The following is a 57,671-nucleotide window of genomic DNA, read 5'->3' on the forward strand; positions in this document are numbered from 1 at the left end:
CAGGATCTGGCCAGCGCGGGCGCGATGCCGCTGTATTTGTGCTTCAACGCCTCGGTGCGCCAGGCTATCGATCAAGGATTGCTGAATGCGGGGGATTTTTTGCCCAGCGAGCGCCTGTTCACCGAACGGCTCGGCATCTCGCGCATCACGGTACGCAAAGCGTTGGCCTGCCTCGAGCAGGACGGCCTCATCGGCCGTTCACGCGGTTACGGCACCTTTATCCAACTGCAACGGCCCGAACCGAAGCTGTTCTATTCTTTGGCAGACGTCAAAGGATTCTCGAGCGAGGTGTTACAGCAGGGGCGCCGGCCAGATACGCAATGGATCAGCCGCGAGCGGGTACCCGCCAGCGCTGAACTGGCGGAAAAGCTGCAGCTGGCGGCCGGAACGCCGATCTACACACTCAAACGCATTCACTTGATCGATCGGCGGCCGATGTCGGTGGCGGTGTCCTACGTGGTGGTGGCGGCGATTGCCAACGTCGACGAGATCGGCATCTCGCTGTACGACTACTTCCGGCGCAATAACGTCGAAATGGGATCGCTGCGCAGCCAGGTCAGCGCGGCGATGGCCGACGACGACATCCGCCGGGCGCTGCAATTATCAGAACCGATGCCGCTGCTGATCGTGCGTCAAACGCTGTTCGACCACAGCAAGAAGCCGATCGAATACAGCGAAAGCTTCTGCCGCAGCGACATGTACGAGTTTACCAGCGAAAGCTGATCCGTTATGCCTCGCCCTGCCGGCGGCGGCGAAAGCGCACGAACGCCTGAACGTAAGCCTCGATATCCAGCGGATTCATCCGTTTTAACTCCGCCAGCAACCCGGCTTCGATCGCTTCAGCGCCATGCAGCGCGCCGCAAATCGCAGTGGCCATCGCACCGATGGTGTCGGTATCGCCGCCCAGGTTGGCGCACAGCACGGCGCACCGGGTAGGGTCGGTTTGCGCCAGCTGCACCATCGCCAGCGCCGCCGGCACCGACTCGATGGTGCTGACCCCGGCGCCGATCAGTTGATACACCCGCTCGGAGGCCTGCTCGGGATCGCTGGCTTCATCCACCACCTGAAACGCCAGCTCGATACGCGCCGCCAACGAGGGGCTGAACGTCGTCTCCTGACGGCGCTGGGCATACTCCGCCACGCCCGGCAGCGCCAGGCGAATCGAGGCCCAGTCCGCGCCCTCCACCGCCCGCGCAACCGCCCAAGCGATCGCGACGGCCCCGGCGACGGCGATGTCAGATTTGTGCGTCGGGCTGGAGGCCAGCCACACCTGCTGACAGAACTCCTCCAGCGGCGCAGACGGCAGCACGCAGCCCAAAGGCGAAATGCGCATCGCCGCACCGTTGGTGATGCCGTTGTTTTCCAACTCGGCGATTGGCGTTCCCGCTTTCTGCTCGCTCAGCGCCAGTTTGGAACTGGGGCCGAGAATGTTCTTGTTGAAGGCGTCAAAACTGTCCACCCAGCGGATCACGTTGCGGGCGATCAACTCTGGCACCACCTCGCCTTTCGCTTCCCGCAGCGCATCGGCCAGCGCTAACGCCATCGCGGTATCGTCGGTATATTGCCCGGCCTTGAAGTAGCAGGCGGCCGAGTTCTCCGCCGGCCCATCAAGGAAACCGTCTATCCAACCGAAATGGCGCTTAACCCGCTCGCGCGGCCACAGCTCGGAAGGCATGCCGAGCGCGTCGCCCAGCATCTGTCCGTAAAGTGCGCCCGCTATGCGTTCTGCCTGGGTTAACTGCTTCATCCGTCGCTCCTGAGAAAATATGCCGATACCTCGATAATACCTTATTAGTACCTTTAAAGCTTATCAAGCGCCCCGGTTCACATTTTGCTTTCGCGACAATGCCTGGCGCGTTTAAGTTGCGTTTAACGTTGCCCCGTCGCTGTTTATCCGACGTTTATCAGAACTTGTCGATAATGTCGGCGAACAAATTGATAACGCTTATTTTAATACATTGCTTCGGTTCTCTTGCGAGCCGGGCGGGTTATACCTACCATAGCCTCAGCACTTTTTGTCAAAATGGTTCAGGTGGCCGCGTTATCCCCTGACACGCCGCAGAGCGTGTTCCCTTTTATCGCGTGGGTGACAGGACGTTCACCCGCACAGTCACAGGAGTTCGCCATGCGAGTACTGGTTGTTGAAGATAATGGTTTGCTGCGCCACCACCTTTCCGTTCAGATGCGCGAGATGGGCCATCAGGTCGACGCGGCCGAAGACGCCAAGGAAGCCGATTATTTCCTGCAGGAACACGCGCCGGATATTGCCATCGTCGATCTCGGCCTGCCGGGCGAAGACGGCCTGAGCCTGATCCGCCGTTGGCGCGCGCACCAGACCAAACTGCCGATCCTGGTGCTGACCGCCCGCGAAAGCTGGCAGGACAAAGTGGCGGTGCTGGAAGCCGGCGCCGACGACTATGTCACCAAGCCGTTCCACCTGGAAGAAGTGATCGCCCGCATGCAGGCGCTGATGCGCCGCAACAGCGGCCTGGCTTCGCAGGTGATCGTGCTGCCCCCGTTCCAGATCGATCTGTCGCGCCGCGAACTGAGCGTCAACGATCGGCAGATCAAGCTGACCGCTTTTGAATACACCATCATCGAGACCCTGATCCGCAACGCCGGCAAGGTGGTGAGCAAGGATTCGTTGATGCTGCAGCTCTACCCGGACGCCGAGCTGCGCGAAAGCCATACCATCGACGTGCTGATGGGACGTTTGCGTAAAAAGGTGCAGGCGGAATACCCGCATGAAGTGATCACCACGGTACGTGGCCAGGGTTATCGTTTTGACGCGAAGTGAACATGATGTTCAACAAGAATAAAAAACCGTTTTCGCTGCGCGCCCGCTTCCTGATGGCGACCGCCGGGGTGATCCTGGCGCTGTCGCTCTCTTACGGTTTGGTGGCGGTCGTCGGCTACATCGTCAGCTTCGACAAGACCGCCTTCCGCCTGCTGCGCGGCGAGAGCAACCTGTTCTTCAGCCTGGCGCAGTGGAAAGACAACAAGCTCACCATCGCCATCCCCCCCGATATCGATCTCAACTTCCCGACGCTGGTCTTTATCTACGACGATAAGGGCAACCTGCTCTGGAGCCAGCGCAAAGTGCCGGAGCTGGAGAAGCTGATCAACAAGGAATGGCTGGAAGAGTCCGGCTTCTACGAAATTGACACCGATACCCGCATCAGTAGCGAAGTGCTGGGGGATAACCCCAAAGCGCAGGATCAGCTGAAGAATTATGACGATACCGATCAGAACGCGCTGACGCACTCGGTGGCGGTCAACACCTATGCCGCCACGGCCCGGCTGCCGGCGTTGACCATCGTGGTGGTCGACAGCATTCCGCAGGAGCTGCAGCGCTCAGACGTGGTGTGGGAGTGGTTCAGCTACGTGCTGCTGGCCAATCTGCTGCTGGTGGTGCCACTGCTGTGGCTGGCGGCCTACTGGAGCCTACGGCCGATCAAGGCGCTGGTCAATCAGGTGGGCGAACTGGAGAACGGCGAGCGCGATCAGCTGGATGAGAATCCGCCCAGCGAGCTGCGCGGGCTGGTGCGCAATCTGAACATTCTGGTGCGCAACGAGCGCCAGCGCTACACCAAATATCGCACCACCCTGTCGGATCTGACCCACAGCCTGAAAACGCCGCTGGCGGTGCTGCAAAGCACCCTGCGCTCGCTGCGCAGCGGCAAGCAGACCACCATCGAAGAAGCCGAGCCGATCATGCTGGATCAGATCGGGCGCATCTCTCAGCAAATCGGTTACTACCTGCACCGGGCCAGCATCAACTCCGGCCAGACGGTGCTGACGCGCGAGATCCACTCGGTGCCGGCGCTGCTCGACAGCCTGGTGGTGGCGCTGAACAAGGTTTACCAGCGCAAAGGGGTGGTGATCACGCTGGATATCTCGCCGGAAGTGACCTTTATGGGCGAGAAGAACGACTTTATGGAAGTGATGGGCAACGTGTTGGAAAACGCCTGCAAATACTGCCTGGAGTTCGTGGAAATCACCTCGCTGCACTCAGAGAAAAATCTCACCATCGTCATCGACGACGACGGCCCGGGCATCCCGGAAAGCAAGCGCCAGCTGATCTTCCAGCGCGGCCAGCGGGTGGATACCCTGCGCCCCGGCCAGGGCCTTGGCCTGTCGGTGGCGGCGGAGATCATCGAACAATACGACGGCGAAATCGTCATCAGCGACAGTCCGCTCGGCGGCGCGCGCATGCAGGTCACCTTCGCCCGCCAGCACGACACCCACCACAACGAGTAAATTATGCCGCTGCGGCCCCGATCCACGGGGCCAAACTTCCGTTATAATCGCACTCAGGCTCACTCCTCTATCCTGGAATAGAACATGGATTATCAATTAGATCTGGACTGGAACGATTTTTTGCAACGCTATTGGCAAAAGCGTCCGGTGATTCTGAAGCGCGGCTTCAAAAACTTTATCGATCCGATCTCCCCGGATGAGCTGGCCGGGCTGGCGATGGAAAACGAAGTGGACAGCCGCCTGGTCAGCCACCAGGACGGCCGTTGGCAGGTTGCGCACGGCCCCTTCGAGAGCTTCGATCACCTGAGCGAAAACAACTGGTCGCTGCTGGTGCAGGCGGTGGACCACTGGCATGAGCCTTCCGCCGCGCTGATGCGCCCGTTCCGCCAGCTGCCGGACTGGCGGATGGATGACCTGATGATCTCCTTCTCGGTGCCGGGTGGCGGCGTCGGCCCGCACCTCGATCAGTACGACGTGTTCATCATTCAGGGCACTGGCCGCCGCCGCTGGCGCGTCGGGGAAAAAACGCCGCTGAAACAGCACTGCCCGCACCCGGATCTGCTGCAGGTCGAACCGTTCGACGCCATCATCGACGAAGAGATGGAGCCGGGCGACATTCTCTACATTCCGCCGGGCTTCCCGCATGAAGGCTACGCGCTGGAAAACGCGCTCAATTACTCGGTGGGCTTCCGCGCGCCGAACGGCCGCGAGCTAGTGAGCGGCTTCGCCGATTACGTGCTGGCACGCGAGCTGGGCAGCAAACGCTACGGCGATCCGGACGTTAAACTGCGCGAACACCCGGCGGAGATCCTGCCGCAGGAAGTGGACGCCTTACGGCAGATGATGCTGGATCTGGTGCAACAGCCGGAACACTTCCAGCACTGGTTCGGCGAGTTTATCTCCCAATCGCGCCACGAGCTGGATCTGGCGCCGCCGGAGCCACCGTATCAGGCCGGGGAAATCTACGAACTGCTGCAACAGGGTGAAGCGCTGCAGCGCCTGGGCGGGTTGCGCGTGCTGCGGGTCGGCGATCGCTGCTTCGTCAACGGCGAACTGATCGACACCGACCAGCTGCAGGCCGCAGATGCCCTGTGCCAGCACTTCAGCGTCGACGCCGCCCTGCTCGGCGACGCGGTGGACGACCCGTCATTCCTGGCGCTGCTGACCGCGCTGGTCAACAGCGGCTATTGGTACTTTAACGACTGATTGCGAGTACGCGAACAAGCCACCCTATCGGGTGGCTTTTTTTATGCCTGCCGCGCCTGCGCGCGAAAGCCGGCCAGCGCTTCATTCGCCATGCCCGCCTGCTCCGCCGCCGCGCAAATCTGCCGCCAGGTATTGGCGTCTATCGGTATGCCCTGCTCCAGCCGCGTCGCGCGGTTGGCCTCTTCCCATTCTCCCGGCACCGCGATCGGCTGTTCGCCGCTCGGCGGCGACGCCTTCACCCAGCCGATAAACGCTTCGGCCTCGGCCTGCATTTGCGGGGCGTCGAAGGCCTGAGGATCGAGGATCAGGGTCGTCATGCAGTTGAAGATGGCGTCGCTGTCGGCTTTCAGCGTAGCGTCGTGGGTGGTGCGGCCGCCGGAGAGCGCGCCGCCGAGGATCTCGCACATCGCCGCCAGCGCATAGCCTTTGTGCAAGCCGAACGGCAACAGTGACCCGAACGGCGCTTCGTGCATCACCTTCGGTTCGGTGGTGGGTTGCCCGTGTTCGTCGATCAGATAGCCCGGCGCCACCGACAAGCCTTTGTTATAGGCCACCCGAGTCTTGCCGAAGGCGATGCCGCTGGTGGCGAAATCCAACAGCAGCGGCGTGCGGCCCGGCCGCGGGAAAATGGCGCAGAACGGGTTGGTGCCGAAGCGGCGATCGCTGCCGCCGAACGGCGCCACCATCGGATCGCCCACCACGTTGACGAAGTGAATCGAGATAAAACCGGCGCGGGCACACTGTTCCGCCCAATGGCCGATGCGGCCGATATGGTGCGCATTGTGCAGCGCCACCGCCGCCAGGCCCAGCTTGCCGGCGCGTTCAATGCCCAGCGCCATCGCTTCGCTGGCCACCACCTGACCGAAGCCGCGCGCGCCGTCGAGCGTCAGCACCGCGCCAGCGTCGCGCACCACTTCGGCGTGCTGATTGAGCTGTAATTGCCCCTGCGCCAACGACGCCATGTAGCTGGGGATCATGCCGACGCCGTGCGAATCGTGCCCGGCCAGATTGGCCTGCACCAGATGATCGGCCACCAGCTCGGCTTCGCGCGCCGTACTGCCGGCCTGGCGCCAAATCGCCTGAACGAACTGCGCCAAATGCGGGCTGGCGATACGGTATTCGGTGCTCATCATGCGGTCCTTATGCGTGGGGAATGTACCTCCACACTATGAGCAACGCCTTGTTGCGGCAAGCGATTATGCCGATCGCAAGCGTCCCGTTTACCGCGCCCGCTCGGCGGCCAGCGCCGCGATGCGCATGATCACCGCCACCGCTTGCTCCATACCTTCCAGCGTCACGAACTCGTGCTTGCCGTGGTAGTTGTAGCCACCGGTGAACAGGTTCGGGCACGGCAGGCCGCGAAACGACAGCTGCGCGCCGTCGGTGCCGCCGCGGATCGGTTTCATCACCGGTTCGATGTCGCAGTCGCGCATCGCCTGCTGCGCCAGCGCAATCACGTGCGGGTGCTCCGCCACCTGTTCGCGCATGTTGTAATAGCTGTCTTCGATGCTCACTTCGATATAGCAATCGCGGGGCAGGCCTTTGCCGACCTCGCGAGCGATGTCCACCATCTTGCGCTTACGCGCCTCAAACCCCTCACGCTCGAAGTCGCGCAAGATATAGTGCATTTCGGCGCGCTCCACGCTGCCCTTGATGCTGCTGAGGTGATAAAAGCCCTGGTAGCCTTCGGTGGTCTCCGGCGCTTCGTCCGCCGGCAGTGCCTGATGAATGCGGGTCGCCAGCGACAGCGCGTTGACCATCACGCCCTTGGCGCTGCCGGGGTGCACGCTGTTACCGAGGATTTTGATCGTCACCGAGGCGGCGTTGAAGTTCTCGCACTCCAACTCGCCGACGCCGCCGCCGTCCACGGTGTAAGCCCATTCGGCATTGAAGGCCGCCACGTCGAACAGCTGCGCCCCTTTGCCCACCTCCTCGTCCGGGGTGAAGGCCACGCGGATGTCGCCGTGCGGGATTTTGCGCGCGCGCAGGCGCACCATGGCGGTGAGGATCTCGGCGATGCCGGCCTTGTCGTCGGCGCCCAGCAGCGTTTTGCCATCGGTGGTGATCAGCGTCTGCCCCAGCATCTGGTGCAGGATCGGGAACATCACCGGCGACAGCACTTCATCACCGATGCCGAGCGCAATGTCGCCGCCGCGATAGTTCTCGACGATCTGCGGATTGACGTGTTTGCCGCTGAAATCCGGCGAAGTATCCAGATGGGCGATAAAACCGACCGCCGGCACCGGCCAGGCGACGTTACCCGGCCAGGTGCCCATCACGCAGCCGTGTTCGCTGAGCGACACCCGCTCGAAGCCGAGCGCGATCATTTCCTGCTGCAACGCACGCGCCAGCTTCAACTGCCCGTCGGTGCTCGGCACATGCTTTACGTTCGCTTTGGACTGGGTGTCGAAAGAGACGTAGTTGAAAAAGCGGTCAAGTAATTTGTCCATGGTAGCGGCCCCTCAGAATATCGCGTTTCATTATGCGGAACCGATCAGGATCAAATATTGCGTCAGGTCATTTTTAACCAGAATTCGCCAATATCATTAATCTTTGTGATGATTTCTGAGAGGAATAATGCTGTCATCACAGGGTCATTTGTCGCTATCATGATGAAAAACGCGGCATCTGGGCCGGATCGGCTTTCAATTCCGGCATTCAGCGTCTATCATGCGCGCTCGAAAAATTTCCATTGGCGTAACTGGTTTGAGCTTCATTTGATCAGCGGGCATCCCGCAAGCTCCGGCAGTCTTTTCCAGTTGCGGTTCTATCTGCATTAGCCCACGGGATAGAGTAATACGATAAATGACTGAGACATCCTCTCCGACTCCCCTTGTTGAACTGCATGCCCTGAGCAAAGCGTTCGATGGCAAAACCATCATTGCCGATCTGGATCTGACGATTAATCACGGCGAATTCCTCACCATTCTCGGCCCCTCCGGCTGTGGCAAAACCACGGTGCTGCGCCTGATCGCCGGTCTGGAAGACGCCGATCGGGGCCGCATCGCGCTCGACGGCCAGGACATCACCGCCATTGCGGCCGAGCATCGCCACGTCAACACCGTGTTTCAGAGCTACGCTCTGTTTCCGCACATGTCAGTGTTCGACAACGTCGCCTTCGGCCTGCGCATGCAAAAGGTGCCAGCGGCGGAACTGACGCCGCGCGTCGAAGAGGCGCTGCGCATGGTGCAGCTGGATACGTTCGCCAAGCGCCGGCCGGGCCAGCTCTCCGGTGGCCAACAGCAGCGCGTGGCCATCGCCCGCGCGGTGGTCAACAAGCCGAAAGTGCTGCTGCTGGACGAATCGCTGTCGGCGCTGGACTACAAGCTGCGCAAGCAGATGCAGAACGAGCTGAAGGCGCTGCAGCGCAAGCTGGGCATCACCTTCGTGTTCGTCACCCACGATCAGGAAGAAGCGCTGACCATGTCGGACCGCATCGTGGTGATGCGCGAAGGCCGCATCGAGCAGGACGGCACGCCGCGTGAGATCTACGAAGAGCCGAAGAATCTGTTCGTCGCCAGCTTCATCGGCGAGATTAACATCTTCGACGCGGTGGTTTTGGAGCGCCTCGATTCACAGCGGGTGCGCGCCAACGTCGAAGGCCGCGAGTGCGACATCTATGCCGATCTGCCGGTGGAGCCGGGCCAAAAGCTGAAGGTGCTGCTGCGCCCGGAAGATCTGCGGGTGGAAGAAGTGAACGACAGCGCGCAGCACGACGGGCTGATCGGTTACGTGCGTGAGCGCAACTACAAAGGCATGACGCTGGAGTCGGTGGTCGAGCTGGAGAACGGCAAAACGGTGATGGTCAGCGAGTTCTTCAACGAAGACGATCCGGACGTCGATCACTCGCTCAACCAGAAGATGGCGGTGACCTGGGTCGAAAGCTGGGAGGTGGTGCTGGCCGATGAAGAAATCGCGTAAAGTCTTCCAGAATGTGGTGATCGTCGGCGTCGTCGCCTGGCTGCTGTTGTTCGTGTTCATGCCGAACCTGATGATCATCGGCACCAGCTTCCTGACCCGCGACGACGCCAATCTGGTGCAGATGGTGTTCACGCTGGATAACTACCGGCGCTTGTTCGACCCGTTGTACGCCCAGGTGCTGCTGCACTCGCTGAACATGGCGCTGATCGCCACCCTGTGCTGCCTGGTGATCGGCTATCCGTTCGCCTTTATCCTGGCGCGCTTGCCGCAGAAGGTGCGGCCGCTGCTGCTGTTTCTGCTGATCGTGCCCTTCTGGACCAACTCGCTGATCCGCATCTACGGCCTGAAGCTGTTTCTCAGCACCCGCGGCTATCTCAACGACGCGCTGCTGTGGATCGGCGTCATCGACAAGCCGCTGCGCATCATGTACACCTCGGAAGCGGTGATCCTCGGCCTGGTGTATATTCTGCTGCCGTTTATGGTGATGCCGCTCTACTCCAGCATCGAAAAGCTCGATAAATCCTGCCTGGAGGCGGCGCGCGATCTCGGCGCCAGCAAGCTGCAGACCTTTATCCGCATCATCGTGCCGCTGACCATGCCGGGCATTATCGCCGGCTGCCTGCTGGTGGTGCTGCCGGCGATGGGGCTGTTCTTCGTCGCCGATCTGATGGGCGGCGCCAAGAATCTATTGATCGGCAACGTGATTAAAAGCCAGTTCCTCAATATCCGCGACTGGCCGTTCGGCGCGGCCACCAGCATCTGCCTGACGCTGGTGATGGGGCTGTTGCTGCTGGTCTATTACCGGGCCGCCCGCCTGCTGAACAAGAAGGAGGATCTGGCATGATCGGACGTCTGCTACGCGGCGGCTTTATGACGCTGGTATACGCCTATCTGTATATCCCGATCGTCATCCTGATCGTCAACTCCTTCAACGCTTCGCGCTTTGGCATCAACTGGCAAGGATTCACCACCAAGTGGTACGCCACGCTGCTGAATAACGACAGCCTGCTGCAGGCCGCGGGGCACTCGCTGACCATGGCGGTGCTCTCCGCTACCTTCGCCACCCTGATCGGCTCGCTGACCGCGGTGGCGCTGTACCGCTACCGCTTCCGCGGCAAGCCGTTCGTCGGCGGCATGCTGTTCGTGGTGATGATGTCGCCGGACATCGTAATGGCCATCTCGCTGCTGGTGCTGTTCATGCTGCTGGGCATTTCGCTCGGCTTCTGGTCGCTGCTGTTCTCGCACATCACCTTCTGCCTGCCGTTCGTGGTAGTGACCGTCTACGCGCGCCTGAAAGGCTTCGACGTGAAGATGCTGGAAGCCGCGCGCGATCTCGGCGCAAGCGAGTTCACCATCCTGCGCAAAATCATCCTGCCGCTGGCGATGCCGGCGGTGGCGGCAGGTTGGCTGCTGAGCTTTACCCTGTCGATGGACGACGTGGTCGTCTCCTCCTTTGTCACCGGGCCGAGCTACGAGATTTTGCCGCTGAAGATCTACTCGATGGTGAAAGTCGGCGTCTCGCCGGAGGTCAACGCGCTGGCCACCATTTTGCTGCTGCTGTCGCTGGTGCTGGTGATCGCCAGCCAGTGGGTGATGCGCGATCGCTCGCCCAAGGCAGAATAATCCTTCCCGCCGGGCGCTGCCGCGCCCGGTTGTGATCCCCTTCACAACCGGCACCGGTTGTCACTCAGTGACCATCGGTGCCTATTTCCGCCCCGCCGATTGCAGCGGCGAAAACTTCCCCCTATAACTGAATCCAGGCAAGGTGCCTTATTTTTCTCGCTTTCAGGGAGTTTATTCAGCAACGTCGTCATCCATTAAAATATAAAAAGGAACTGCCATGAAAGGTATTATCGATAATATCTTAAACAAGCTGCAGCTTTTCTCCAAAGCCATGATGGGGCCGATATTTTTCCTGCCGGTAATCGGTCTGATTCTGGCGCTCAGTTCTATTCTTACCAATGCCACATTAATCAATGAACATTCCGCCGTCTTCTCTATCGGTAAAATGATCGGCGATACCTTCTGGCCGTTATTCGGCAATCTCGGGCTGATTTTCTGTATCGGTATTACCTACGGCCTGGCCAAAGACAAGAAAAGCGAAGCGGCGCTGGTCGCGGTGATGTGCTTTATCATGTTCCTCGGCGCCAATTCGTCTTATCTGCAATTCAGCGGCCACGTCGCGGCCAAGATCAACGGTGAGTATTACGGCACCGGGCAAACGGAACTGCTGGGATTTACCGTGGTAGATATGGGCATTTTCCTCGGTCTTATCCTCGGCGTCACGATTGCCTGGGTGCATAACCGCCTGTGCAACGTCGAACTCAACGGCGTGTTCTCGGTCTACGGCGGCGCCAAGCTGGTGCTGATTGCCATGACGCCGATCATCATGCTGTACGCCGTCGCCTTCAGCTACCTGTGGCCGGCTATCTCACAGGGCCTGATCGCGCTTACCGGCTTTATGAAAAGCGCCGGCTCGCTCGGGGTATTCGTCTACGGCTTCTTCGAGAAATTTCTGATCCCCACCGGGCTGCACCACTTTATCTGGTCGCCGTTCCAGCTCACCAGTATCGGCGGTTCGATCGTACAAGACGGCCAGACCGTCTCCGGCTCGCAGGCGATTTTCCTGGCCTACATGCGCGACCCAAGCATCTCGCCGCTGATGAACGAGGCGCTGCGTTTCTCGCAGCAAGGGATGGTGACCATCTTCGGCCTGTCGGGCGCGGCATTGGCTTTCTATCACACCGCCAAACCGGAAAAGAAAATGCTGGCCAAGGCGATTCTGATCCCGGCCATAACCACCTCGATCCTGGTCGGCATCACCGAGCCGATAGAGTTCACCTTCCTGTTTATCTCTCCGCTGTTGTGGGTGATCCACGCCGTGTTGACCGCGCTCTCGCAGGTAGCCTGCAACCTGTTCCAGGTGCGCCCCTGGGGCGCCAGCGGGCTGGTCGAGTTCCTGGCCTACAACCTGCCGCTGCCGATCTCTCTCACCCGCTGGCCGCTGTATGTGGTCATCGGGCTGGTGCAGTTTGCGGTGTATTACCTGGTGTTCAAAACGCTGGTGCTGAAGCTCAATCTGAAAACGCCGGGCCGTGAAGATGATCAGGACGTCAAACTCTATTCCAAACAGGATTACCGGAACCGTAAAAATACCCCGGACGAGCCAAGCGGCATCATTATTCGCGCGCTGGGTGGCAAGGAAAACATTATTTCCGTCGATAACTGCTTTACCCGGCTGCGGGTGGAATTAAAGGATATGGCGCGGGTGGATGAGGCCGCGTTGAAAAGTACCGGCGCCAAAGGCGTGGTGAAGAATCGCCGTGAAGTGCAGGTGATTTACGGCGTCACGGTCGGCAAGGTCAAAAATCAGGTAGAGAAATATTTAGCGGCACTCTGACGCTTTATTAATGGGAGATATCGAATGAAATTAACCGTTCTCGGCGGCGGCGGCGTGCGTTCCCCGTTCCTCGCCAAATCCATCGCCTATAACGCCCATCGCATCGGCATTACCGAAGTGGTGTTTATGGATACCGATGAGCGCCATCTGGCGATCTACGGCGCCCTCGCGCAGGGCGTATTCCAGCGCATTCGCGGCGACATTGCTTTCAGCCTCAGCAGCGATCCGCGCCAGGCGCTGCAAGACGCCGATTACATCATCACCACCCTGCGCATCGGCGGCGAGGAAGGCCGCATCCATGACGAGCGCATCGCGCTCAATCACCAGTTGCTCGGGCAAGAAACCACCGGCGCCGGCGGCTTCGCCATGGCGATGCGTTCAATTCCGGCGATCCTCGACTATTGCCGCCTGATCGAGCAGGTTTCCTCGCCGGACGCGGTCCTGTTCAACTTCACCAATCCTTCCGGCATGGTGACCGAGGCGATCATCAAATCCGGCTTCCAGCGCCGGGTCTACGGCATCTGCGACGCCCCCAGCGAGTTTATCCGCGAACTGGCCGAGCTGCTGGACTGCCGCGAAGACCAACTGAGCGTCGACTGCTTCGGCCTCAACCATCTTTCCTGGTTCCGCAATGCGCGCGTCAACGGCGAGCCGGTCACGGAACAGTTGCTGGCGGATCCGCGCCTGTATCGCGATACCTGCATGAAATACTTCTCGCCGGAGCTGGTGGCGCTGTCGGACAATTTGATGCTCAACGAGTATCTCTACTATTACTACTACCGTGAGCAGGCGATCGCCGCCATCGTCGCGGGCGGCGAGACCCGCGGCGAACAAATCGCGGCGATCAACCGCCAAATGCTGTCAGAGTTAGGCGAGCTGGACATCCCCCACCAGTTGGAACACGCCTTCTCTGTCTACTTCAGCCATTATCTGCAGCGCGAAAACTCCTACATGCAGCGCGAGTCCAACCAGGGCAAGGTGAAAAAACGTGAGATGCTGACGCTGCAACAGTTTATCGAGCAGCCGGACAGCGGCGGCTATGCCGGGGTGGCGATCGACATTCTGGAGGCGGTCAACAGCGGCCGGCAAAAACGCGTGGTGGTATCGATGCAAAACCGCGACTCGCTCGATTTTCTGCACCCGGAAGACGTGATCGAAATCAGCTGCGAATTGAGCAGCGCCGGCATTCAGCCGGTCAAAATGCGCGATATTCCCGACACCCAGAAAAACCTGATTTCGCAGGTGAAAGAGTACGAACGGCTGGCGGTGGCGGCGATCCTGACCGGCAACCGCCAACTGGCCATCAAGGCGCTGATGGTGCACCCGCTGGTCAACTCCTACTCGCTGGCGAAAACGCTAGTGGAGGAGTACCTGCTGGCCCACCGTCAGTATGTCAGGCACTGGCGCTAAACGGTGCGATGCGGCCGTCAGCGGCCGCGTCGTTCAAACCAGGCGGTGATCACATTCTCGAATCCCAACAGACAGTGGCCGAAAAATGGGTTGGGGTAGTAGATATCGTGATCGTATTTTTGCCGATCCTCAAACAGAAAGGTCATATCGGCCTGCTGCGCCAGCGGGCTGTCGCCGTCGCCGCAGAAGGCCGCCAGCAGAATGTGATTACGCTTCACCGCCTCGCTCCAGCTCAGCGCCGAGCCGCTGTTGCCCGACTTTGAAATCACGATCACCATGTCGAAGCGAAAGCGCGTCTCGCGGTCAAGAATGTCGAAATCCGGCCACAGCGACAGGTAACTGTCTACGCCCAGCGTCATAAACTTGTTGTACATATACTGCGCCACCAGCTGTGAAAAACCGCTGCCGTGGATCAGGATCTTGCCGCTGTCGAGCAGATCGAGAAACTGCGCCTGCTGGGCCGGCGGTGCCGCCGACGTAGGGCGTTCCACCTGGTAGGCCGGCGCCATCGTCAGGTTGAACTTGATGAAATAGACCAGTTCGAGATAGCCGCGAAAGCCCAGCTTTTTAGCCAGCCGCACCAGCGTCGAGGGGGAACTGTAGCAGCGTGCGGACACCGCGCGGATGCCGTCGTCGATGCAGGCGTCCGGGTTGTCGAGAATGCAGTGCAAAATCGTCAGATCCGTCTTGCTGAGCTCCGCCTGGCTGAAGACCTGTTTGAAATTCATCGCCGCCCTCGTTTATTCGCCAAAATTATTGTTTCGCACGCGCTTCACCGCCTGTCCAGCGCGAGACACACAAATTGTGATGCGCTTTAAGCCGCCGAACCCCTTGATTTGCCAACGGGATAACCGCCTTTACCCACCCCGCCCCGGCCCCTATAATGGCCCCTTTCTGGGGTATGGCGCGGCCGAAAACGGCAGCCCATACGGGTTCGGCTCACTACTGCTGAAGGATACGCTGCATGAAAAAGTGGTCACATCTGCTCGCAGCCGGGATGATGGCGCTGAGTTTCTGCTCTGCAAACGCCTCTGACGGCAAGACACTGTACTTCTATAACTGGACTGAATACGTCCCGCCGGGGCTGTTGGAGCAGTTCACCAAGGAAACCGGCATCAAGGTGATCTATTCCACCTATGAATCCAACGAAAGCATGTACGCCAAGCTGAAAACCTACAAAGACGGCGCGTACGATCTGGTGGTGCCTTCCACTTACTTCATCGCCAAGATGAGCAAGGAAGGCATGCTGCAAAAAATCGACAAGAGCAAGCTCAGCCACTTCAAGGATCTCGATCCCACCCTGCTGAACAAGCCGTTCGATCCCAACAACGACTATTCCATTCCTTACATCTGGGGCGCTACTGCCATCGGCGTTAACAGCGACGCGCAAGATCCCTCTACCGTTACCGCCTGGGCCGATCTGTGGCAACCGCAGTACAAGGGCCGCCTGCTGTTGACTGACGACGCACGCGAAGTGTTCCAAATGGCGCTGCTCAAGCTGGGCTATTCCGGTAACACCACCGATCCGAAGGAGATCGAAGCTGCCTACCACGAACTGCAAAAATTGATGCCAAACGTGCTGGCCTTCAACTCCGACAACCCGGGCAACCCGTTTATGGAAGGGGAAGTCAACGTCGGCATGGTGTGGAACGGTTCGGCCTTTGTGGCGCGCCAGGCCGGCACGCCGCTGGAGATCGTCTGGCCGAAGGAAGGCGGGATCTTCTGGATGGACAGCCTGGCCATTCCGGCCAACGCGCGCAACGTCGAAGGGGCGCTGAAGCTGATCGACTTCCTGCTGCGGCCGGAAATCGCGGTGCAGGTGGCGGAGACCATCGGTTACCCGACGCCGAACCTGGCGGCGAAGAAGCTGCTGTCGCCGGAGATCGCCAACGACCCGTCACTCTATCCGGATAAGGCGGTGATTGAGCACGGCGAGTGGCAAAACGACGTCGGCGACGCCAGCACGCTGTACGAAAGCTACTTCCAAAAGTTGAAAGCCGGGCGCTAATACGCCCCGCCATCCCATCAGGGCGCGCAGTGCGCCCTGATGCCTTTCTCAGGGCCTGTCGGCCCGCGCCACCTTGCCCACCAGAAACTTGTGCACAAAACGCGGCACCACTTCACTGGCCAGACCGTAGTGTTTCTCGTCAAACTGGCTTTCCACCTGACTCGGCTCCAGGTTCAGCTCCATCGCATAGGCGCCGCCCAGCCGCGCCTCATGCACGAACCCGGCCGCCGGATAGACGTGGCCGGAAGTGCCGATGGCGACGAAGAAATCGGCCTTGCTCAGCGCCTGGTAGATGTCGTCCATGCCCAGCGGCATCTCGCCGAACCACACCACGTGCGGCCGCAGCGGCGCCGGGAACTGGCAGCAATGGCAACGATCGTCGACGCTGAGATCGCCGGGCCATTCGAACACCTGCCCCGACTGGGTGCAGCGCACCTTCAGCAATTCGCCGTGCATATGCAACACCCGCTTGCTGCCGGCGCGCTCATGCAGGTTATCGATGTTTTGCGTGACCAGCAGGAAGTTGTCTCCCAGCCACTCTTCCAGATCCGCCAGCGCGCGGTGCGCGGCGTTCGGGACGATCTCCTCCGTCTGCAGCTGACGGCGGCGTTCGTTGTAAAACGCCTGCACCAGCGCCGGATCGCGCTGGAAACCTTCCGGCGTGGCGACGTCCTCCACCCGGTGCTCTTCCCACAGCCCATCCGCGGCGCGGAAGGTGCGAATGCCCGACTCGGCCGAAATGCCGGCCCCGGTCAACACCACCACAAACGGCTTTTTCAGCTCTGCCGCCGCCATGGTGTCACGGTGAAAAATACGTGAACGAAAGCGCTGATGCAGCACATGCTTACTCTTGCGAAACTGACACAGCCGATGGCGAGTGTGCATTAACTCTCTCCTTACTTTTCCCTGTTTACCCTTCTTACTGGACGTTGCGGCGTTGTTGGCTGCATATATTCACGCCTGGCCGCAACGCCCATTACGTTGGGCGAGCCAAATTGAGAAACGCTGCGCCGCGCACGCCGCCGGCGTCGCCATAGCGCGCTTTCTCGATGCGCGGTAGCCGGGCCACCCGCAGCAGGTGAGCCGGCAGCCGCTGCGGCAACGCCTGATAAATGGCGTCGAAGTTCGACAACCCGCCACCGATCACCACCAGATGCGGATCCAGCACCGTCAGCAGGTTGCCCAGGCAGATCGCCAGCACGTCCATAAAGCGGTCGACGTGGGCCATCGCCTGCGGCTCACCCGCCTGATAATGCGCAATGATCTCGGTGGCAGGCAAGCGCCGGCCATAGAAATGGGCGTACATCCATTCGAAACCGCGGCCCGATATGTAATTTTCGATGCAACCCTGATGGCCGCACCCGCAGGCAACGCGAGGCACATCACGCCCCAGCACCTCGAGCGCGTCCACCGGCAGGCGCAAATGGCCGAACTCGCCGGCGATATAGTTGCGCCCAGGCACCGTCTTGCCGTCGACGATCAGGCCGCCGCCTACGCCGGTGCCGAGGATGATGCCCAGCACCGTCGGGTAGCGGCGAAACTCGTCGTCCCAGGCTTCCGACAGCGTAAAGCAGTTGGCGTCGTTATCGACCCGCACCTCGCGCCCGATCAGCGCCGCCAGATCGCGCGGCAGCGGACGCCCCATCGCCGCCGGCACGTTGGCGGTAAACAGCGTGCCGTCATCGTCGTTGGGCAGGCCCGGAATACCGATGCCGACGCTGCCGCGCCGGCCGCAAAACGCATCCGCCTCCAGGGTCAGATCGCACAGCGTGGCCAGCAGTTGCCGATAATCGTCGCGCGGCGTCGGCACCCGCTTTTGCCAAATGCGCCGCAGGTTGTCGTCGAACACCCCCAGCTCAATCTTGGTGCCGCCCATATCGAAACCGTAGTACATAACCCATCCCCAGGCTAAAAAAACGGGGCGGCATCGCTGCCTCCCCGTGGGTTTTATTGTCCGCTCAGCACCCGCGCCGGATCGATGCGGCTGGCGCGCCTCGCCGGATACCAACTGGCCAGCAGGCTCAGCACGATGGCGGTCGCCAGCACGATCAGCACATCCAGCCAGTGCAGCTCGGAAGGCAGGAAGTCGATGAAGTAGATATCGCCCGACAGGAAGGAATGGCCGACCAGTTTCTCGATGCCCCGGATGATGTTGGTCAGCTGCAGCGAGGCGATCACCCCGATCACCACGCCGCTCAGGCTGCCCAGCAGCCCGGCCAGCAGCCCGTACCAGATGAAGATGGCGCGGATAAAACCGTCTTTGGCGCCCAGGGTGCGCAGCACCGCGATATCGGCGCTTTTGTCTTTCACCGCCATCACCAGCGTGGAGACAATGTTGAAGCAGGCTACGCCGATCACCAGCACCATCGCCAGGTACATGATGGCGCGGATCATCTGGATGTCGCGATACATATAGCCGTACTTGCCGATCCAGCTTTTGATGTAGATATAAGAATTGGTCACTTCGCCGGCGTCGCGCACCAATTTGTTGGCGGCGAACACGTCGTTCATCTTGAGCGCGATACCCGTGACGCTGTCACCCATGTCGAGATACTGCTGCGCATCGGCCAGCGGCACCAGCGCCAGGCTGTGATCGAGCTGGCCGCTGAGCTGCAAAATGCCGGTCACATGCAGGCGAATGCGCTTCGGCTGCAGCAGCTTCATTTCCGGGTCGCTGTTGGGGATCATCACCGTGACATAGGCGCCCTGCTTGACGCCCAGCGCGTCGGCCACGCCCTTGCCGAGGATCACCTGCTGCTCGCCGGGCTTGAAGTTGGCCCAGGCGTCGCCCTGCACATACTGCGGCAGCGCGCTCAGCCGGCTCTCCTGCTGCGGATCAACGCCTTTGACTTCCACCGCGCGCAGCTGCGCGCCGTTTTCCATCAGGCCGGTAAAGTTGATGTACGGTGCGGCGGCCACAATGCCCGGCACCTTTTCCACCCGTTGCAGAATCGACGGCCAGCCGCTGAACGGCTGATTGACCGGTTCGAGTTCGCCATGCGGCACCACCGCCAGAATGCGGTTCTTCAGCTCGCGCTCAAAGCCGTTCATCGCGCTCAGGCCGACGATCAGCACCGCCACCCCCAACGCAATGCCGATGGTGGAGATAACCGAGATCAGCGACACCATGCCGCCGCGTTTACGGCCGCGGCTGAAACGCAGGGCCGTCAGGAAGGACAGTGAGGCTCCCGCCATTACTCGGCCCCCATCAGGGTCAGCTGCGCCTGCAGGTGGCCGTCGGCCATTTCCAGCTGGCGGCTCAGACGCTTGGCCAGTTGCAGATCGTGCGTCACCACCAGGAACGCGGTGCCCTGACGCACATTCAGCTCGCCCAGCAGATCGAAGATGCTGTCCGCGGTGCGTTTATCCAGGTTACCGGTCGGTTCGTCCGCCAGCACCAGCGCCGGGTTGTTGACCAGCGCACGGGCGATCGCTACGCGCTGACGCTCGCCGCCGGAAAGCTCGGACGGACGGTGTTTGCTGCGCTTTTCCAGCCCGACCGCCGCCAGCATCTCCCGCGCTTTCTCCTGCGCCTGCGCCGGTTTGGCACCGCCGATCAGCAGCGGCATGGCGGCGTTTTCCAGCGCGGTGAAGTCCGGCAACAGGTGGTGGAACTGATAGATGAAGCCCAACTGGCGGTTGCGCAGCTCAGCCTTGGCCGCCGAAGACATGGCGTTCAGCGATTCGCCCTTGAAAATCACCTCGCCGGAGGTCGGTGAGTCCAACCCGCCCAGCAGGTGCAACAGGGTGCTCTTGCCGGAACCCGAGCTGCCGACGATCGCCATCATTTCGCCCTGCTGCATAGCAAAGCTGACGTTGCGCAGCACGTCGGTGTGCAGGTTGCCTTCCTGATAGGTCTTGCACAGGTTGTCACACTGCAACAAAAGATGGTTACTCATAACGTAAAGCCTCAGCGGGTTGTACGGCGGCAGCGCGCCATGAAGGATAAAGCGTGGACAATAGGGAAACCGCCATCGCCACCACGGCGATGATCGTCACCTGCAGCGGATCGACCGCCACCGGCAGCGAAGCGCCGTCGATCAAGGCGCCGAGGATCGGCATCAGGTTATTCAGGTTGGTGGCCAGCAGCACGCCGAGCAGCGTGCCGAGCAGCGAACCGATGATGCCGGCGCTGGCGCCCTGCACCATGAATACCGACATGATCTGGCGGCGGGTCAGCCCCTGGGTCTGCAGAATGGCAACCTCGCCCTGCTTCTCCATCACCAGCAGGCCGAGCGACGTAATGATGTTAAACGCCGCCACCGCCACGATAAGGCTGAGCAGCAGCCCCATCATGTTCTTCTCCATGCGCACCGCCTGGAACAGCTCGCCCTTGCGATCGCGCCAGTCTTTCCAGACGGTGCCCGCCGGCAGCGCCTGTTGGCTGAGGGTATCGACCGTCAGCGGCTGTTGCAGGAACAGGCGCCAGCCGGTGATGTTGCCGGCCGGGTAACGCATCAGGCGCGAGGCATCCTGTTGGTTGACCAACAGCTGATAGCCGTCCACCTCGCTATTGGCATGGAAGGTGCCGATGAGGGTGAACAGGCGCTGGCTGGGGATGCGGCCCATCGGTGTGAACTGGCTGGCGCTCGGCACCATCACGCGCAGCGAATCGCCGCGCTTGACGCCCAGTTGCCCCGCCAGCTGTTCGCCGATGATGATGTTGTATTGGCCCGGCTGCAGCTGTTGCTGCTTGACGTTGACCAGATAGGGGGTTAGCGGATCGGCCTCGTCGGGATTGACGCCAAGCATCACCCCAACCGCCACGCTGCGGGCGCTTTGCAGCACCACGTCACCGGTGGTCAGCGGCGCAACGCGCGTGACGCCCTGCAGCTTCTGCACCTCGGAGGCCGGCAGCTGCTGCGGGTTGACCGATCCCTGTGGACTGGTGACCAACGCCTGCGGCATCAGGCCGAGGATGTTGTTCTCCAGATCCTTTTCGAAACCGTTCATCACCGACAGCACGGTGACCAACGCCATCACCCCCAGCGTAATGCCGATGGTGGAAAGCCAGGAAACAAACCGCCCGAAGCGGTCTGAGGCTCGCCCGCGCATGTAGCGCAGGCCAATGAATAACGCGACAGGTTGATACATGAAATCCGTTTGATAGCCGTGGCTTAAGCAAAGTGATCATGGATAATAAAGGCTCTCCCTCGTTTAGGGAACACCCGACGGCCTTTTATTGCGTGGCGGCGAAGAGGGAGACGGCGGCAGCTTCGCGCGTTATTTATCCTCAGCCGCAAAAAACAGACGGCATTAACCGGTTAAATAACCGGCAGAAAATTGATGAGCAGCGCTTTTTGCTGTGTCAGTTTGCCGGCCGCTGGGCTACTATAAACAGCATAAAGGCGCTGGGTTATCCGTGCCGGGACGCCATCCAACACATTGATTAAAGATACCTGAATGAGCACTTCCGATAGCCGTAACCGTTCTTCATCCCCTCGTTATTCTCTGCCCGATCGCGCGGGCGATCTGCGCCAACTGGGGCAACTGACCGGCGCGGCCTGTGCCGTGGAATGCGCCGAGATCGTAGAACGCCACCCTGGCCCGGTGATGCTGATCGCGCCGGATATGCAAAACGCCCTGCGGCTGCGCGACGAGATCCAGCAGTTCACTGACCAGATGGTGACTACGCTGTCCGACTGGGAAACCCTGCCGTACGACAGCTTCTCGCCGCACCAGGAAATCATCTCAGATCGTTTGTCGAGCCTGTATCACCTGCCGACCATGGCGCGTGGTGTGATCATTCTGCCGGTCAACACCCTGATGCAGCGCGTCTGCCCGCACGAATTCCTGCACGGCCACGCGCTGGTGATGAAGAAAGGCCAGCGCCTGTCGCGCGACAAGCTGCGCGCGCAGTTGGAACAGGCCGGCTACCGCAGCGTCGATCAGGTGATGGAGCACGGCGAATTCGCCACCCGCGGCGCGCTGCTCGACCTGTATCCAATGGGCAGCGATGAGCCTTACCGCATCGACTTTTTCGATGACGAAATCGACAGTCTGCGTATCTTCGACGTCGATACCCAGCGTACGCTGAGCGAAGTCGAGGCCATCAATCTGTTGCCGGCCCACGAGTTCCCCACCGACAAGAACGCCATCGAGCTGTTCCGCAGCCAGTGGCGCGAGCAGTTTGAGGTGCGTCGCGACGCCGAACACATCTATCAGCAGGTCAGCAAAAGCGCCTGGCCCGCCGGTATCGAATACTGGCAGCCGCTGTTCTTCAGCCAGCCGCTGCCGTCGCTGTTCAGCTACCTGCCAGGCAATACGCTGATCGTCAACACCGGCGATCTGGAGGGCGCCGCCGAGCGCTTCTGGCAAGACGTCAATCAGCGTTACGAAAGCCGCCGCGTCGATCCGATGCGCCCGCTGTTGGCGCCGGATACGCTGTGGCTGCGCGTTGACGCGCTGTTCGGCGAGCTGAAGGCCTGGCCGCGCATCGCGCTGAAAACCGATGAGCTGCCGGCCAAGGCCGGCAATACCAATCTGGACTACCATACCCTGCCCGATCTGGCGGTGCAGGCGCAGCATAAATCCCCGCTGGATAATCTGCGCCGCTTTATCGAAGGCTTCGACGGCAGCGTGATTTTCTCCGTCGAGAGCGAGGGGCGGCGTGAAACGCTGCAGGATCTGCTCGGCCGCATCAAGCTGGCGCCGGCGCTGATTCAGCGCCTCGATCAGGCGGAAACGGCGGGCCGTTACATGATGGTCGGCGCCGCCGAACACGGCTTCCTCGACGGCCTGCGCCGGCGGGCGCTGATCTGCGAAAGCGATCTGCTCGGCGAGCGCGTCAGCCGCCGCCGGCAGGACAACCGGCGCACCATCAACACCGATACCCTGATCCGCAACCTGGCGGAGCTGCATCCCGGCCAGCCGGTGGTGCACCTGGAACACGGCGTCGGCCGCTACGTCGGCCTGACCACGCTGGAGGCCGGCGGCATCAAGGCCGAGTACCTGATCCTCTCCTACGCCGGTGAGGACAAGCTGTACGTGCCGGTGTCATCGCTGCATCTGATCAGCCGCTACGCCGGCGGCGCGGACGAAAACGCCCCGCTGCACAAACTGGGCGGCGACGCCTGGACGCGCGCGCGGCAGAAAGCCGCCGAGCGGGTGCGCGACGTGGCGGCCGAGCTGCTGGATATTTACGCCCAGCGCGCCGCCAAGGCCGGTTTCGCCTTCAAACACAACCGCGAGCAGTACCAGCTGTTCTGCCAGAGCTTCCCGTTCGAAACCACGCCGGATCAGGAACAGGCGATCAACGCGGTGCTGAGCGACATGTGCCAGCCACTGGCGATGGACCGCCTGGTGTGCGGCGACGTCGGCTTCGGCAAAACCGAAGTGGCGATGCGCGCCGCCTTCCTGGCGGTGGAAAACGGCAAGCAGGTGGCGGTGCTGGTGCCGACGACGCTGCTGGCGCAGCAGCACTTCGACAACTTCCGCGATCGCTTCGCCACCTGGCCGATCCGCATCGAGATGATGTCGCGCTTCCGCAGCGCCAAAGAGCAGCAACAGGTGCTGGACGACGCGGCCGAAGGCAAAGTGGACATCATCATCGGCACCCACAAACTGCTGCAGAGCGATCTGCGCTGGAAGGATTTGGGGCTGCTTATCGTCGATGAAGAGCACCGCTTTGGCGTGCGCCACAAGGAGCGCATCAAGGCGATGCGCGCCGATGTCGATATCCTGACGCTGACCGCCACGCCAATCCCGCGGACGCTGAACATGGCGATGAGCGGCATGCGCGATCTGTCGATCATCGCCACTCCGCCGGCGCGCCGCTTGGCGGTGAAGACCTTCGTGCGCGAATACGACAGCCTGGTGGTGCGCGAGGCGATCCTGCGCGAAGTGCTGCGCGGCGGCCAGGTTTACTACCTTTACAACGACGTGGAAAACATCGAGAAAGCGGCGCAGCGCCTGGCTGAGCTGGTGCCTGAAGCGCGCATCGCCATCGGCCACGGCCAGATGCGTGAACGCGATCTGGAGCGGGTGATGAACGATTTCCACCACCAGCGCTTCAACGTGCTGGTGTGCACCACCATCATCGAAACCGGCATCGATATCCCCAGCGCCAACACCATCATCATCGAGCGGGCCGATCGCTTCGGCCTGGCGCAGCTGCATCAATTGCGCGGCCGCGTCGGGCGTTCGCACCACCAGGCTTACGCCTATCTGCTGACGCCAAACCCGAAAGCCATGGGCACCGACGCCCATAAACGGCTCGAGGCCATCGCGTCGCTGGAAGATCTCGGCGCCGGGTTCGCGCTGGCAACCCACGATCTGGAGATCCGCGGCGCCGGTGAACTGCTGGGTGAAGACCAGAGCGGCCAAATGACCACCGTCGGTTTCTCGCTCTATATGGAACTGCTGGAAAGCGCCGTCGACGCGTTGAAAAACGGTCGCGAACCATCGTTGGAAGATCTCACCAGCAGCCAGACCGAGGTAGAACTGCGCATGCCGACGCTGCTGCCGGAAGACTTCATTCCCGACGTCAATACCCGTCTGTCGCTGTATAAGCGTATCGCCAGCGCGAAGAACGACGGTGAGCTTGACGAGTTGAAGGTCGAACTGATCGACCGCTTCGGCCAGCTGCCGGATGCGGCGCGCAACCTGTTGCAATGCGCGGCGCTGCGCCTGCATGCGCAGAGGCTGGGGATCAAACGCATCGAGAGCAACGAGCGCGGCGGCTTTATCGAGTTCGGCGACAACAACCGCGTTGACCCGGGTTATCTGATCGGCCTGTTGCAGGGCAATCCGCAGGTTTACCGCCTGGACGGCCCCAGTAAGCTGAAGTTCACGCTCGATCTGGCCGATCGCCAGAAACGCCTGACGTTCACCGAAGAGCTGCTGAACGCCTTCCGCGAACACACGCTGGCCGCCTAAGGCAACGCCCCCGTCGCTCCGACGGGGGCGGCTTATCCGCGCGGAAAACCGGCGCCCAGTGGCGCCAGCTGCATCACGCGGCTGGTCACCACCCGGTTTTTGCCGCTGCGCTTCGCCTCGTACAACGCTTCGTCGGTCATGGCGATCGCCTTGTCCAACGTCATGCCGGGCAGATACAGCGACACGCCGATGGACATCGTGATGTGCGCTTCGTCGTGTGCATTCAGCAAGAACGTCGAACTTTCCACCGCGCTGCGAATGCGCTCCGCCACCCCGCCGATGACCTGCGGATCGTAGCTGGCGGTGATCACCATAAACTCCTCGCCACCGTAGCGCCCGACGAAGTCCTCGTTACGCACGCTGTTTTGCAGCAGCCGGCCGACGCTGGCCAGCAGCACGTCACCGGCCGGATGACCGTAGGTATCGTTGATGCTTTTAAAGTTATCCAAATCGAGGATCATCAACCCGCACGGGCGGCGCTCGGCACGCTGCAGCATCAGCTGATAATCGACGCTGGCGCGGTTGTTGATATGGGTCACACTGTCGGTCGTGGCACGCGCACGCATCGCGAAATAGGCGTAGATGTGGCGCTCTTTGAAATTCAGCGCATGATAGCAAATCGCCAGACAGAGCGCGGAAACCGCCTGGTACAGCAACACATCCGGCCACAGCCCGCTCATGTCCACCAGCAGCCACACCACCGCGATGCGATACAGCGCGATAATGCCGATCGTCAGGTAAAACGCCCGGTGGGATTTTTTCAACCACACCTGCGACAACAGCAGCGGCGCGATGATCGAGGCGATGAACAGGTTATCGACGGTGAAACCGCCGGTCAGCGCCATGGCGAACAGAAAACTCACCAGTCCGCTGACGCCGCCGCCGAAGAACGTCACCAGTATCATCGGGATCATCGCAAAGCTGTAATGTACCTTATCGGTCAACACCAGCCGATCCTGACTCAAATACAGCACCGCCACCCCGGCCAGCAGGCCGAACACGACGCGCTTCCACAGTGCGGAACGGTAGGAAAACGGGACATTCTTGCTGAGAACGAAATAGCTTACCGACAGCGTGGCATAGGTGATGCAAGCGTCGCTGTAAAGGATAGAAATGGACGCAATGTAAGTCATAAATAGTCAGCGCGCTCCTCGGGATCGCCAGGGGTAATGTAAAGACGTTGAATAACGCATCCCTGTCGTCTCCGCTTCGGCGGCGGCCATTTTACACAGTCTATTAATAGAGTAGCAGTTCTATCTTATCGCCAAGCCGTCTATCTCACGATGCTCGCTTCAGGCTACTCTGTCCTTTGTATATCGGGGGAGAAACGCATGAATATCGACGATGAACTGCAGGCGCTCAGCGAACAGGAAGCGACGCTGGCCTTTACCCATTTTGACGCCACCACCGCCTGGGAGCTGGGCGCGGCGCTGAAAACCGCCGCCGAGCGACGCGGCCTGAGCATCGCCATCGAAATCCAACTGGCCGGGCAGACGCTGTTTTATTACGCCATGCCGGGCGCCACGCCGGACATCGCCGACTGGGTGCGGCGCAAGCGCAATCTGGTGAACCATTTTCACAAAAGCTCGTACGCCATCGGCCTGCGTCTGCAGCAGCGGCAAACGTCGCTGGAGGAGCGTTACGGGCTGAGCGTGCGCGACTATTCGGTGCACGGCGGCGCCTTCCCGCTCACCCTGACCGGCCTCGGCTGCGTCGGCAGCATCAGCATTTCCGGCGCGCCGCAGAAGGAAGATCACCAGCTGTTGGTAAGCACTTTAGCCCACTTTCTCGGCTTATCCCTACCCGCTCTGCACTAACCGCCAAAACCTTGATTATTCCTTTCTTTTTCAGCCGCAGAATCTGCGGCTTACTTACCTCTTAACGGCATTTAGCGCCGGATAAAACGACGACTCTCTGATTTCCTGTGCCAAATTGACGCAGGTCTGGTAATCCGCTGAACAAAAGGCGTATGGTATCTGTCACGTGACAAGACGGACCTCATCGGGCCCGCCATTCCTTTCACTTTTGAAGATTTGGTACGCACCGTAGATGAAAACGCATGAAATAAACAAAATTCGCCCCTTCAGCGCGCTGATAGATGCCTGCTGGCGGGAACCTTATAGCCTGGCGCGGTTGCTGAAAGACGCCATCGCCGGGGTGACGGTCGGTATTATCGCCATTCCGCTGGCGATGGCGCTGGCGATCGCCAGCGGCGTGCCGCCGCAGTACGGCCTGTATACCGCCGCCATCGCCGGCATCGTCATCGCCGTCAGCGGCGGTTCGCGCTACAGCGTCTCCGGCCCCACCGCCGCCTTCGTGGTGATCCTCTATCCGGTCTCGCAGCAGTTTGGCCTGGCCGGCTTGCTGGTCGCCACGCTGATCTCCGGGGTATTTCTGCTGCTGATGGGGCTGGCGCGCTTTGGCCGGCTGATCGAATACATTCCGCTGCCGGTGACGCTGGGCTTTACCTCCGGCATTGCCATCACCATCGCCACCATGCAGATCAAGGACTTTTTCGGCCTGCAGCTGGCGCACACGCCGGAAAATTACGTTGGCAAGCTGTACGCCCTGCTGCAGGCGCTGCCAACGCTGGATCTCGGCGATACCCTGATCGGCGCCGTGACGCTGCTGATCCTGATCTTCTGGCCCAAGCTCGGCCTGCGGGTGCCCGGCCACCTGCCGGCGCTGCTGGCGGGCACCGCGCTGATGGGGCTGCTGACGCTGTTTGACCACCCGGTGGCGACCATCGGTTCCCGCTTCAGCTACCTGCTGGCCGATGGCAGCAGCGGCCAGGGCATTCCGCCGATCCTGCCGCAGCTGCTGCTGCCCTGGGATCTGCCGGGCGGCGGCGGGCAGCCGTTCACCCTGAGCTGGCAAACCGTTTCCGCCCTGTTGCCGGCGGCATTTTCGATGGCAATGCTCGGCGCGATCGAGTCGCTGCTGTGCGCAGTGGTGCTCGACGGCATGACCGGTAAGAAGCATAACTCGAACAGCGAACTGATCGGCCAAGGCGCGGGCAACATCATCGCGCCGTTCTTCGGCGGCATCACCGCGACCGCCGCAATTGCCCGTTCAGCGGCCAACGTGCGCGCCGGCGCCACCTCGCCGGTGTCCGCCATCATCCACGCGCTGCTGGTGCTGTTGGCGCTGCTGGTGCTGGCGCCATGGCTCTCTTATCTGCCGCTGGCGGCGATGGCGGCGCTGCTGTTGATGGTCGCCTGGAACATGAGCGAGGCCCACAAGGTGGTTTACCTGCTGCGCCGGGCGCCGAAGGACGACATTCTGGTACTGCTGCTGTGCATGTCGCTGACGGTGCTGTTCGACATGGTGATCGCCATTACCGTGGGCATCGTGTTGGCGTCGCTGCTGTTTATGCGCCGCATCGCCCGCATGACGCGGCTAAGCGAACTGAGCGCCGATGACGGCCGCCTGGTGCTGCGAGTGAATGGCCCGCTGTTCTTCGCCGCCGCCGAGCGCATCTTTAGCGAACTGCTGACGCGCAGCGAAAGTTATCGCACGATCGTGCTGCAATGGGATGCGGTGTCGGTGCTCGACGCCGGCGGTCTGAGCGCCCTGCGTCGCTTTATCGACGTGCTGCCGGCGGACAAGAAACTGGTGATCACCGACGTGCCGTTCCAGCCGCTGAAAACCCTGGCGCGCGCGCGGGTGCAGCCGATCGAGGGCCGCTTGCAGTTCTATCCGACGCTGCCGGAAGCGCTGGCGGCCACCGGCGCCTAAACGTAAAAAAGCCCGACAAGTCGGGCTTTTTTTGGCGATGAACGCTTAGTTGCTGGTATCCAGCTCCGGGAAGCTCTTCACCAGGTCGTCGATGGCTTTCATCTGCGCCAGGAACGGCTCCAGCTTGTCCAACGGCAGCGCGGAAGGACCGTCGCACTTGGCGTTGTTCGGATCCGGGTGCGCTTCGAGGAACAGGCCGGCCAGGCCAACCGCCATGCCGGCGCGCGCCAACTCGGCCACCTGAGCGCGGCGGCCGCCGGACGCGGCGCCGAACGGATCGCGGGTCTGCAGCGCGTGGGTCACGTCGAAGATCACCGGATGGCCGCCGGTCACGTTCTTCATCACGTTGATGCCCAGCATGTCGACCACCAGGTTGTCATAACCAAAGTTGCTGCCGCGATCGCACAGGATCACCTGGTCGTTGCCGCCTTCTTTGAATTTGTCGACGATGTTGCCCATCTGCCCCGGGCTGACGAACTGTGGCTTCTTGACGTTGATCACCGCGCCGGTTTTCGCCATCGCTTCCACCAGATCGGTCTGACGCGCCAGGAAGGCCGGCAGTTGGATCACGTCAACCACTTCAGAAACCGGCTGCGCCTGCGCCACTTCATGCACGTCGGTGATGATTTTCACGCCGAAGGTTTTCTTCAGCTCTTCGAAGATCTTCATCCCTTCTTCCAGGCCCGGACCGCGGTACGAGTGGATGGAAGAACGGTTGGCTTTGTCGAAAGAGGCTTTGAATACGTAAGGAATGCCCAGTTTTTGCGTCACGGTGACGTAGTGCTCGCAGATGCTCATCGCCAGATCGCGCGATTCCAGCACGTTCATACCGCCAAACAGCACAAACGGCAGGTCGTTTGCTACGTCGATGTCGCCAATGCTAACCACTTTCTGTTTCATGCTTTCGCCTTTGTTAAGGTTGTAACCGTCGCCTTGCAAACTGCACGGAGTCATTGAATTAATGCAGCGTCACCTGTTTCGGCTCAATCGAGTGGATCTGTACTTTGATCACTTCGCTGACCGGGTCTTCAGGACACTGCTCGACAAAATAGTTGAGATCGGAAATCGCGATGTGGTTGCACTCCAGCTGGGCATAAATCAGCCCGCGGTCGCGGATCTCGTAAGGATCTTCCGGATCGAAGCACAGCACCGTTTCGCTGGTGCGCAGCGCCATTTCCAGCTGCTTTTCTTCCATCAGGGCGGCCTTCAGCGTATCCAACATCTTGCGCACCACCATGATGTTCTCCGACTCGTCGAGGTCGTCGTCTTCCAGTTCGGCGCCCAGCCCCAGGTTGCCCTTGATCCACACTTCCAGCTGGTGCTCGCTCAGGGTTTCGCCGTTCAGCGGGTTGATCAGCCACAGCTCTTCGTCCAGCCAATCGGCGCGCAGGATCAGCTGAGTGGGGAAAATCACCGGCAACAGCGGCAGATCCAGCGCGTTGGCGATGTGCAGGAAAATGGTGCCTAGCGAGACCGGCGTGCCCTGCCGCCCTTCCAGCACCTTGTCCAGCCAGATGGCGTCCGACAGGCGGTAAACGCCGCTGGCGCCGCCGAACCCCCAGGTTTTGTAGAACAGTTCGATGAGCGCATCCAGTTGCTGCTCCTGAGTGATATCGACCGGCACCGCCGCACGCGCTTCATCCACCAGCTGTTGCAGCTTGCGCTCCACGTCGGCAGCGGGAAAATCGCGCCGCACCGACTGCGACACCAGGATCACCCCTTCGCTCAGCGGCGAGGTGTTAAATTCAAAATCAGCAATGCTACTCATAGGTATCCCATCAGAAACGGTATTTTCGTCGTGGCAAGTTTAATTATCAGATACAGACAGCCCAACGCCAGCATGAACGCCACGGTTCGCAGCCGCTGACTTTTGGTCTTCTTGCCCAATGCGACGTAGCCAAGCAGGATATAGATAATAACGCCAAACAGCTTCTCGGTCAGCCATGAGTCCATACCCAGCAGCGGATAAAACCCGAACGTCACCACCAACGCGATGCCGCTGACGAACAGCAGCGTGTCATTCAGGTGCGGCGCTACCTTGACCCAGCGGCGGCCCATGATCGGCGAGCGGCGCCACTGCCAAAAGAAACGCAGCACAAACAAGGTAATACTGATGGCGACCGTCAGCAAATGGAAATGTTTCAACGCGGTGTATGCAGTCATGATGCTCCCTTAAATGGCCCGGGCGTCGTTATTATGAGTGGCGCTTATCCCGGCCATTGGCCGAGCGTCACGCGGTCGTTGTCGCCGTAATCACGGTGGGTGGCGACAGCGGAAAATCCGGCGGCCTGCAGCAGCGCGCGCACGCTCTCGCCCTGCTGCCAACCATGTTCCAACAGCAGCCAGCCCTGCGACTGCAAATAATGCGGCGCCTGGCGCACGATGGCGGCCAGATCCGCCAGCCCGTGCTCGGCGGCAACCAGCGCGCTACCGGGTTCAAAGCGCACGTCGCCCTGCGACAAATGCGGATCGGCGGCGTCGATATAGGGCGGATTGCTGGCGATCAGCGCGAAGCGTTGCCCCGCCACCGGCGCAAACCAGCTGCCCTGTAGAAATCGGACGTTGTCGATCTTCAGCTTGTGCGCATTGTGCTGCGCCAGCGCAACCGCCTCCGGCTGCACATCGATGCCGATAGCCGAACAATCCGGGCGCTCACTGGCCAGCGCCAGCGCGATGGCGCCGGTGCCGGTGCCAAGATCGAGGAAATGGCAGGGTTGCGGCGGCAGGCGCGCCAGCGCCAGTTCCACCAGGCATTCGGTATCAGGGCGTGGGATCAGCGTCGCCGGCGAGACCGACAGCGGCAGCGACCAAAACTCGCGCTCGCCCACCAGATAGGCCACCGGCTCACCGCGTTCGCGGCGCGCCAGCAGCGTCTCCAGCTGCTGTTGCTGCGGCGGCGTCAGCAGGGTTTCCCCGAACGCCATCAGGAAGGTTCTGGCCTTGCCGGTCACGAAACCCAACAGGATTTCCGCGTCGCGCCGGGCGCTGTCGCTGTGGGTCAAACGCGCGGCGGCGGCTTTCAGCCAGTATTGATAATCCATCACTCTTGCTCGGCGGACAGCGCAGCCAGCTGATCGGCCTGATACTCCTGCACGATCGGCTGGATCAGCATGTCCAGTTTGCCTTCCATCACTTCGTCCAGACGGTAGAGCGTCAGGTTGATGCGGTGGTCGGTTACCCGCCCCTGCGGGAAGTTGTAGGTGCGGTTGCGGTCGGAACGATCGCCGCTGCCCAGCAGGTTGCGGCGAGTGGACGCCTCGGCCTGCTGGCGCTTGGCCATCTCGGCGGCGCGAATGCGCGCGCCCAGCACCGACATCGCCTTGGCTTTGTTTTTGTGCTGCGAACGTTCGTCCTGGCACTCCACCACGATGCCGGTCGGCAGGTGGGTGATGCGGATCGCCGAGTCGGTGGTGTTAACGTGCTGGCCGCCGGCGCCGGAGGAGCGGAAGGTGTCGATTTTCAGATCGCCCGGGTTGATGTCCGGCAACTCGGCTTCCGGCACTTCCGGCATCACCGCCACGGTACAGGCGGAGGTGTGGATGCGCCCCTGGGATTCGGTTTCCGGCACGCGCTGCACGCGGTGCCCGCCGGATTCAAACTTCAGCTGACCGTACACGCCGTCGCCGGAAACTTTGGCAATCACTTCTTTGAAACCACCGTGTTCGCCTTCGTTGGCGCTCATCACCTCGACACGCCAGCGGCGGCTTTCCGCATAGCGGCTGTACATGCGGAACAGATCGCCGGCAAAGATCGCCGCCTCATCGCCGCCGGTGCCGGCGCGCACTTCGAGGAAGCAGCTGCGCTCGTCATCCGGATCTTTCGGCAGCAGCAACACCTGCAGCTGCTGCTCCAGCGCTTCACTGGTCGCCCGCGCCTGTTTCAGCTCTTCCTGCGCCATCTCGCGCATTTCCGGATCGTCCAGCATCATTTCCGCCGTCTCCAGATCCTCCTGCACCTGACGCCATTCCAGGAAGCAGCGGCTGACGTCGGTCAGCTGCGCGTATTCTCGCGACAGCGCGCGGAACCGGTCTTGCTCGGCGATGACGCCGGCATCGCCGAGCAGCGCCTGCACTTCTTCATGGCGCTCTTGTAACGCTTCCAGTTTGGCAACAATAGAAGGCTTCATGCGTGGTAATAAACCCTGTTAATAGAGAAAACTAATGCTGATCCAGCCCGAGGCTGTCGCGTAATAACTGCAACCGCTCCACGTCGCCGTCGCCGGCGGCCTGCTGGAGGGATTTGGTAGGGGCATGAATAAGACGGTTGGTCAGTTTATGGGCCAGCTCGTGAATAACCTGCTCCACGTTGGCGCCCTGCGCGATGGCGGCCAGCGCTTTGGCCTCCATTTCCGCGCGAATTTGGTCAGCCTGCGAACGGTAGTCGCGGATGGTTTCCACCGCGCCCTGCGAACGCAGCCAGGCCATGAAGTTGATGCTTTCCTGCTGCACGATCGACTCCGCCTGCACCGCCGCCGCTTTGCGCTGCGCCAGGTTGCTTTGAATGATGGCGTGCAGATCGTCCACGCTGTACAGATAGGCGTTGGCCAGTTTGCCGACTTCCGGCTCGATATCGCGCGGTACGGCGATATCCACCAGCAGCATCGGCTGGTTGCGGCGCGCCTTCAGCGCGCGCTCCACCATCCCCTTACCGATGATCGGCAGCGGGCTGGCGGTGGAGCTGATGATGATGTCGGCGTCCGCCAGGCGTTCGTCGATCTCCGGCAGGGTGATCACTTCTGCGCCCACCTCGTCCGCCAGCAGCTGCGCGCGCTCGCGGGTGCGGTTGGCGATGATCATGTGCCGCACTTTGTGTTCGCGCAGGTGGCGCGCCACCAGCTCGATGGTTTCACCGGCGCCCACCAGCAAGACGTTGAGATCGGCCAGCGATTCGAAGATCTGCCGCGCTAGGGTACAGGCAGCAAACGCTACGGAGACCGCGCTGGCGCCGATTTCGGTTTCGGTGCGCACGCGCTTGGCGACGGAGAAGGATTTCTGGAACAGACGCTCCAGCTCGCCGGACAGCGACTGGCCGCGTTGCGACTCGGCGAAGGCCTTTTTCACCTGGCCGAGGATCTGCGGTTCGCCCAATACCAGTGAGTCCAACCCGCTGGCCACCCGCATCAGATGGCTGACCGCGTCGTTGCCCTGATGCCAGTACAGGCTTTTCTTCACCTCTTCCGGGCGCAGGTTGTGATATGCGCACAGCCAGGCGACCAGCTGCTCGTGCATGTGTTCCTGTTGCTCTACGCTGAGGTACAGCTCGGTGCGGTTGCAGGTGGACAACACGACACCGCCCTGCACCAACGGTTGTTGGAGCAAGCTGGTCAGCGCCTCATCGATGGACTCTGGCGAGAAGGTCACCCTTTCACGCAGAGAAACCGGAGCGGTTTTGTGATTTATACCTAACGCCAGCAGGGTCATTGCTTCGAGTAATACTTATCTTGGTACGGGTTCTCGTTGAACGGCATTCTACTTGATGCGCGGGATCAATAAAAGTAACAACCGCATCTTCCGTTCAATCGCTGTCATAGATGACATCAATTAATGAATAAGCAATAAATACAGCGGGATAAATAGTCATAGGCTAGGTTGATTGCTTAAATTTTAGCGCAGTTTGCGATAACGCGCACGCTATTCGGCGTACGCAACGGCGGCGTTTGCGCAACTCCGGCACCGCTTATCGGGCGCGCCTCCCCGCCTTTAGGCGATTGTGTTACGCTTAATGGCGACCCCGACGCGCGTAACGGGTTGGCATTGCGCCGGCAAAAGCGGAAAGATTCAACGCGATGCAGCAAAAAATTGACGCGCCGCCGCCGCCCCGTTAGCGTGAGCGCTGAATCCGGGTTTCATCGCGCATGCCCGCAAGGACAAAAGGACAAGAGAAAGTTATGCCAATACGCAAAGTTAGTTTGCTCCGTCTGATCCCGCTGGCCAGCCTGGTGCTGGCCGCCTGTACCACCACTAAGCCGACCGGCCCGGCCACCAGCCCGACTTCACCGCAGTGGCGCGCCCATGAGCAGACGGTGCAACAGCTCAGCACCTATCAGACCCGCGGCTCCTTCGCCTACTTGTCTGATCAGAAAAAAGTCTACGCTCGCTTCTTCTGGCAGCAGTTTTCGCCGGAGCGCTACCGCCTGCTGCTGACCAACCCGCTGGGCAGCACGGAAATGGATCTCAACGTGCAGAAAAACGTGGTGCAGCTGACCGACAACCAGGGCAAACGCTACGTCAGCGACAACCCGGAAGAGATGATCCGCAAGCTGACCGGCATGGCGATCCCGCTGAACAACCTGCGTCAGTGGATGGTCGGCCTGCCGGGCGAAGCCAGCGATTTTGCGCTGGATGACCAATATCGCCTGAGCAAGCTGACCTACCAGCAAGGCGGCCAGACCTGGAAAGTGGATTACCAGGGCTACAGCAACGAGGTGCAGCCGACGCTGCCGAACCGCCTGGAGCTGCAGCAGGGCGACCAGCGCATCAAGCTGAAGATGGATAACTGGGCGCTCAAATGATCCGCCAGTGGCCCTCCCCCGCGAAACTCAACCTGTTTTTGTACATCACCGGCCGCCGTGAAGACGGCTATCACCTGTTGCAGACGCTGTTCCAGTTTTTGGACTACGGCGATACCCTGACCATCGACCCTCGCCAGGACGACCGCATTCATCTGCTGACGCCGGTCGACGGCGTTCCAGACGAGCAGAACCTGATCGTGCGCGCCGCCCGCCTGCTGCAGCGCTATTGCGATGAACGCGGCCTGCAAACCGCGCCGCGCGGCGCCGACATCAGCATCGACAAGCGCCTGCCGATGGGCGGCGGTTTGGGCGGCGGTTCCTCCAACGCCGCCACCGTGCTGGTGGCGCTGAACGAACTGTGGCGCTGCGGTCTTGGCGACGACCAACTGGCAGCGCTGGGGCTCAGCCTCGGCGCCGATGTGCCGGTGTTCGTGCGCGGCCACGCCGCCTTCGCCGAAGGCATCGGCGAGCGCCTGCAGCCGGCCGAGCCGCAGGAAAAATGGTATCTGGTGGCACATCCTGGCGTCAGCATCCCGACGCCGGTTATCTTCGGCGACCCCGAATTAAAAAGAAACACCCCGGTTCGCTCCTTAAGTGAGCTGTTGCAGGCGCCGTACGCAAATGATTGCGAACCGATCGCAAGAAAACGTTTTCGCGAGGTTGAACAGCTTCTTTCATGGCTGTTAGAATACGCCCCGTCACGCCTGACTGGCACAGGTGCTTGTGTGTTTGCTGAATTCGACACAGAAATCGCCGCCCGTCAGGTGTTAAATCAAGCCCCGGAGTGGTTGTGTGGTTTTGTAGCGCGCGGCGTTAACGTCTCCCCACTACATCGCATTCGTTCCGGGCGGTTTGAGTCGTAGCTCAACGTTTCGCTGCGCAGGGTCATGCACACCTGGCCCTGTTATCCCTGCGCTGCCTGCGGTCTCAATTTTAGTTTTACATACCCGTATGTATATTGCGCCGGCGTCGCCAACTGCCCCTTGGCGATGTCGTATGACAATATCTTCTCTGGACGCAAGCCTGAGGTTCTTCTCGTGCCTGATATGAAGCTTTTTGCTGGTAACGCCACCCCGGAACTAGCACAACGTATTGCCAACCGTTTGTACACCAGCCTTGGTGACGCCGCTGTAGGTCGTTTTAGCGACGGCGAAGTGAGCGTGCAAATCAACGAAAATGTACGCGGCGGTGATATTTTCATCATCCAGTCCACCTGTGCCCCGACCAACGACAACCTGATGGAACTGGTTGTGATGGTCGACGCCCTGCGTCGCGCCTCCGCAGGTCGTATTACCGCCGTTATCCCTTACTTCGGCTATGCCCGCCAGGATCGCCGCGTGCGTTCCGCGCGTGTACCCATCACCGCCAAGGTGGTTGCCGATTTCCTCTCCAGCGTAGGGGTTGACCGCGTTCTGACGGTGGATCTGCATGCTGAGCAGATTCAAGGCTTCTTCGACGTACCGGTAGACAACGTGTTCGGCAGCCCGATCCTGCTGGAAGACATGCTGCAGCAGAACCTGGAAAACCCGATCGTGGTTTCCCCGGACATCGGCGGCGTAGTGCGTGCTCGCGCCATCGCCAAACTGCTGAACGACACCGACATGGCCATCATCGACAAACGCCGCCCGCGCGCGAACGTTTCTCAGGTGATGCACATCATCGGTGACGTGGCAGGCCGCGACTGCGTGCTGGTCGACGACATGATCGACACCGGCGGTACCTTGTGTAAAGCGGCTGAAGCGTTGAAAGAACGCGGTGCCAAGCGCGTATTCGCCTACGCGACGCACCCGATCTTCTCCGGCAACGCCGTGGACAACATCAAGAACTCGGTGATTGATGAAGTGATCGTCTGCGACACCATTCCGCTGTCGCCGGAAATCAAGGCACTGAAAAACGTTCGCACTCTGACCCTGTCCGGCATGCTGGCTGAAGCCATCCGCCGCATCAGCAACGAAGAGTCGATCTCTGCGATGTTCGAGCATTAATTCGTCGTCTTTCCGGTGCGGCGCCCACTGCGCCGGAAAGATAACGCGCCCGACAGCAGAAAAAGAAAAACCCGTTGGTGCGTGAGCAACAACGGGTTTTCTACTCGTAGTCCAACATGACCTCAGACCTTAATGCACGGCAGATATTCCCTTGCCCTGCTCTTGCTTCCCTTCTGATTTTTTAATCAATGCGACGAACGATGTTGGTCGTTACGGCACCGTTTATCAAAGTGTTTTACCCACCAGTAGCGATCCGCCACCTGCTCGCGGCCGCCTATACGCGCGCCCACCAGCCATAACAGCGCGCCGACGAAGATACTCATGATGGCGCCGTGGGCGAAAAATTGCGGTAAATTGAACTGGGAAACTTCAGCAATAATGGAGTATCCAACGCCGCCGATCATCACGACCAGCCCCAGCCCCATAAAAAAGTTGCCCATTCTGTCCGCGCTTCTACGTTTCATATGCCACCTCCATGATTGCCATGTGCCAACCGGGATAACGCTGCAACTTGTTAACCCACTTTGATAAGTTAAGTATAGTCCTTGTTATGGCAAGGGGATTGCGGAGGCGATCACAAATGGTAAAGAATTATTGACACTTCTTAACACGCCACTGAAAATTAGCAGACAAATTGAATGATTCAGCTAATGAATCATTCGTCTTTCTTACCAACGCCGAAGGCAGAGATCGGATTTTGTCATTCACCGCCCCGACAGGTAGACTAAGGCCCTTTCCATTACCCTGATCATAGTGAATCTCCCAGTGAGCAGTATTAAATTGATAGTCGGCCTGGCCAACCCGGGCGCGGAATACGCCCAGACACGCCACAACGCCGGCGCCTGGTACGTCGATCTGCTGGCACAGCGCCACAATCAGCAGTTGAAAGAAGAGAGCAAGTTCTTCGGCTACACCGCCCGTTTGAATCTGGCAGGCAACGACGTGCGCCTGCTGGTGCCGACCACCTTCATGAACCTGAGCGGCAAAGCGGTGCTGGCGATGGCCAATTTCTACCGCATCGAACCCAACGAGATCCTGGTGGCGCACGACGAGCTGGATCTGCCGCCCGGCGTGGCAAAAATCAAGCTCGGCGGTGGCAACGGCGGCCACAACGGCCTGAAAGACATCCAAAACAAGTTCGGCAATAACCCGAACTTCTACCGCCTGCGCATCGGCATCGGCCATCCGGGCGACAAGAACAAGGTGGTGGGCTTCGTGCTCGGCAAGCCGCCGGCCAGCGAGCAGAAGATGATTGACGAAGCGATCGACGAGTCGCTGCGCTGCACCGAGATGCTGATGAAGGACGGGCTGGAAAAAACCGTTCAGCGCCTGCACAGCTTCAAGGCGCAGGCCTGAACTTTGCCGCAGCGGGCGCCCTGCCCGCTGCCGGCTTTTAGCCGCGCGGGTTGAAGGTCTCCTCGCTCACGCGGCGGTCATCGGCGGCGAACCCCTCTTCCGCCACGTAATACTGCGGATCGTCCAGTTCATGGCTGCAAAACGGCCCGGCGCGCTTGAGCAGGCGCACGCAGTCACCGCTCAGGTGGCGCAGACGAATGCTTTTCCCCGCCGCCAGATAACGCGCCGTCAGCTTATCGATCGCTTCTACGCCGCTGGAATCCATCACCCGGGTGCCGGCAAAGTCCAGCACCACGTTCTGCGGATCGCCTTGCGGCTCGAACAGCTCGGCAAAAGCCGCGGCCGAGCCGAAGAACAGCGGACCATCGAGCCGATACACCGCCACGTCGCCCGTCACCTGCCGCTGGCGCACGCGGATGCGTGCCTGCTGCCAGGCGAACACCAGCGCCGAGATAATCACCCCGCTGATCACCGCCACCGCCAGATCGGTAAAGATGGTGATCAACGTGACGGCGATCATCACCAGCGCGTCCGCCTTCGGCATACGACGCAAACGGCGCAGCGAACTCCACTCGAAAGTGTTGTAACACACCACCAGCATCACCCCGGCCAGCGCCGCCACTGGCAGCAGGCCGATATAGCGCGACAGGCTAACCACAAATAAAATCAGCAGGATAGCGCCCACCGTGCCGGAGATGCGCCCGCGCCCGCCCGAGGTGAAGTTGATGATCGACTGGCCGATCATCGCACAACCGGCGAAGCAGCCGAACAGGCCGCACACCGCGTTACCGGCGCCCTGCGCGATACTCTCGCGGTTGCCGTTCCCCTTCTTGCCGCCCATTTCATCCAGCACCGTCATGGTCAGCAGCGATTCAATCAAACCGACCAGGGCAATCACTACTGCATAGGGTAGCACCACCCGCACCATCTCCAGGGTAAACGGCGCCGTCGGCAGGCTGAAGTGCGGCAGCGCGCCGGAAATGTCCGCCAGATCGCCCACCCGCAGCGTATGCAGATTGAGGCCGATCGCCAACGCCGAGACCACCAGCAGTGCCGCCAGCGAAGACGGAATGGCTTTGGTCAGGCGCGGGAACAGCACCACCACCGCAATCGCCAGCGCCACCAGGCCGTACATTAGCGGGCCCTGCCCGGCGATCATCTTCAACTGCGCCAGCATGATGACGATCGCCAGGCCGTTGACGAAGCCGTGGATCGCCGGCAGCGGCACCAGACGAATGAACTTGCCCAGCCGAAAGGCGCCGATCAGGATTTGAATCCCCCCGGCAAACAGCGTGGCCCACAGTACGTAACCCATGCCGTACTGCGCCGCCAGGCTCATCAGCACCACCACAATGGAACCTGCGGCGCCGGAAACCATGCCCGGCTTGCCGCCGAACAGCGCCGTGACCAGGCCGATAATAAACGCGGTATGCAAACCGACGATCGGCGAAAGACCGGCGACCAGCGAAAAGCCGACCGCCTCGGGGATCATCGAAACCGCCACCACAAAGCCCGCCAGGACTTCATTTTTAACGTCCGCGATCCTGACGTTACTCAGGTTAAACATGCATTATTCACTTATGACAGATGACATCATCTCCCCGCGTAGCGGGTATGGGGTACCGCAAGGGGCGGCAGACTGCTGGCGGGCACAGCTCAGGGTGGCGTAGGCAAGAAATACATCCGGCGCGTTTCCTGTCGGTTAATCGGAACGGCCAGTATGGGTAAATGTGATCCAAATCTCAATCAAAAACCGGTCGCCCGCGCTGCACTCGCCCCAGCCAAGCAAGTCTGATCGAGATAAACGCCCATTACGTGTATAATGGCGGCATTATTTTGCCCTTTATGCAGTTGGTTAAATATAACCGACTGATAGTTAAGATATTTAAGGTGATTACAACATGGGATTCAAATGCGGTATCGTCGGCCTGCCTAACGTAGGCAAATCCACCCTGTTCAACGCGTTGACCAAAGCGGGCATTGAAGCAGCCAACTTCCCGTTCTGCACCATTGAACCGAACACCGGTGTGGTGCCGATGCCCGATCCGCGTCTGGATAAGCTGGCCGAGATCGTCAAGCCGCAGCGCATTCTGCCGACCACCATGGAATTCGTCGACATCGCCGGCCTGGTGAAAGGCGCGTCCAAAGGTGAAGGCCTGGGCAACCAGTTCCTGACCAACATCCGCGAAACCGAAGCCATCGGCCACGTGGTGCGCTGCTTCGAGAACGACAACATCATCCACGTCAACAACAAGGTCGATCCGGCCGAAGACATCGACGTGATCAACACCGAGCTGGCGCTGTCTGACCTGGACACCTGCGAGCGCGCCATCCACCGCGTGCAGAAGAAAGCCAAAGGCGGCGACAAAGACGCCAAAGCCGAGCTGGCGGCGCTGGAGAAATGTCTGCCGCACCTGGAAAACGCCGGCATGCTGCGCGCACTGGATCTGACCGATGAAGACAAGGCGGCGATCAAATACCTGAGCTTCCTGACGCTGAAGCCGACCATGTACATCGCCAACGTCAACGAAGACGGCTTCGAGAACAACCCGTACCTGGACACCGTGCGTAAAATCGCCGACGCCGAAGGCTCCGTGGTGGTTGCCGTGTGCGCCGCCGTGGAATCCGACATCGCCGAGCTGGAAGACGAAGAGCGCGACGAGTTCATGGCCGAACTGGGCCTGGAAGAGCCGGGTCTGAACCGCGTGATCCGCGCCGGTTATGAACTGCTGAACCTGCAAACCTACTTCACCGCCGGCGTGAAAGAAGTGCGCGCCTGGACCATCCCGGTGGGCGCCACCGCCCCGCAGGCGGCCGGCAAGATCCACACCGACTTCGAGAAAGGCTTTATCCGCGCCCAAACCATCTCCTATGACGATTTCATCACCTACAAGGGTGAGCAAGGCGCCAAAGAAGCCGGCAAAATGCGCTCCGAAGGTAAAGACTACATCGTCAAAGACGGCGACGTAATGAACTTCTTGTTCAACGTCTAGGCCTCTCTCCGCAGCGTTTTCTCCGCTGCCGGAAACGGAAAAATCCACGCTTCGGCGTGGATTTTTTTGTCTCCAGGACCTGCGTTTTGGCAACCGGGACGCCGTCACACCCTCCCGGTTCTTTCCCACTGAACGATCTTCGCCGTACGTTTTATTACGCCCTTCATGACGGCATTATCCGCATCGCTGCACGAAAAAAGCTCTCGTGTTGATCCCTTGTCCTACAGGAAAAGGCTTGTCATATTCCATTGCACCTCTATAATGAGTGTTTACTCACTTATTAAAGGAACCTCAAAGTGGCCCGTCCTCGCAGTGAAGAAAAGCAGCAGGCGCTATTGCGTGCCGCCACCGACATTTTTGCCGAACAAGGATTAGCGGCGCCCACATCGGCCATCGCCAGGAAGGCTGGCGTCTCGGAGGGTACGCTGTTCCGCTACTTTGAAAATAAGGACGTACTGCTGAGCGCAGTCTGCGACTACCTGCTTGATGAAATGGAGTGCCTGCTGACGCAAAGCTTACAGGGCGTTTTGCCGGGTAAAGATCACATGCAGGCCGCCTGGGATGCCTACATTGACTGGGCGCTCGCCAATCCCGCCGCGTATGCGACAGGAAACAAATTGATGGTCTCCGGCAAGTTATCCAGCGCGCAGAGGGAAAGAAGCGTACGGTTCGGTGATATTTCCCAACTGGGTATTCCGTTGGTCCAGGGGCTGGATTTACCGCAGTCGAGCGAGTTTCAGGGCATGATCTGCACGGTAATGGCCAATGGCGTTATCGATATGGCCGTTCAAAAACCTCACCTGCTGGATATTTACAAACGCGCAGGTTATGAAGCCATGATGCGAGCCATTGAGCTTCCTGACGTTCATACAGCCATCTAGCTTCTTTTTTTTAATTATATAATGAGTGCGTACTCACGCATTAAAAAGACACAACAATCATGCCACCCGTTTCAAAACTAAAAATGCTGCGAACACGGGCCTATCCAAGGCTCCGCCGACTCATATTCGTTTCTCTTATTCTCAGCGTGTCTTTGATCCTCTGCGCTTGCGCAACCGCACCTGCATCAGACCGTTTGTCAGGAACCCAGCATGTTCCAACAACATGGCGGGCCTCCCTGCCTGGCTCAGCGCACGTGTCTGTGTGGAATGCATGGCCCCCCGCCCGAAATGAATCCGGCGCCCGGCGCTTGCGCGCTCCGGCCGGCAAGCCCAGTCACGTAGAGAATGAGCGCGCAGCAAAAACGTCGGTTGCGCGCGCAAATTTGGAGTGCGTTCAAGCGTTATGGAATGACGCCCGCAAACTGGTTGCGACAGAGGCTGCGGCCCTCTATTACGCCTCGCGTACCTGCCGGCGACAACACGCGTTCTCTACCCAAAGCGCGCCATTGCCTGAATCCTTCGAATGGGCGATACAAACGCCCCCTCGCCGGGCGTCTCAATCTGCTCAGAAGGAAGTCGCCGGTCGTGGCAAGACCGCTGCCGATGGAAGCGGGATCAATCGCCACACAACCAAGCATTCGGTTCCCTGGACGTTGGATCTATCGCGCGTGGATACCGATCCCGGTGAAAGTGTGGCGGGTTGGCAGGCTGAACCGCATGAGCATCATAGCCGCGTGCGCTCGACTGTGCGGAGGTGGATACGGCGTTTGTTCACTTCGTCAGAACGAGCGATGGCTCAGCGCCAGGCTGAACCGCTGCAGAACAGCGTCGCAGTCGTTTGAAATTCAATACAGAGCAATACATTGCCACGCCGTTGGCGACAGGTTCGACAAATCATTTACCTTATGGGTTCTCCCGATGACACAACTGATAGTTCAAAACACGCGTCCCCGCTTTTGGTCTTTACGGACCCTTCGTACAACCGTGCTGGCGATGCCGATTGCCGCCGCCTTATCGGCCTGCGATACGCCGGCGGACAAGGTTGCCCCACCGGCAGATAAACCGACGCTGACAGTGACCCTGACAACGCCGGCAAGACAGTCCCTTTCCCGCACCGTCACGGCCAATGGCTCTGTTGCGGCCTGGCAAGAGGCGATCATCAGCCCGGAAGCCAATGGGCTGCGCGTGCAAAAACTGTTGGTGCAGGAAGGGGATGTGGTGCGCCAGGGCCAACCGCTGGCGGAATTTACACGCGACTCCGTGATGAATGACTGGCTGCTGGCGAAAGCCGATCTCAACGAAGCGAAAGCAGTCGCGTTGAATGCGCAAGCGGATGGAAAACGCGCGCGATTGCTGCGCGGTGTCGGCAGCCTGAGTGAACAGGATATCCAAAAACTGTTAACCCAGGAAAAGACGGCGCAGGCGCGTCTGGAGTCGGCGAAAGCACGCATGGCGGCCCAGCAGTTGCGACTGGACCAGACGATATTGCGCGCCCCCGACGACGGCATCATCTCCGCGCGATCGGCCACGATCGGTTCAGTTCCTATGCAAAGCACTGAAATGTTCCGCCTGATCCGCCAGGGAAAATTTGAATGGCGAGCGGAATTGTCGGCGCAGCAGCTGGAACAAATCCAACCGGGGCAAAAAGCGCAGATCGCTTCACCTGGCGGTAACACCTGGGAAGGCGTCGTACGCCTGGCCGCCCCCACCGTCAATTCAACCTCGCGCCGTGGGATTGCCTATGTGGACATCCTTCCATCGACAGCGAAGAACGCCTCGCCGATTCGGCCCGGCACGTATGCTAGCGGTCTGATTACGGTCGGCGATCGGCAAGGGCTGACCGTGCCGCAATCCGCCGTCGTGGCGCGCGACGGTTTTCACCTGGTGTTCACCGTAGATGACGAGATGCGTGCACATCCGCTTAAAGTCGCGGTAGGCCGTCTGGTGAATGACCAGCAGGAGATCCTGTCCGGTCTTCAAGGCGCGGAACGCATCGTCGCCAGCGGCGGCGTATTCCTCAATGAGGGCGATAAAGTCCAATTGGCCAACACGACCGATGCTTCCCATTCATCGGAACCACGCTAAGAGGCCCATCATGAATATCTCTACCTGGTCCATTCGCAACCCCATTCCGTCTATCTTGCTCTTTGTCATCTTGAGCGTTGCCGGCTTTTATTCTTTCAAATTGATGAAGATCCAGAGCTTCCCGGACATGGATGTGCCTACGGTGACCGTGTCCGCCTCGCTTCCGGGCGCTGCGCCGCCCCAGCTCGAAACGGAGGTGGCGCGCAAGCTGGAGGACACCGTCTCTTCGGTGCAGGGATTGAAGAACTTGCGTACCACGATCCAGGACGGGCTGGTCGATATCTCAGCGGAGTTTCGTCTGGAAAAACCCGTTCAGGAAGCGGTGGATGAAGTCCGGTCAGCCGTGCAAAGCATTCGCACCGAGTTGCCGACGGATTTACGTGATCCTATCGTTCGCAAGCTCAACATCACGGGCAAACCTATCCTGGCCTTTTCCATCAGCGCCAGCAAGATGGATGAGAATGAGCTGTCCTGGTTCGTGGACAATACCCTGTCGCGGCGTCTGAGAGGCGTCGCCGGCGTAGGGTCGGTCACCCGTGTGGGCGGCGTGAACCGCGAGGTTCAAGTCGAACTCGATCCGGTCAAACTGGAGGCGATTGGCGCCACCGCTGCCGAGGTTTCCCGCCAGTTACGCGATGTACAGATGGACGCGACGGGCGGGCGAGTCGATCTGGGGCGGGGAAAACAACCGCTGCGTTTGGTCGCCCGCGTCAAGAACGTGGATGAACTAGCCGCGGTGGAACTGTCGATGCCCGGCGGACGACGTTTTCGCCTGGACGACGTGGCGACGCTGAAAGACACCATTGCGGAACGCAGTTCACTTGCGCTCCTCAACGGCAAGAAGGTGGTGGGCTTTGAGATCACGCGCGCCAAAGGCGCCGGTGAAGTCGAGGTCGGCGACAAGGTGGAGAAAGTTCTGGCGCAGTTGCGCACGGAGCGGCCTGATTTGCACATCACGCAGGTCTTCGACTTTGTCCGGCCTGTGCAGGAGGAGTTCGACGCCTCCATGCACATGATCTATGAAGGCGCCATTCTCGCCATCCTGGTGGTCTTCATGTTTCTGCGCGATATCCGGGCGACGCTGATCTCGGCGGCGGCGTTGCCCCTGTCGATTTTACCGGCCTTCATCGGTATGGACATGATGGGCTTTTCGCTCAGTATCGTCACGCTGCTGGCGCTGTCGCTGGTGATTGGCCTATTGGTGGATGATGCCATCGTCGAAGTGGAGAACATTGAGCGCCACATCGGCATGGGTAAACCGCCGTTCCAGGCCGCGATGGATGCCGCCTCGGAAATCGGCCTGGCCGTCGTCGCCACGACATTTGCCTTGATCGCCGTTTTCCTGCCGACGGCCTTCATGTCCGGCGTTGCCGGAAGATTCTTCACGCAGTTTGGATGGACGGCGGCGCTGGCGGTGTTTGCCTCGCTGGTTGTGGCGCGCTTGCTGACGCCAATGATGGCCGCCTACCTGATGAAGCCGCATACGCGCCCTCAGCGCGATCCTTTCTGGATGGCGCTCTACCTGCGCGCCTGCCGGTGGACGCTGCGGCACCGCGGGCTCACCCTGGCGCTGGCCGGCGGGTTCTTTATTGGCTCTCTGATGCTTATTCCTCTGCTGCCCCAGGGCTTTTTCCCTGCAGATGACAACTCCCAGACGCAGGTGACGTTGGAACTGCCGCCAGGGAGCACGCTGGAACAAACCCAGGCCATGGCAGAACTCGCTCGGCATCGCCTGGCGCCCATCCCACATATCCGTAACATCTATACCACCATCGGTGGCGGTGCAACGGGCGGCGATGTCATGGCTTCCGATGGGAAAACCGATGTTCGCATGGCAACGCTGACGGTGTTGTTGGATGCGCGTCAAGCGCGCCCGAAGAAGCAGGTCATCGAAGGCGAGATACGCACGGCAATGGCAGCACTTCCGGGGGTGCGCAGCAAAGTGGGGTTTGGCGGCTCAGGTGAAAAATACCAGTTGGTGTTGGCCGGCGATGATCCCCAGCTGCTGGCTAAGGCGGCCGATGCCGTATTAAGCGATCTGCGGCAGCTCCCCGGCCTCGGTAACATTACCTCCAGTGCCGGGCTGGCGCGCAGCGAAATCCTCCTGCAACCCAATTTCGCCAAAGCGGCCGATCTTGGGGTATCGGGCGTCGCTATTGCCGATACTTTGCGTATTGCGACCGTAGGCGACTACGATCAGTTCCTGTCAAAATTCAACGTGGAGCAGCGCCAGATCCCGATCGTCGTCAAGCTGTCAAAAGACATCCGTGAGGATATGGGATTACTTGAACGTTTGACCGTACCCGGTGCCAGAGGCCCGGTGCTGCTCAATCAGATCGTCAACATTGAGCAAGGCAGTGGACCGGCGCAGATCAGTCGCATCAATCGCACGCGCAGCGTGACCCTTGACGTAGAACTGTCGGGCACCCAACTCGGGGATCTGGCCGCTCAGGTGGCGAAGCTGCCGTCAATCCAGAATCTGCCGGTCGGCGTGCACCAGGTTGTGCAGGGTGATGACGAAATGATGAAGGAACTGTTTGCCGGTTTCGGCACGGCTATGGTCGCCGGGATCCTGGCCATCTATATCGTGCTGGTTCTGCTGTTCAAAGACTTCTTCCAACCGATCACCATCCTGGCCGCGCTCCCACTGTCATTGGGCGGCGCATTCGTTGGGTTACTGTTGGCGGGGCAGTCTTTCTCGATGTCATCCCTGATCGGGTTAATCATGTTGATGGGGATTGCGACCAAAAACTCGATACTGCTGGTCGATTATGCGATCGAGTCACGTCGCGGCCACATCGGTCCGAATGGCGAAGTGCTCAATAAACCCATGAGCCGAACGGAAGCGCTGATTGATGCCTGCCACAAACGTTCCCGCCCCGTCATCATGACCACGTTAGCGATGGGGGCAGGCATGTTGCCTGTGGCTCTGGGTTTCGGCAGTGCCGACCCCAGCTTCCGCAGCCCGATGGCGGTGGCCGTCATCGGAGGATTGATTACATCCACCGTGCTGAGCCTGCTGGTTATCCCTGTCGTTTATACCCTGATTGACGATCTTGAAAACTGGCTGCGCAAGTTGCCTAGCCTGCTGGCACGCAGCAAGAATCTGAGTGGTAGGAAAAAAGCCGGGTTTTCCATGCTTTTCGTGGTTCTGCTGTATTGGCTTGCCTTCCCTGTCATTCCGTTCCTCGACATCCCCTACAAGATTGTCGTTGTCTCTACGCTTGTCGTGGTCGGTGAAACCTTGTTTGTCATTGCCATCGCCCTGCTGGGCAAAGAGTATTGGGGACAGATCAAACACTGGATGCGGCAGAAGGTCTTTAAGCGAAAAGGCTAAGCGCTGATAACGGTTCGCGGTGGCGAAAAGCGTTTTGCCGCCGCCGCTCCCCCATCAACTTCCCTCCCACGCCGAAGGCCGATTCTCGCTGCGCCACTTCTCGCCTGCCGCCGTCCCCGGCGCCGGCGGTTTTAATCCGTCAATCGTCCACAGCGAGAACGGCGTTTCGTCCACGTGCAGTTCCCAGCGCAACCCGCGGGCGGCGATGTAGGGGTGCAGGATGCGGGTGCAGGCCGCCAGGAATTGCTGCTGCTCTGCGTCGTTGTCCATGGCGCGCGCGATATGATCGATGGTCACCCGTACGAAATCATCGGCCGGTTCGCCGCCGAGATAGGCCGAACCTGGCGGCAGCGCATGGAAGAAGACGTTGACGTAAAAGCGCGGCAAAAAGTCCTGGTACAGGGCGGTGACCTTCTGCGCAATCGCGCGTTTAACGGCGGCGCTGAAGGCCGGCTCCGGGTGGTAAATCTGCCACAGTGGCATCGCGTTGTCTCCTAGGGTTTCCGGCCGGCGTTCAGGCCATCAGCCGCTGTTAATGATAAACTCCAATAATAAGAGTAATAACTCCAATTATTGAAGTTATCAAGCCGAGGCGATAACATTCTCGGCAATCAGGCGGCAAGCGGAGGTAAAGCAACGTGAAAGCAAAAGGGTTTGAAGGCATGACGTGCTCGGTGGCGCACGTGCTGTCGGCATTGGGCGATCGCTGGGGCGCTATTCTCATGCGCGATCTGCTGCTGGGGCTCTCGCGCTATGACGATCTGCGCCACTCGACCGGCATCACCAACAATACGCTGGCCGACCGGCTCAAGGCCCTGGAAAGCCACGGCCTTATCGAAAAGCGGCAATACCAAACGCGCCCCGCTCGTTATGAGTATCTGCCGACGGAGAAAGGAAAAGATCTCGGGCTGCTGGTGATGGCGATGATTCAGATTGGCGACAAATGGAATCTGTCCGAGCTGGCCGGGCCGCCGCTGCGCGTGGTTGACCGCGTAACCGGCCACCCTGCCACCCTGCGCGCGGTGGATGTCGTGACCGGCGAATCGCTGCCGGCGCAAAACCTGGCGCTGGCGGCCGGGCCGGGCGCCGACGAAATGACGCAATGGCGGCTGGCCGTCGGCCAAGCCCGTTCGTTGTGATCTACAGCAGCGCAATCATTTTCAGCAATTCCACCCGATTGCGGATGCCGAACTTCTTGCCGGCATTGTTGAGGTGCGAATAAACGGTTTTCGGGTGCAGGTTAAGCCGCCGAGCGGTCAGGCGGATATCTTCGGTGCGGGCGGTTTCACACAGCACCGCCGCTTCGCCAGGCGTGATCGCCGCCGCCCGCTGGCGGTTCACCACGTGCCGTTCGCTCGTCTCCTGGCGGGCCAGCGTTGCGCAGGTCTCTCGCACCACCTGTAGCGCTTCCCGTTTGTGCAAAATCGCATCCGGCTGCGCCGCCGCGATAAATGCCAGGATCAGCGGCGAAGTCTTATCGACGAAGAACAATATCCGGACATTTTTATATTCAGCGCGGCAAAGGTGAATAAACGTCAAATAGGCTTCGAACCGATAAATTTCATGGGGAAAATCCATGATAATTAAATCAGGCGCCGGGCTTATATTTTTAATAATATTAATATTGGGAGAGGATAAGGTTATCACCCCACCGCCCAATAATGTTTTCATACCTAACCGGCACAACGACGAACCGTCGATATAAATCACTCTCACTTTAATTCTCCTTATCAGCATGAAAACATGCTTCCACACCTCAGGCGGCTTGTCGCTGCTCTTTTTTGGGGTAATTCGCCTGCAAAGCACACCGATATAGAACATCTTGATAACATGTTTTTCAAATAATCACGCAACAGCCAGTGCATTGATTAATACGCAAAAAAGGCATGAATGTTTCAAATTATTTCATTCACAAAAACTGACAACTCAATAAAAACGCAACGTAATGATATAGATCTATTTTCTATTTCTCATGACATAAGCATAAATGAAAGAAAATGTAACAATCAACACCCTCGCCTTATTGTCTTATTCAAAACATCTATAGGGAAAATTCTTAGTTTGCTAGGATGAAAATCCATGTTTGCCGACGCGTTTAAAAAACAATTGCGCAACATGATTAACCAACAACCGCACGACAGTAATTTATTACTGCCAGGAAAGCTTTTCTCCAAAGTAAATTAAAGGGCATTTCACATGAATGTTAAATTAGTCGCATTATCCATGCTGGCTCTCTCCGGCGCCTGTGCGGCCGCTTCGTCCAATACGGTGCAATTTAAAGGCGAAGTCAGCACGCAAACCTGTTCGGTGAATATTAACGGCAACCAATCCAACCCGGTCGTTCTGCTGCCGACCGTCGCCGCCAGCAAGCTCGCCGCCAAAGGCGCCACCGCCGGCGACACCACCTTCACCGTCAACGTGACCGGCTGTGCGGCGGCAACCAGCGATACGGCGATCAAAACCGTGCTGGCGGGCAACAACCCAACCACCAACGGCAACCTGGGCAACGCGGGCGATGCGGCCAAAGTGTCCATCCAACTGCTGGACAGCGACGCCACCACGCCGCTGTCGTTCGCCAGCGGTTCGACCGTCACTACCTCTGCGATGACGCTGGCGAAAGACGCCACCTCCACCTCGCAGAACCTGGTGGCCCGCTACTACGCGGAAGACACCGGTGTGGCGGCCGGTTCGGTGATCGCCACCGCACAGTTCGCCATTAGCTATAAATAAGCCGGCGTCAGGCGCCATACCTGTTGATGCCAGCGCCGCCCTTAGCCGGGCGGCGCTGAATGACTCGCTCCCTTTATCGGTTCACGTTTATGCCGCAGATAACCCGCTCCGCCCGCCGATGGGCCGCCCTGTCGCTTTGCCTGATAAGTTTTGCCGCTACCCACGCGTCGGCCAGCGTGACGCTGCTCGGCAACCGCGTGATCTACCCCGCCGAGGCACGGGAAAAAACGCTGCAGTTCACCAACGACGACGGCACCCCGGCGCTGATGCAGATCTGGCTCGACATCAATAACCCCAAATCCACGCCGGAAAACGCCGATGCGCCCTTTGTCGCCTCGCCGCAAATCTTCCGCATGAATCCGCACAGCGGGCAGATGGTGCGGCTGTCGTTCGTCGGCCAGCCGCTGCCGCGCGATCGCGAATCGCTGTTCTACCTCAACTTCCTGCAGGTGCCCGCGGTGCGCCAGACGGACAGCGACAAGAACAAACTGCTGCTGGTGGTCACCAATCGGCTGAAGGTGTTCTATCGCCCCGCCGGGCTGGCCGGTGACGCCAACCACGTTATCGATCGGCTCAGCCTGCGCCAGGCCGGCAACGCGCTGCACGTCGACAACCCGACCGGCTACTACGCCAACGTCAGCCAGGCCGCGATCCTCAGCGGCGCGAAACGCACCGTGATCCCGCAGGCGGATCTGATCCCGCCGTTTTCGCAGGCCAGCTGGCCGGTGAACGGGGAGGTGCGGCAGGTCGCACTGCGCGTCATCAATGACTATGGGGTGGAAATCACACGCACCCTGAGCGTCGCGCACTGACACCAGACAGGGAGGTTTTCATGTTCGATGCTCGCAAGGCGACGCCGCTGCCCGCACGCTGGTATTGCGCGCTGCTGGCGCTGCCGCTGGGCTGCGCCGCCGCCGATGGCTACACCTTCGATCCCGCGCTGCTACGCGGCAGCGTGCTAAGCAACAGCGCCCTGAGCCAGTTCAACCAACAGGACGCCGTCGCCCCCGGCAGCTATCAGATCGATCTGTACCTCAACGGCCAGTTTCTCGAGCGCGATCAAATTCGCTTCGTGCGTGAAGGCAAGCAGGTACTGCCCTGTTTCGATCGGCCGCAGCTGACGCGCTTCGGGCTGAAAAATCCGCCGATGCCCCAAACAGCATGCCTGCTACCCGGCCGGGATTTGAAGGACATTACGGTGAACGCCGATATCTCGCGGCTGCGGCTGGATCTGAGCATTCCGCAGGCGCTGTTGAACGGCCAGCCGCGCGGCAGCGTCAATCCCGCCAGCCTGGACAGCGGCGAATCGATGGCCTTCGTCAATTACAACCTCAACCAGTACCACGTCAGCTACCGACAGGGGCAAACCCGCGATCTCGACTCGACCTACGCCAACCTGAACGGCGGGTTCAACCTCGGGCTATGGCGCTACCGCCAGCAGTCCAGCTACCGCTACGATCGGGAGTTCGGCGGCCACCTGGACACCAGCCGCCGCTACGTGCAGCGCGCAATTTTGCCCTGGCGCAGCGAAATGCTGCTGGGCGAAGGGTTTACCGACGGGCACTTCTTCTCCGGCCTGGGCTTTCGCGGCATTCAGCTCAGCTCGGACGATCGCATGCTGCCGGATTCACAGCGTGGCTATGCGCCGGTGGTGCGCGGCGTGGCAAAAAGTAATGCGCGAGTGACGGTGCTGCAGGGCAAAAGCACGCTGTATGAAACCACCGTCGCGCCGGGGCCGTTCGCCATCAACGATCTGTACGCCACCAACTACGCCGGCGATCTCACCGTGGTGGTGACGGAAGCCGACGGCAGCGTCAGCACCTTCACCGTGCCGTTCGCCGCGGTGCCGGAATCCATCCGCCCCGGCCAGTCGCGCTACTCCGCGATCGTCGGCCGTTCCCGCTACGTCGGCGACAACGATCTGTTCAGCGAAGTGACCTGGCAGCACGGCCTGACCAACGCCCTGACCTTCAACCTCGGCAACCAGCTGGCGGACGGCTACCAGGCGATGATGCTGGGCGGCGTGTACAGCAGCTGGCTGGGCGCCTTCGGCATGGATACCACCTATTCCCACGCCAGCCTGCCGGACGGCGGTGCCTCCGGCTGGATGCTGCACCTCTCATACAGCCGAACCTTCAGCCCGACGGACACCACCTTATCCATCGCCGGCTACCGCTACTCTACCGAAGGCTTTCGCGATCTCAGCGACGTGCTCGGCGTACGTCGCGCCGCCACTACCGGCCAAAACTGGCAGTCCGACTCCTACCGCCAACGTTCGCGTTTCGAGGTCGCCGTCAATCAGGGGATGGGGGCATTCGGCAGCCTGACGATGTCCGGCTCGACCCAGGACTACCGCGATCAGCGCGGCCGCGATAATCAGCTCCAGTTGGGTTGGGGGAAAACCTTCGGCAACGGCGTGGCGCTTAACCTCTCCGTCACGCGCACCCGCAGCCTGGGCGACAGCAACGGCGACTACCGCGGCTACGGGCCGCTGGACAACGTCTACAGTGCGCCGCTGGCGCAGAACACGCAAACCGTCACCGCCCTGTCGCTGAGCTTCCCACTCGGACGTTCATCATCCGCCCCCAGCGTCTCGCTGTTGGCCAACCACAGCCAGGGTCAGGGCGGCAACTATCAGGCTGCGCTGTCGGGCAGCGTCGGCGACGAGCAGCCGGTCAGCTACGGCCTGAACTTCACCACCGATGACGATCGCCAACAAAGCATCTGGGGCGGCAACCTGCAAACCCGCCTGCCTTACGCCAACGTCACCGGCTCGTTCTCCACCGCGCGCCAGTACCGACAAGGCTCACTGTCGCTGCAGGGCGCCGTGGTGGCGCACCGCGGCGGCGTGACATTAGGGCCGTATGTCGGCGACACCTTCGCCCTGATCGAGGCGCCCGGCGCCAGCGGCGCACGGGTGATGGACGGCCAAGGGGCGCGTGTCGATCGCTTCGGCTACGCCCTGGCGCCGTCGCTAGTGCCCTATCACTACAACACCGTCGCGCTGAACCCCGAGGGCATGAACGACAAAGCGGAACTGGAAGACGGCCAGCGCCGCGTCGCCCCGTACGCCGGCGCCACGGTGCGCCTGCGCTTCAACACCGTGCGCGGCCAGGCGCTGCTGATCACCGCGCAGCGGCCCGATAACGCACCGATCCCGATGGGCGCCAACGTTCTTGACGCGGCAGGCAACAGCGTGGGCATGGTCGGCCAGGCCAATCAGGTGTATCTGCGCAGCGATAAGCGCGCCGGGGAACTGACGCTGAACTGGGGCGACGCGCCCAGCCAGCAGTGCACGCTGCATTACCGCTTGCCCGCCGGGGAAGACGGCCCGATTCAGCGGCTCAGCGCCCCATGTCGCTAGCCCATTAAACTTATTCTCAGGAGAGACGATGAAACGTATTGCTTACCCGATCGCCGCCCTGGCGCTGCTTGCTCTGTCGCTGTTCGGCGCGCCCGCCGCGCTGGCCCAATGCACCCGAGTCGCCCCCTGGATCGATTCCGGTTGCGATCCCTGCGGGGTGGGCACGGCGCTGGGCCGGGTCAATCTGACCAGCACTTACCTGCAGCCCGTCGGTACGCCGCTCGGCACCAGCGTGTTCGATCTTACGTCCGGCACGCGCTATCCCGATCCCAACAAGGTGTTGTATGAATGCGACGCCGGCGATGCGGGGCAGATCTATGAAGTCTTCGCCACCAACGGCGACGATCGCGTCGGCGGCTATTACGATCTTGGGGCCCAGGACGGCAACCCCAACTACTACGCCACCTATTTCCCCTATGTCGGCATCCGTCTGACCCACCTGGATTCCGGCAAGGTTTTTACCCGCTACTGGCAGTCGGCGCCGATTACCCGCTACGCCACCGTCGGCAGCAAAATTCAGATCCGGGTGAAAGACTTCAGCGCCATCCGTGCCGACCTGATCCGCATCAGTTCGCTGCCGGGTGCGGGCGCCAGCAACTACTGTGGCTACAGCGCCGGCAACCCGCTAGTGGGCATGGCATCGACCACCGGCAATTCGAACTATACCTGCACGCAGCCGAACGGCTATGTCACCTTTCAGGGGCCCGGCATCGCCTCGGATCCTATCGGCAGCGACTCCGCCACCAACTACGCCACCTGGGGCACCGGGCGCTGGAACGCGATGGGCATGGGCACCGCACCGATCTCCTCATTGACCTATACCGCCACCTGCGTGGCGCGCAACGTCACGCCGCTGGTGATCCTGCCGACCCTCTCCGTCAGCCAGCTGACCGCCGGGCAAACCTCACAGGCGCAGTTCACCCTCAATATCGAATGTGACAACGCCGCCGTCTCCGGCGTCAGCAGCAACAATACCGCCCTCGGCCTGCAGGTGCCGTATGAAAGCTATGTCGCGGCGCAGCGGCTCGGGTTAGTCAGCGCCAACGGCGGCGTGAGCTACCTGCTCTCCAGCGGCTACGGCACCGACAGCAGCGTCGCCACCGGCGTGGGTATCGCGCTCGCCAACGCCGGCAACGGCGCGCCGATGAACTTCGTCGGCTGGGCGCGCTGCAGCGCCGGGCAATGCCCGCAAGGTAATGACGCCGGCTGGTACCCAGTGCTTAACGGCGCCAGCGGCGGGGGCAGCACCGCGGCGGGGTTTACCCACTACACCACCCAACTCACTGCCACGCTCGCCCGGCTGCCCGGGCAGACCGTCACCGCGGGCAAAGTGGACGCCAGGGCCTACGTCTGGGTTAAGGTGCAATGATGAGAAAGAAATATCTGACGATGGGATGCGCTCTGCTGCTGGCGCTGGCGACCATGGGCGCGCAGGCGGGCATCATCGCCTCCGCCACGCGGGTGATCTTTCACGAGGGCGAGACGGAAAAAACCCTGATGCTGCTCAACACCAACGGCTATCCGATCGTAGCGCAAACCTGGGTCGATAACGGCGACGTCAACGCCGCCCCCGAACTGTCCCGTGCGCCGTTTGTCACCCTGCCCAGCGTATTCGCCCTGCCGCCTTCCGCGCTGAAAGGGCTGCGGATCCTGTTTACCGGCGCGAGCCTGCCCACCGACAGGGAGTCGGTGTTCTGGCTTAACCTGTATGAGATCCCGCCCAGCCGGCCGATCACGCCGCCGCAGGCGTCGCGCGTGACGATGGCGATGAACACCCAGATGAAAATCTTCTACCGCCCCAAAGCGCTGAAGGGTAACGCCGACAACGCGGCCGAGGCCGTTTCGTTCACGCTGCAAAAATCACCGCGTGGCTATCTGCTGCGCTGTCACAACCGGTCGGCGTTTTATCTCTCCTTCGCTCGCATCGCCGTGCAAACCGACAGGCGCGATGCCCCGGTGCGGCAAGAAAGCGACATGATGACCGCGCCATTCAACACGCGGGATTATCACCTCGACGGCGTTGCGGCGTCGGGGCTCCCCTCTCAGATCACCGTTCAGGCCACCCTCATCAACGACCAAGGCCAACAGATCGTCAAGTCATACACAGCAAACCCATAACGATAAAAAGCAGCACATTTTTTTTAAGTACAGGAAATAGGGAAAATGAGTCTAAGCAGATTCCAGCTACAGTTTCACCTGGAGAAACAGGCCAACATCATCAGGCAGTCACCGGCGTTTCACGCCGCCATCGTCAAACACGGGGAGTTATTAAAAGAGACCTACAAGAAACATCCGCTGTTTTATAAAATCATCTTCAGGAACAGCCGGTTCATCATTTGCTCCACTATCCTGTCCATTTATTACCACCAGCCCGCCGCCGGGCTGAAAGACATCAAAGCCTTTTTTAAAGGGAAAAATTTGATCAGCGAGAACTCCCTGGACTCCTTTCTGTTTTTTTTGCGGGTCGGCCGTAGACTGGAGGTCAAACCCTGCGAACATGACAAACGCCAGCTGCGCTATAAACCTACGCCGCACGCGCTGGCGGAAACCCAGGCGCTGATCGCCTCAATGGCGTTGCCCTATCAGGCGCTGGCGCCACAGATGCCCATCGCGACGCTGCTGGCGGCGCCCGACTTTCTGCCCACCTTTTTCGCCGCCTACGGGCAGCTGATGCTCAAGGAGATCTACCTGATCGATCTGGTGCCGCAATCCGGACTGTTTATCAGCAAGGACGCCGGCCACATGGTGCTGCTGATGCTGCATATCGAAAGCATCCGGCAGGACTCCCCCTTTCTGCTGCTCTCCTCGGCGAAAATCGCCAAGTCGTGCTCCGTCTCACGCGCGCACGTGAATCGCATTCTGCAGGCGGCGGAAAAATCCGGCCTGCTGACCACCACCAATAACGTGGTGATCGAACTCAACAGCTCGTTCTTTATCATGGCGGAGCGCTACTTCAGCCTCTATTTCGCGATGGTCGAATGCGGGCTTGAATGGGTTTGGCAAACGCAACAATCCGCCACGCACTCCTGAGCCCTTTACCTTTCCCGCAATACCCGATCGATCAATCCCCAGGCCGCCGCTTCGTCGGCGGTCATAAAGCGATCGCGATCCAACACCCGCTCCACCTCCTCTTCGCTCAGGCCGCAATGTTGGGCATACAGCCGGATCACCCGCACTTTGGTGCGCTTCATTTCTTCGGCGTGGATCAAGATGTCGGACGCCTGCCCCTGAAAGCCGCCCAGCGGCTGGTGCACGTGCAGGCTGGCGTTGGGCAGCGCCATGCGGTGCCCCGGTTCGCCGGCCATCAGCAGGAATGAGCCCATCGAACGCGCGGTGCCCATGCACAGCGTATGCACCGGCGCGCGGATATACTGCATGGTGTCGTAAATCGCCAGCCCGCTGGTGATCGCCCCACCCGGCGAGTTGATGTACAGGTGGATCGGTTTTTCCGGGTTTTCCGCCTCCAGAAACAGCAACTGGGCACACAGCATTTCGGCCACGTCGTCATTGACCTCACCGTTAAGGAACACGATCCGGTCACGCAGCAGGCGCGAATAAATATCAAAGGAGCGTTCTCCCCGGCTGGTCTGCTCCACCACCATCGGGACG

At 60.4% G+C, this 57,671-nt stretch carries 52 protein-coding genes (2 of these 52 cut by a window edge); 31 read left to right on the forward strand and 21 right to left on the reverse strand.

What is annotated here, in order from left to right; translation table 11 throughout:
• Positions 1–723: the 3' portion of a GntR family transcriptional regulator gene (locus N6G83_RS08145; RefSeq protein ID WP_197770056.1), read on the forward strand. 42 nt of this gene lie to the left of the window's left edge; the window shows 723 of its 765 coding nt (coding positions 43–765); its start codon lies off the left edge, out of view; it ends in the stop codon at positions 721–723.
• Between the two features lie 4 nt (positions 724–727).
• Here the strand turns inward: N6G83_RS08145 and N6G83_RS08150 are convergent, their stop codons facing one another.
• The gene (locus tag N6G83_RS08150) at positions 728–1,747 is read right to left on the reverse strand and encodes an ADP-ribosylglycohydrolase family protein (protein WP_025302514.1); all 1,020 of its coding nucleotides are present in this window, start codon (positions 1,745–1,747) and stop codon (positions 728–730) included.
• A 378-nt stretch (positions 1,748–2,125) separates the two neighbouring features.
• Here N6G83_RS08150 and phoP point away from each other — a divergent pair, with 378 nt between their 5' ends.
• The 3 genes from phoP (at position 2,126) to N6G83_RS08165 (ending at position 5,466) form a co-directional block, all read left to right on the forward strand.
• Positions 2,126–2,797, forward strand: a complete 672-nt coding sequence (phoP, locus tag N6G83_RS08155; RefSeq protein WP_025302513.1) for a two-component system response regulator PhoP — start codon at positions 2,126–2,128, stop codon at positions 2,795–2,797.
• Between the two features lie 5 nt (positions 2,798–2,802).
• Complete coding sequence (gene phoQ / locus N6G83_RS08160; protein WP_025160271.1) at positions 2,803–4,260, forward strand: two-component system sensor histidine kinase PhoQ; 1,458 nt, start codon at positions 2,803–2,805, stop codon at positions 4,258–4,260.
• A gap of 84 nt (positions 4,261–4,344) precedes the next feature.
• Positions 4,345–5,466, forward strand: a complete 1,122-nt coding sequence (locus N6G83_RS08165) for a cupin domain-containing protein (protein ID WP_004941161.1) — start codon at positions 4,345–4,347, stop codon at positions 5,464–5,466.
• Positions 5,467–5,507: 41 nt separating this feature from the next.
• Here N6G83_RS08165 and N6G83_RS08170 read toward each other — a convergent pair whose 3' ends face one another.
• Both N6G83_RS08170 and pepT read right to left on the reverse strand, forming a co-directional pair.
• A complete protein-coding gene (locus tag N6G83_RS08170; RefSeq protein ID WP_043141499.1) occupies positions 5,508–6,596 on the reverse strand; it encodes a malate/lactate/ureidoglycolate dehydrogenase in 1,089 nt (362 codons plus the stop codon).
• A 90-nt stretch (positions 6,597–6,686) separates the two neighbouring features.
• The gene (pepT, locus tag N6G83_RS08175) at positions 6,687–7,916 is read right to left on the reverse strand and encodes a peptidase T (protein ID WP_004941154.1); all 1,230 of its coding nucleotides are present in this window, start codon (positions 7,914–7,916) and stop codon (positions 6,687–6,689) included.
• Between the two features lie 57 nt (positions 7,917–7,973).
• Here pepT and N6G83_RS08180 point away from each other — a divergent pair, with 57 nt between their 5' ends.
• The 6 genes from N6G83_RS08180 (at position 7,974) to N6G83_RS08205 (ending at position 14,197) form a co-directional block, all read left to right on the forward strand.
• Complete coding sequence (locus tag N6G83_RS08180) at positions 7,974–8,246, forward strand: hypothetical protein (protein WP_141997848.1); 273 nt, start codon at positions 7,974–7,976, stop codon at positions 8,244–8,246.
• 25 nt (positions 8,247–8,271) lie between these two features.
• A complete protein-coding gene (gene potA / locus N6G83_RS08185) occupies positions 8,272–9,387 on the forward strand; it encodes a spermidine/putrescine ABC transporter ATP-binding protein PotA (RefSeq protein ID WP_060432905.1) in 1,116 nt (371 codons plus the stop codon).
• Positions 9,371–10,231 carry a spermidine/putrescine ABC transporter permease PotB gene (gene potB / locus N6G83_RS08190; protein WP_025302510.1) on the forward strand — a complete coding sequence of 287 codons (861 nt, stop codon included), beginning with the start codon at positions 9,371–9,373 and terminating at the stop codon, positions 10,229–10,231. Before potA ends, potB begins: the two co-directional genes overlap by 17 nt.
• Positions 10,228–11,010, forward strand: a complete 783-nt coding sequence (gene potC / locus N6G83_RS08195; RefSeq protein WP_043141506.1) for a spermidine/putrescine ABC transporter permease PotC — start codon at positions 10,228–10,230, stop codon at positions 11,008–11,010. The genes potB and potC overlap by 4 nt, the downstream gene beginning before the upstream one ends.
• Positions 11,011–11,227: 217 nt before the next feature.
• Entirely contained in the window at positions 11,228–12,787 is a 1,560-nt protein-coding gene (locus N6G83_RS08200; RefSeq protein ID WP_173888652.1) for a PTS transporter subunit EIIC, read from the forward strand.
• A gap of 24 nt (positions 12,788–12,811) precedes the next feature.
• The gene (locus N6G83_RS08205; RefSeq protein ID WP_197819009.1) at positions 12,812–14,197 is read left to right on the forward strand and encodes a glycoside hydrolase; all 1,386 of its coding nucleotides are present in this window, start codon (positions 12,812–12,814) and stop codon (positions 14,195–14,197) included.
• Between the two features lie 17 nt (positions 14,198–14,214).
• Here the strand turns inward: N6G83_RS08205 and N6G83_RS08210 are convergent, their stop codons facing one another.
• Positions 14,215–14,925, reverse strand: coding sequence for a MurR/RpiR family transcriptional regulator (locus N6G83_RS08210; RefSeq protein ID WP_025302506.1), 711 nt, complete (start codon positions 14,923–14,925; stop codon positions 14,215–14,217).
• On the opposite strand from N6G83_RS08210, the gene N6G83_RS08215 reads away from it, so the two are divergent.
• Positions 14,915–15,232: a hypothetical protein gene (locus N6G83_RS08215; RefSeq protein WP_127146172.1), complete on the forward strand. Its 318-nt coding sequence runs from the start codon at positions 14,915–14,917 to the stop codon at positions 15,230–15,232. The two genes, N6G83_RS08210 and N6G83_RS08215, sit on opposite strands and share 11 nt — an antisense overlap.
• Positions 15,162–16,205 (forward strand): spermidine/putrescine ABC transporter substrate-binding protein PotD, encoded by a 1,044-nt coding sequence (potD, locus tag N6G83_RS08220; protein WP_025302505.1) that lies wholly within the window; start codon positions 15,162–15,164, stop codon positions 16,203–16,205. Before N6G83_RS08215 ends, potD begins: the two co-directional genes overlap by 71 nt.
• A 48-nt stretch (positions 16,206–16,253) precedes the next feature.
• On the opposite strand, the gene cobB is transcribed toward potD, so the two are convergent.
• The 5 genes from cobB to lolC form a co-directional block, all read right to left on the reverse strand.
• Positions 16,254–17,090 carry a Sir2 family NAD+-dependent deacetylase gene (cobB, locus tag N6G83_RS08225; protein WP_016928086.1) on the reverse strand — a complete coding sequence of 279 codons (837 nt, stop codon included), beginning with the start codon at positions 17,088–17,090 and terminating at the stop codon, positions 16,254–16,256.
• Between the two features lie 91 nt (positions 17,091–17,181).
• A complete protein-coding gene (nagK, locus tag N6G83_RS08230; protein ID WP_197832163.1) occupies positions 17,182–18,099 on the reverse strand; it encodes an N-acetylglucosamine kinase in 918 nt (305 codons plus the stop codon).
• Between the two features lie 53 nt (positions 18,100–18,152).
• Positions 18,153–19,400, reverse strand: coding sequence for a lipoprotein-releasing ABC transporter permease subunit LolE (gene lolE, locus N6G83_RS08235; protein ID WP_025302503.1), 1,248 nt, complete (start codon positions 19,398–19,400; stop codon positions 18,153–18,155).
• A complete protein-coding gene (gene lolD / locus N6G83_RS08240; RefSeq protein WP_004941120.1) occupies positions 19,400–20,104 on the reverse strand; it encodes a lipoprotein-releasing ABC transporter ATP-binding protein LolD in 705 nt (234 codons plus the stop codon). The genes lolE and lolD overlap by 1 nt, the downstream gene beginning before the upstream one ends.
• The gene (lolC, locus tag N6G83_RS08245) at positions 20,097–21,299 is read right to left on the reverse strand and encodes a lipoprotein-releasing ABC transporter permease subunit LolC (RefSeq protein ID WP_004941116.1); all 1,203 of its coding nucleotides are present in this window, start codon (positions 21,297–21,299) and stop codon (positions 20,097–20,099) included. The genes lolD and lolC overlap by 8 nt, the downstream gene beginning before the upstream one ends.
• Positions 21,300–21,337: 38 nt before the next feature.
• Between lolC and N6G83_RS08250 the strand changes: the two genes are divergently transcribed.
• Positions 21,338–21,598, forward strand: a complete 261-nt coding sequence (locus N6G83_RS08250; RefSeq protein WP_016928090.1) for a hypothetical protein — start codon at positions 21,338–21,340, stop codon at positions 21,596–21,598.
• A gap of 10 nt (positions 21,599–21,608) precedes the next feature.
• Positions 21,609–25,082 carry a transcription-repair coupling factor gene (mfd, locus tag N6G83_RS08255; protein ID WP_025302501.1) on the forward strand — a complete coding sequence of 1,158 codons (3,474 nt, stop codon included), beginning with the start codon at positions 21,609–21,611 and terminating at the stop codon, positions 25,080–25,082.
• Between the two features lie 32 nt (positions 25,083–25,114).
• On the opposite strand, the gene N6G83_RS08260 is transcribed toward mfd, so the two are convergent.
• A complete protein-coding gene (locus N6G83_RS08260) occupies positions 25,115–26,215 on the reverse strand; it encodes a GGDEF domain-containing protein (RefSeq protein WP_260515101.1) in 1,101 nt (366 codons plus the stop codon).
• A gap of 198 nt (positions 26,216–26,413) precedes the next feature.
• Here N6G83_RS08260 and N6G83_RS08265 point away from each other — a divergent pair, with 198 nt between their 5' ends.
• Both N6G83_RS08265 and dauA read left to right on the forward strand, forming a co-directional pair.
• The gene (locus N6G83_RS08265; RefSeq protein ID WP_025302499.1) at positions 26,414–26,899 is read left to right on the forward strand and encodes a heme-degrading domain-containing protein; all 486 of its coding nucleotides are present in this window, start codon (positions 26,414–26,416) and stop codon (positions 26,897–26,899) included.
• 232 nt (positions 26,900–27,131) lie between these two features.
• Positions 27,132–28,820 carry a C4-dicarboxylic acid transporter DauA gene (dauA, locus tag N6G83_RS08270; RefSeq protein ID WP_213928120.1) on the forward strand — a complete coding sequence of 563 codons (1,689 nt, stop codon included), beginning with the start codon at positions 27,132–27,134 and terminating at the stop codon, positions 28,818–28,820.
• A 45-nt stretch (positions 28,821–28,865) separates the two neighbouring features.
• Here dauA and kdsA read toward each other — a convergent pair whose 3' ends face one another.
• The 6 genes from kdsA to hemA are packed head-to-tail and all read right to left on the reverse strand — an operon-like array spanning position 28,866 to position 34,240.
• Positions 28,866–29,720 carry a 3-deoxy-8-phosphooctulonate synthase gene (gene kdsA / locus N6G83_RS08275; RefSeq protein ID WP_025302497.1) on the reverse strand — a complete coding sequence of 285 codons (855 nt, stop codon included), beginning with the start codon at positions 29,718–29,720 and terminating at the stop codon, positions 28,866–28,868.
• A 58-nt stretch (positions 29,721–29,778) separates the two neighbouring features.
• Positions 29,779–30,588 (reverse strand): invasion regulator SirB1, encoded by an 810-nt coding sequence (sirB1, locus tag N6G83_RS08280; RefSeq protein ID WP_016928096.1) that lies wholly within the window; start codon positions 30,586–30,588, stop codon positions 29,779–29,781.
• The gene (locus N6G83_RS08285) at positions 30,585–30,986 is read right to left on the reverse strand and encodes a SirB2 family protein (protein ID WP_169541429.1); all 402 of its coding nucleotides are present in this window, start codon (positions 30,984–30,986) and stop codon (positions 30,585–30,587) included. The genes sirB1 and N6G83_RS08285 overlap by 4 nt, the downstream gene beginning before the upstream one ends.
• A 41-nt stretch (positions 30,987–31,027) precedes the next feature.
• Positions 31,028–31,861, reverse strand: coding sequence for a peptide chain release factor N(5)-glutamine methyltransferase (prmC, locus tag N6G83_RS08290; RefSeq protein WP_127146177.1), 834 nt, complete (start codon positions 31,859–31,861; stop codon positions 31,028–31,030).
• Positions 31,861–32,946, reverse strand: a complete 1,086-nt coding sequence (prfA, locus tag N6G83_RS08295) for a peptide chain release factor 1 (RefSeq protein WP_016928099.1) — start codon at positions 32,944–32,946, stop codon at positions 31,861–31,863. The genes prmC and prfA overlap by 1 nt, the downstream gene beginning before the upstream one ends.
• Positions 32,947–32,977: 31 nt before the next feature.
• Positions 32,978–34,240 carry a glutamyl-tRNA reductase gene (hemA, locus tag N6G83_RS08300; protein WP_025302494.1) on the reverse strand — a complete coding sequence of 421 codons (1,263 nt, stop codon included), beginning with the start codon at positions 34,238–34,240 and terminating at the stop codon, positions 32,978–32,980.
• Positions 34,241–34,707: 467 nt separating this feature from the next.
• Here hemA and lolB point away from each other — a divergent pair, with 467 nt between their 5' ends.
• The 3 genes from lolB to prs all read left to right on the forward strand — a co-directional run bounded on the left by lolB (position 34,708) and on the right by prs (position 37,316).
• Positions 34,708–35,331: a lipoprotein insertase outer membrane protein LolB gene (gene lolB / locus N6G83_RS08305; RefSeq protein WP_260515105.1), complete on the forward strand. Its 624-nt coding sequence runs from the start codon at positions 34,708–34,710 to the stop codon at positions 35,329–35,331.
• Complete coding sequence (ispE, locus tag N6G83_RS08310; RefSeq protein ID WP_193402499.1) at positions 35,328–36,194, forward strand: 4-(cytidine 5'-diphospho)-2-C-methyl-D-erythritol kinase; 867 nt, start codon at positions 35,328–35,330, stop codon at positions 36,192–36,194. Before lolB ends, ispE begins: the two co-directional genes overlap by 4 nt.
• A gap of 174 nt (positions 36,195–36,368) precedes the next feature.
• A complete protein-coding gene (gene prs / locus N6G83_RS08315; RefSeq protein ID WP_004941061.1) occupies positions 36,369–37,316 on the forward strand; it encodes a ribose-phosphate diphosphokinase in 948 nt (315 codons plus the stop codon).
• 185 nt (positions 37,317–37,501) lie between these two features.
• Here the strand turns inward: prs and ychH are convergent, their stop codons facing one another.
• The gene (gene ychH / locus N6G83_RS08320) at positions 37,502–37,780 is read right to left on the reverse strand and encodes a stress-induced protein YchH (protein WP_025302491.1); all 279 of its coding nucleotides are present in this window, start codon (positions 37,778–37,780) and stop codon (positions 37,502–37,504) included.
• A 301-nt stretch (positions 37,781–38,081) separates the two neighbouring features.
• Between ychH and pth the strand changes: the two genes are divergently transcribed.
• On the forward strand, positions 38,082–38,672 hold the full coding sequence (gene pth, locus N6G83_RS08325; protein WP_004941053.1) for an aminoacyl-tRNA hydrolase: 591 nt from the start codon (positions 38,082–38,084) through the stop codon (positions 38,670–38,672).
• A gap of 37 nt (positions 38,673–38,709) precedes the next feature.
• Here the strand turns inward: pth and N6G83_RS08330 are convergent, their stop codons facing one another.
• Positions 38,710–40,239 (reverse strand): SulP family inorganic anion transporter, encoded by a 1,530-nt coding sequence (locus N6G83_RS08330; protein WP_049204147.1) that lies wholly within the window; start codon positions 40,237–40,239, stop codon positions 38,710–38,712.
• Positions 40,240–40,573: 334 nt separating this feature from the next.
• Between N6G83_RS08330 and ychF the strand changes: the two genes are divergently transcribed.
• From ychF to N6G83_RS08350, 4 genes are all read left to right on the forward strand, one after another.
• Complete coding sequence (gene ychF / locus N6G83_RS08335; protein ID WP_025302489.1) at positions 40,574–41,665, forward strand: redox-regulated ATPase YchF; 1,092 nt, start codon at positions 40,574–40,576, stop codon at positions 41,663–41,665.
• A gap of 296 nt (positions 41,666–41,961) precedes the next feature.
• Positions 41,962–42,546, forward strand: coding sequence for a TetR/AcrR family transcriptional regulator (locus N6G83_RS08340; protein ID WP_197828347.1), 585 nt, complete (start codon positions 41,962–41,964; stop codon positions 42,544–42,546).
• 918 nt (positions 42,547–43,464) lie between these two features.
• A complete protein-coding gene (locus N6G83_RS08345) occupies positions 43,465–44,631 on the forward strand; it encodes an efflux RND transporter periplasmic adaptor subunit (RefSeq protein ID WP_260515108.1) in 1,167 nt (388 codons plus the stop codon).
• A gap of 10 nt (positions 44,632–44,641) precedes the next feature.
• Positions 44,642–47,968 (forward strand): efflux RND transporter permease subunit, encoded by a 3,327-nt coding sequence (locus tag N6G83_RS08350; RefSeq protein WP_260515109.1) that lies wholly within the window; start codon positions 44,642–44,644, stop codon positions 47,966–47,968.
• A 54-nt stretch (positions 47,969–48,022) separates the two neighbouring features.
• On the opposite strand, the gene N6G83_RS08355 is transcribed toward N6G83_RS08350, so the two are convergent.
• Entirely contained in the window at positions 48,023–48,451 is a 429-nt protein-coding gene (locus tag N6G83_RS08355) for a tautomerase family protein (protein WP_197770044.1), read from the reverse strand.
• A gap of 155 nt (positions 48,452–48,606) precedes the next feature.
• Here N6G83_RS08355 and N6G83_RS08360 point away from each other — a divergent pair, with 155 nt between their 5' ends.
• Positions 48,607–49,107 (forward strand): winged helix-turn-helix transcriptional regulator, encoded by a 501-nt coding sequence (locus N6G83_RS08360; protein ID WP_049204151.1) that lies wholly within the window; start codon positions 48,607–48,609, stop codon positions 49,105–49,107.
• Position 49,108: 1 nt separating this feature from the next.
• Here the strand turns inward: N6G83_RS08360 and N6G83_RS08365 are convergent, their stop codons facing one another.
• A complete protein-coding gene (locus tag N6G83_RS08365; protein ID WP_227255572.1) occupies positions 49,109–49,789 on the reverse strand; it encodes a helix-turn-helix domain-containing protein in 681 nt (226 codons plus the stop codon).
• Positions 49,790–50,164: 375 nt separating this feature from the next.
• Here N6G83_RS08365 and N6G83_RS08370 point away from each other — a divergent pair, with 375 nt between their 5' ends.
• From N6G83_RS08370 to N6G83_RS08395, 6 genes are read left to right on the forward strand one after another with little or no spacing between them, the layout of a single operon-like run.
• Positions 50,165–50,698, forward strand: coding sequence for a fimbrial protein (locus tag N6G83_RS08370; protein WP_033640638.1), 534 nt, complete (start codon positions 50,165–50,167; stop codon positions 50,696–50,698).
• A gap of 59 nt (positions 50,699–50,757) precedes the next feature.
• Positions 50,758–51,510: a molecular chaperone gene (locus tag N6G83_RS08375; RefSeq protein WP_227255573.1), complete on the forward strand. Its 753-nt coding sequence runs from the start codon at positions 50,758–50,760 to the stop codon at positions 51,508–51,510.
• 20 nt (positions 51,511–51,530) lie between these two features.
• Entirely contained in the window at positions 51,531–54,062 is a 2,532-nt protein-coding gene (locus N6G83_RS08380; protein WP_260515112.1) for a fimbria/pilus outer membrane usher protein, read from the forward strand.
• 28 nt (positions 54,063–54,090) lie between these two features.
• On the forward strand, positions 54,091–55,431 hold the full coding sequence (locus N6G83_RS08385) for a fimbrial protein (RefSeq protein ID WP_142590490.1): 1,341 nt from the start codon (positions 54,091–54,093) through the stop codon (positions 55,429–55,431).
• Positions 55,428–56,180 (forward strand): molecular chaperone, encoded by a 753-nt coding sequence (locus N6G83_RS08390; RefSeq protein WP_260523929.1) that lies wholly within the window; start codon positions 55,428–55,430, stop codon positions 56,178–56,180. The genes N6G83_RS08385 and N6G83_RS08390 overlap by 4 nt, the downstream gene beginning before the upstream one ends.
• A 45-nt stretch (positions 56,181–56,225) precedes the next feature.
• Positions 56,226–57,092, forward strand: coding sequence for a hypothetical protein (locus tag N6G83_RS08395; RefSeq protein WP_049295410.1), 867 nt, complete (start codon positions 56,226–56,228; stop codon positions 57,090–57,092).
• 5 nt (positions 57,093–57,097) lie between these two features.
• Here the strand turns inward: N6G83_RS08395 and N6G83_RS08400 are convergent, their stop codons facing one another.
• Positions 57,098–57,671: the 3' portion of an ATP-dependent Clp protease proteolytic subunit gene (locus N6G83_RS08400; protein ID WP_043141566.1), read on the reverse strand. Its footprint extends 20 nt past the window's final position; the window shows 574 of its 594 coding nt (coding positions 21–594); its start codon lies beyond the right edge, outside the window; its stop codon occupies positions 57,098–57,100.

This window comes from Serratia sp. PL7, from assembly GCF_945957435.1.

Excerpts from the sequence above, each read along its gene's own strand:
- N6G83_RS08150 (WP_025302514.1), bottom strand. The coding sequence starts at position 1,747 with ATGAAGCAGTTAACCCAGGCAGAACGCATAGCGGGCGCACTTTACGGA.
- phoP (WP_025302513.1), top strand. The coding sequence starts at position 2,126 with ATGCGAGTACTGGTTGTTGAAGATAATGGTTTGCTGCGCCACCACCTT.
- phoQ (WP_025160271.1), top strand. The coding sequence starts at position 2,803 with ATGTTCAACAAGAATAAAAAACCGTTTTCGCTGCGCGCCCGCTTCCTG.
- N6G83_RS08165 (WP_004941161.1), top strand. The coding sequence starts at position 4,345 with ATGGATTATCAATTAGATCTGGACTGGAACGATTTTTTGCAACGCTAT.
- N6G83_RS08170 (WP_043141499.1), bottom strand. The coding sequence starts at position 6,596 with ATGAGCACCGAATACCGTATCGCCAGCCCGCATTTGGCGCAGTTCGTT.
- pepT (WP_004941154.1), bottom strand. The coding sequence starts at position 7,916 with ATGGACAAATTACTTGACCGCTTTTTCAACTACGTCTCTTTCGACACC.
- potA (WP_060432905.1), top strand. The coding sequence starts at position 8,272 with ATGACTGAGACATCCTCTCCGACTCCCCTTGTTGAACTGCATGCCCTG.
- potB (WP_025302510.1), top strand. The coding sequence starts at position 9,371 with ATGAAGAAATCGCGTAAAGTCTTCCAGAATGTGGTGATCGTCGGCGTC.
- potC (WP_043141506.1), top strand. The coding sequence starts at position 10,228 with ATGATCGGACGTCTGCTACGCGGCGGCTTTATGACGCTGGTATACGCC.
- N6G83_RS08200 (WP_173888652.1), top strand. The coding sequence starts at position 11,228 with ATGAAAGGTATTATCGATAATATCTTAAACAAGCTGCAGCTTTTCTCC.
- N6G83_RS08205 (WP_197819009.1), top strand. The coding sequence starts at position 12,812 with ATGAAATTAACCGTTCTCGGCGGCGGCGGCGTGCGTTCCCCGTTCCTC.
- N6G83_RS08210 (WP_025302506.1), bottom strand. The coding sequence starts at position 14,925 with ATGAATTTCAAACAGGTCTTCAGCCAGGCGGAGCTCAGCAAGACGGAT.
- potD (WP_025302505.1), top strand. The coding sequence starts at position 15,162 with ATGAAAAAGTGGTCACATCTGCTCGCAGCCGGGATGATGGCGCTGAGT.
- cobB (WP_016928086.1), bottom strand. The coding sequence starts at position 17,090 with ATGCACACTCGCCATCGGCTGTGTCAGTTTCGCAAGAGTAAGCATGTG.
- nagK (WP_197832163.1), bottom strand. The coding sequence starts at position 18,099 with ATGTACTACGGTTTCGATATGGGCGGCACCAAGATTGAGCTGGGGGTG.
- lolE (WP_025302503.1), bottom strand. The coding sequence starts at position 19,400 with ATGGCGGGAGCCTCACTGTCCTTCCTGACGGCCCTGCGTTTCAGCCGC.
- lolD (WP_004941120.1), bottom strand. The coding sequence starts at position 20,104 with ATGAGTAACCATCTTTTGTTGCAGTGTGACAACCTGTGCAAGACCTAT.
- lolC (WP_004941116.1), bottom strand. The coding sequence starts at position 21,299 with ATGTATCAACCTGTCGCGTTATTCATTGGCCTGCGCTACATGCGCGGG.
- N6G83_RS08250 (WP_016928090.1), top strand. The coding sequence starts at position 21,338 with ATGGATAATAAAGGCTCTCCCTCGTTTAGGGAACACCCGACGGCCTTT.
- mfd (WP_025302501.1), top strand. The coding sequence starts at position 21,609 with ATGAGCACTTCCGATAGCCGTAACCGTTCTTCATCCCCTCGTTATTCT.
- N6G83_RS08260 (WP_260515101.1), bottom strand. The coding sequence starts at position 26,215 with ATGACTTACATTGCGTCCATTTCTATCCTTTACAGCGACGCTTGCATC.
- N6G83_RS08265 (WP_025302499.1), top strand. The coding sequence starts at position 26,414 with ATGAATATCGACGATGAACTGCAGGCGCTCAGCGAACAGGAAGCGACG.
- dauA (WP_213928120.1), top strand. The coding sequence starts at position 27,132 with ATGAAAACGCATGAAATAAACAAAATTCGCCCCTTCAGCGCGCTGATA.
- kdsA (WP_025302497.1), bottom strand. The coding sequence starts at position 29,720 with ATGAAACAGAAAGTGGTTAGCATTGGCGACATCGACGTAGCAAACGAC.
- sirB1 (WP_016928096.1), bottom strand. The coding sequence starts at position 30,588 with ATGAGTAGCATTGCTGATTTTGAATTTAACACCTCGCCGCTGAGCGAA.
- prmC (WP_127146177.1), bottom strand. The coding sequence starts at position 31,861 with ATGGATTATCAATACTGGCTGAAAGCCGCCGCCGCGCGTTTGACCCAC.
- prfA (WP_016928099.1), bottom strand. The coding sequence starts at position 32,946 with ATGAAGCCTTCTATTGTTGCCAAACTGGAAGCGTTACAAGAGCGCCAT.
- hemA (WP_025302494.1), bottom strand. The coding sequence starts at position 34,240 with ATGACCCTGCTGGCGTTAGGTATAAATCACAAAACCGCTCCGGTTTCT.
- lolB (WP_260515105.1), top strand. The coding sequence starts at position 34,708 with ATGCCAATACGCAAAGTTAGTTTGCTCCGTCTGATCCCGCTGGCCAGC.
- ispE (WP_193402499.1), top strand. The coding sequence starts at position 35,328 with ATGATCCGCCAGTGGCCCTCCCCCGCGAAACTCAACCTGTTTTTGTAC.
- ychH (WP_025302491.1), bottom strand. The coding sequence starts at position 37,780 with ATGAAACGTAGAAGCGCGGACAGAATGGGCAACTTTTTTATGGGGCTG.
- N6G83_RS08330 (WP_049204147.1), bottom strand. The coding sequence starts at position 40,239 with ATGTTTAACCTGAGTAACGTCAGGATCGCGGACGTTAAAAATGAAGTC.
- ychF (WP_025302489.1), top strand. The coding sequence starts at position 40,574 with ATGGGATTCAAATGCGGTATCGTCGGCCTGCCTAACGTAGGCAAATCC.
- N6G83_RS08345 (WP_260515108.1), top strand. The coding sequence starts at position 43,465 with ATGACACAACTGATAGTTCAAAACACGCGTCCCCGCTTTTGGTCTTTA.
- N6G83_RS08350 (WP_260515109.1), top strand. The coding sequence starts at position 44,642 with ATGAATATCTCTACCTGGTCCATTCGCAACCCCATTCCGTCTATCTTG.
- N6G83_RS08355 (WP_197770044.1), bottom strand. The coding sequence starts at position 48,451 with ATGCCACTGTGGCAGATTTACCACCCGGAGCCGGCCTTCAGCGCCGCC.
- N6G83_RS08365 (WP_227255572.1), bottom strand. The coding sequence starts at position 49,789 with ATGTTCTATATCGGTGTGCTTTGCAGGCGAATTACCCCAAAAAAGAGC.
- N6G83_RS08370 (WP_033640638.1), top strand. The coding sequence starts at position 50,165 with ATGAATGTTAAATTAGTCGCATTATCCATGCTGGCTCTCTCCGGCGCC.
- N6G83_RS08375 (WP_227255573.1), top strand. The coding sequence starts at position 50,758 with ATGACTCGCTCCCTTTATCGGTTCACGTTTATGCCGCAGATAACCCGC.
- N6G83_RS08380 (WP_260515112.1), top strand. The coding sequence starts at position 51,531 with ATGTTCGATGCTCGCAAGGCGACGCCGCTGCCCGCACGCTGGTATTGC.
- N6G83_RS08385 (WP_142590490.1), top strand. The coding sequence starts at position 54,091 with ATGAAACGTATTGCTTACCCGATCGCCGCCCTGGCGCTGCTTGCTCTG.
- N6G83_RS08390 (WP_260523929.1), top strand. The coding sequence starts at position 55,428 with ATGATGAGAAAGAAATATCTGACGATGGGATGCGCTCTGCTGCTGGCG.
- N6G83_RS08395 (WP_049295410.1), top strand. The coding sequence starts at position 56,226 with ATGAGTCTAAGCAGATTCCAGCTACAGTTTCACCTGGAGAAACAGGCC.